Annotated in this window: 64 protein-coding genes and 1 riboswitch (2 of these 65 only partly in view); of the genes, 5 read left to right on the top strand and 59 right to left on the bottom strand. The window is 46.1% G+C overall.

Annotated elements, in window-relative coordinates; genetic code table 11:
• The 22 genes from trpB to AUL54_RS19305 form a co-directional block, all read right to left on the bottom strand.
• Positions 1 to 816: the 5' portion of a tryptophan synthase subunit beta gene (gene trpB / locus AUL54_RS19410; RefSeq protein ID WP_060964895.1), read on the bottom strand. It extends 387 nt beyond the left edge of the window; the window shows 816 of its 1,203 coding nt (coding positions 1-816); it begins with the start codon at positions 814 to 816; its stop codon lies beyond the left edge, outside the window.
• Positions 797 to 1,450, bottom strand: a complete 654-nt coding sequence (locus tag AUL54_RS19405) for a phosphoribosylanthranilate isomerase (RefSeq protein WP_060964894.1) — start codon at positions 1,448 to 1,450, stop codon at positions 797 to 799. The genes trpB and AUL54_RS19405 overlap by 20 nt, the downstream gene beginning before the upstream one ends.
• A gap of 4 nt (positions 1,451 to 1,454) precedes the next feature.
• Positions 1,455 to 2,207 carry an indole-3-glycerol phosphate synthase TrpC gene (gene trpC / locus AUL54_RS19400; protein ID WP_060964893.1) on the bottom strand — a complete coding sequence of 251 codons (753 nt, stop codon included), beginning with the start codon at positions 2,205 to 2,207 and terminating at the stop codon, positions 1,455 to 1,457.
• Positions 2,200 to 3,216, bottom strand: a complete 1,017-nt coding sequence (gene trpD, locus AUL54_RS19395; protein WP_060964892.1) for an anthranilate phosphoribosyltransferase — start codon at positions 3,214 to 3,216, stop codon at positions 2,200 to 2,202. Before trpD ends, trpC begins: the two co-directional genes overlap by 8 nt.
• Positions 3,188 to 4,735 carry an anthranilate synthase component I gene (trpE, locus tag AUL54_RS19390; RefSeq protein ID WP_060964891.1) on the bottom strand — a complete coding sequence of 516 codons (1,548 nt, stop codon included), beginning with the start codon at positions 4,733 to 4,735 and terminating at the stop codon, positions 3,188 to 3,190. Before trpE ends, trpD begins: the two co-directional genes overlap by 29 nt.
• 224 nt (positions 4,736 to 4,959) lie before the next feature.
• A complete protein-coding gene (gene aroH, locus AUL54_RS19385) occupies positions 4,960 to 5,343 on the bottom strand; it encodes a chorismate mutase (RefSeq protein ID WP_045510999.1) in 384 nt (127 codons plus the stop codon).
• Positions 5,340 to 6,428, bottom strand: coding sequence for a 3-dehydroquinate synthase (gene aroB, locus AUL54_RS19380; RefSeq protein WP_060964890.1), 1,089 nt, complete (start codon positions 6,426 to 6,428; stop codon positions 5,340 to 5,342). Before aroB ends, aroH begins: the two co-directional genes overlap by 4 nt.
• On the bottom strand, positions 6,428 to 7,600 hold the full coding sequence (gene aroC, locus AUL54_RS19375) for a chorismate synthase (RefSeq protein WP_047475720.1): 1,173 nt from the start codon (positions 7,598 to 7,600) through the stop codon (positions 6,428 to 6,430). The genes aroB and aroC overlap by 1 nt, the downstream gene beginning before the upstream one ends.
• A 71-nt stretch (positions 7,601 to 7,671) precedes the next feature.
• Complete coding sequence (locus AUL54_RS19370) at positions 7,672 to 8,442, bottom strand: protein-glutamate O-methyltransferase (RefSeq protein ID WP_060964889.1); 771 nt, start codon at positions 8,440 to 8,442, stop codon at positions 7,672 to 7,674.
• Between the two features lie 189 nt (positions 8,443 to 8,631).
• The gene (gene ndk / locus AUL54_RS19365) at positions 8,632 to 9,078 is read right to left on the bottom strand and encodes a nucleoside-diphosphate kinase (RefSeq protein WP_003153455.1); all 447 of its coding nucleotides are present in this window, start codon (positions 9,076 to 9,078) and stop codon (positions 8,632 to 8,634) included.
• Positions 9,079 to 9,197: 119 nt separating this feature from the next.
• The gene (hepT, locus tag AUL54_RS19360; RefSeq protein WP_016939103.1) at positions 9,198 to 10,160 is read right to left on the bottom strand and encodes a heptaprenyl diphosphate synthase component II; all 963 of its coding nucleotides are present in this window, start codon (positions 10,158 to 10,160) and stop codon (positions 9,198 to 9,200) included.
• Between the two features lie 28 nt (positions 10,161 to 10,188).
• On the bottom strand, positions 10,189 to 10,890 hold the full coding sequence (gene menG / locus AUL54_RS19355) for a demethylmenaquinone methyltransferase (RefSeq protein WP_060964888.1): 702 nt from the start codon (positions 10,888 to 10,890) through the stop codon (positions 10,189 to 10,191).
• 5 nt (positions 10,891 to 10,895) lie between these two features.
• Positions 10,896 to 11,651 (bottom strand): heptaprenyl diphosphate synthase component 1, encoded by a 756-nt coding sequence (gene hepS, locus AUL54_RS19350; protein ID WP_060964887.1) that lies wholly within the window; start codon positions 11,649 to 11,651, stop codon positions 10,896 to 10,898.
• 156 nt (positions 11,652 to 11,807) lie between these two features.
• Positions 11,808 to 12,035, bottom strand: a complete 228-nt coding sequence (mtrB, locus tag AUL54_RS19345; protein ID WP_003153449.1) for a trp RNA-binding attenuation protein MtrB — start codon at positions 12,033 to 12,035, stop codon at positions 11,808 to 11,810.
• Positions 12,036 to 12,055: 20 nt separating this feature from the next.
• Positions 12,056 to 12,628, bottom strand: coding sequence for a GTP cyclohydrolase I FolE (gene folE, locus AUL54_RS19340; protein WP_016939106.1), 573 nt, complete (start codon positions 12,626 to 12,628; stop codon positions 12,056 to 12,058).
• A gap of 186 nt (positions 12,629 to 12,814) precedes the next feature.
• Positions 12,815 to 13,093 (bottom strand): non-specific DNA-binding protein Hbs, encoded by a 279-nt coding sequence (gene hbs / locus AUL54_RS19335; protein WP_003153447.1) that lies wholly within the window; start codon positions 13,091 to 13,093, stop codon positions 12,815 to 12,817.
• A gap of 374 nt (positions 13,094 to 13,467) precedes the next feature.
• The gene (spoIVA, locus tag AUL54_RS19330) at positions 13,468 to 14,946 is read right to left on the bottom strand and encodes a stage IV sporulation protein A (RefSeq protein WP_060964886.1); all 1,479 of its coding nucleotides are present in this window, start codon (positions 14,944 to 14,946) and stop codon (positions 13,468 to 13,470) included.
• A gap of 185 nt (positions 14,947 to 15,131) precedes the next feature.
• Entirely contained in the window at positions 15,132 to 15,866 is a 735-nt protein-coding gene (locus AUL54_RS19325; protein ID WP_060964885.1) for a hypothetical protein, read from the bottom strand.
• Between the two features lie 19 nt (positions 15,867 to 15,885).
• Positions 15,886 to 16,089 carry a DUF2768 domain-containing protein gene (locus AUL54_RS19320; RefSeq protein ID WP_003153435.1) on the bottom strand — a complete coding sequence of 68 codons (204 nt, stop codon included), beginning with the start codon at positions 16,087 to 16,089 and terminating at the stop codon, positions 15,886 to 15,888.
• 318 nt (positions 16,090 to 16,407) lie between these two features.
• Positions 16,408 to 17,445, bottom strand: a complete 1,038-nt coding sequence (locus tag AUL54_RS19315) for an NAD(P)H-dependent glycerol-3-phosphate dehydrogenase (protein ID WP_060964884.1) — start codon at positions 17,443 to 17,445, stop codon at positions 16,408 to 16,410.
• A 17-nt stretch (positions 17,446 to 17,462) separates the two neighbouring features.
• Entirely contained in the window at positions 17,463 to 18,773 is a 1,311-nt protein-coding gene (gene der / locus AUL54_RS19310) for a ribosome biogenesis GTPase Der (RefSeq protein ID WP_016939109.1), read from the bottom strand.
• A 190-nt stretch (positions 18,774 to 18,963) separates the two neighbouring features.
• Positions 18,964 to 19,566, bottom strand: coding sequence for a YphA family membrane protein (locus tag AUL54_RS19305; protein WP_060964883.1), 603 nt, complete (start codon positions 19,564 to 19,566; stop codon positions 18,964 to 18,966).
• 76 nt (positions 19,567 to 19,642) lie between these two features.
• Between AUL54_RS19305 and AUL54_RS20950 the strand changes: the two genes are divergently transcribed.
• Positions 19,643 to 19,774, top strand: a complete 132-nt coding sequence (locus tag AUL54_RS20950) for a YpzI family protein (protein ID WP_003153429.1) — start codon at positions 19,643 to 19,645, stop codon at positions 19,772 to 19,774.
• 31 nt (positions 19,775 to 19,805) lie between these two features.
• Here the strand turns inward: AUL54_RS20950 and fni are convergent, their stop codons facing one another.
• The 17 genes from fni to AUL54_RS19225 form a co-directional block, all read right to left on the bottom strand.
• Complete coding sequence (gene fni, locus AUL54_RS19300; RefSeq protein WP_060964882.1) at positions 19,806 to 20,855, bottom strand: type 2 isopentenyl-diphosphate Delta-isomerase; 1,050 nt, start codon at positions 20,853 to 20,855, stop codon at positions 19,806 to 19,808.
• 14 nt (positions 20,856 to 20,869) lie between these two features.
• Positions 20,870 to 22,018 carry a 30S ribosomal protein S1 gene (gene rpsA, locus AUL54_RS19295; protein ID WP_045925476.1) on the bottom strand — a complete coding sequence of 383 codons (1,149 nt, stop codon included), beginning with the start codon at positions 22,016 to 22,018 and terminating at the stop codon, positions 20,870 to 20,872.
• A 228-nt stretch (positions 22,019 to 22,246) separates the two neighbouring features.
• Entirely contained in the window at positions 22,247 to 22,921 is a 675-nt protein-coding gene (gene cmk / locus AUL54_RS19290; RefSeq protein ID WP_060964881.1) for a (d)CMP kinase, read from the bottom strand.
• Positions 22,922 to 22,999: 78 nt separating this feature from the next.
• A complete protein-coding gene (locus tag AUL54_RS21370) occupies positions 23,000 to 23,176 on the bottom strand; it encodes a YpfB family protein (protein WP_016939115.1) in 177 nt (58 codons plus the stop codon).
• 46 nt (positions 23,177 to 23,222) lie between these two features.
• Positions 23,223 to 23,876 carry a flagellar brake protein gene (locus AUL54_RS19285; RefSeq protein WP_060964880.1) on the bottom strand — a complete coding sequence of 218 codons (654 nt, stop codon included), beginning with the start codon at positions 23,874 to 23,876 and terminating at the stop codon, positions 23,223 to 23,225.
• A 90-nt stretch (positions 23,877 to 23,966) separates the two neighbouring features.
• Positions 23,967 to 25,316 (bottom strand): germination protein YpeB, encoded by a 1,350-nt coding sequence (ypeB, locus tag AUL54_RS19280; protein WP_060964879.1) that lies wholly within the window; start codon positions 25,314 to 25,316, stop codon positions 23,967 to 23,969.
• 24 nt (positions 25,317 to 25,340) lie between these two features.
• Positions 25,341 to 26,207, bottom strand: coding sequence for a spore cortex-lytic enzyme (gene sleB, locus AUL54_RS19275; protein ID WP_060964878.1), 867 nt, complete (start codon positions 26,205 to 26,207; stop codon positions 25,341 to 25,343).
• A 130-nt stretch (positions 26,208 to 26,337) separates the two neighbouring features.
• Complete coding sequence (prsW, locus tag AUL54_RS19270) at positions 26,338 to 26,994, bottom strand: glutamic-type intramembrane protease PrsW (protein WP_045925478.1); 657 nt, start codon at positions 26,992 to 26,994, stop codon at positions 26,338 to 26,340.
• Positions 26,995 to 27,088: 94 nt separating this feature from the next.
• Positions 27,089 to 28,072: a YpdA family putative bacillithiol disulfide reductase gene (locus AUL54_RS19265; RefSeq protein ID WP_016939120.1), complete on the bottom strand. Its 984-nt coding sequence runs from the start codon at positions 28,070 to 28,072 to the stop codon at positions 27,089 to 27,091.
• 106 nt (positions 28,073 to 28,178) lie between these two features.
• On the bottom strand, positions 28,179 to 29,453 hold the full coding sequence (gene gudB / locus AUL54_RS19260) for an NAD-specific glutamate dehydrogenase (RefSeq protein WP_016939121.1): 1,275 nt from the start codon (positions 29,451 to 29,453) through the stop codon (positions 28,179 to 28,181).
• 159 nt (positions 29,454 to 29,612) lie between these two features.
• Entirely contained in the window at positions 29,613 to 30,197 is a 585-nt protein-coding gene (locus AUL54_RS19255) for a genetic competence negative regulator (protein WP_060964877.1), read from the bottom strand.
• Between the two features lie 151 nt (positions 30,198 to 30,348).
• A complete protein-coding gene (locus AUL54_RS19250) occupies positions 30,349 to 31,137 on the bottom strand; it encodes a metallophosphoesterase (RefSeq protein ID WP_060964876.1) in 789 nt (262 codons plus the stop codon).
• 87 nt (positions 31,138 to 31,224) lie between these two features.
• Entirely contained in the window at positions 31,225 to 31,683 is a 459-nt protein-coding gene (locus AUL54_RS19245; protein ID WP_060964875.1) for a YpbF family protein, read from the bottom strand.
• Between the two features lie 63 nt (positions 31,684 to 31,746).
• A complete protein-coding gene (locus AUL54_RS19240; protein ID WP_060964874.1) occupies positions 31,747 to 32,523 on the bottom strand; it encodes a LysM peptidoglycan-binding domain-containing protein in 777 nt (258 codons plus the stop codon).
• On the bottom strand, positions 32,501 to 33,088 hold the full coding sequence (locus AUL54_RS19235; protein ID WP_047475711.1) for a CPBP family intramembrane glutamic endopeptidase: 588 nt from the start codon (positions 33,086 to 33,088) through the stop codon (positions 32,501 to 32,503). Before AUL54_RS19235 ends, AUL54_RS19240 begins: the two co-directional genes overlap by 23 nt.
• Before the next feature lie 14 nt (positions 33,089 to 33,102).
• Entirely contained in the window at positions 33,103 to 34,593 is a 1,491-nt protein-coding gene (locus AUL54_RS19230; protein ID WP_060964873.1) for a RecQ family ATP-dependent DNA helicase, read from the bottom strand.
• Positions 34,586 to 35,644, bottom strand: a complete 1,059-nt coding sequence (locus AUL54_RS19225) for a YpbB family protein (protein WP_060964872.1) — start codon at positions 35,642 to 35,644, stop codon at positions 34,586 to 34,588. The genes AUL54_RS19230 and AUL54_RS19225 overlap by 8 nt, the downstream gene beginning before the upstream one ends.
• A gap of 270 nt (positions 35,645 to 35,914) precedes the next feature.
• Between AUL54_RS19225 and AUL54_RS19220 the strand changes: the two genes are divergently transcribed.
• Positions 35,915 to 36,163, top strand: a complete 249-nt coding sequence (locus AUL54_RS19220; protein WP_003153403.1) for a ferredoxin — start codon at positions 35,915 to 35,917, stop codon at positions 36,161 to 36,163.
• A 140-nt stretch (positions 36,164 to 36,303) separates the two neighbouring features.
• On the opposite strand, the gene AUL54_RS19215 is transcribed toward AUL54_RS19220, so the two are convergent.
• Complete coding sequence (locus AUL54_RS19215) at positions 36,304 to 36,876, bottom strand: riboflavin transporter FmnP (RefSeq protein ID WP_015240114.1); 573 nt, start codon at positions 36,874 to 36,876, stop codon at positions 36,304 to 36,306.
• A 147-nt stretch (positions 36,877 to 37,023) separates the two neighbouring features.
• A riboswitch (FMN riboswitch) is annotated at positions 37,024 to 37,158 on the bottom strand.
• Between the two features lie 205 nt (positions 37,159 to 37,363).
• Here AUL54_RS19215 and serA point away from each other — a divergent pair.
• Positions 37,364 to 38,941 (top strand): phosphoglycerate dehydrogenase, encoded by a 1,578-nt coding sequence (gene serA, locus AUL54_RS19210; RefSeq protein WP_060964871.1) that lies wholly within the window; start codon positions 37,364 to 37,366, stop codon positions 38,939 to 38,941.
• A gap of 45 nt (positions 38,942 to 38,986) precedes the next feature.
• On the opposite strand, the gene AUL54_RS19205 is transcribed toward serA, so the two are convergent.
• The 14 genes from AUL54_RS19205 to AUL54_RS19140 all read right to left on the bottom strand — a co-directional run bounded on the left by AUL54_RS19205 (position 38,987) and on the right by AUL54_RS19140 (position 51,949).
• On the bottom strand, positions 38,987 to 40,051 hold the full coding sequence (locus tag AUL54_RS19205) for a hypothetical protein (protein ID WP_060964870.1): 1,065 nt from the start codon (positions 40,049 to 40,051) through the stop codon (positions 38,987 to 38,989).
• A complete protein-coding gene (sigX, locus tag AUL54_RS19200; protein WP_016939131.1) occupies positions 40,026 to 40,610 on the bottom strand; it encodes an RNA polymerase sigma factor SigX in 585 nt (194 codons plus the stop codon). Before sigX ends, AUL54_RS19205 begins: the two co-directional genes overlap by 26 nt.
• A 189-nt stretch (positions 40,611 to 40,799) precedes the next feature.
• A complete protein-coding gene (locus AUL54_RS19195; RefSeq protein ID WP_016939132.1) occupies positions 40,800 to 42,581 on the bottom strand; it encodes an ATP-binding protein in 1,782 nt (593 codons plus the stop codon).
• Positions 42,578 to 43,300 carry a DNA-binding response regulator ResD gene (resD, locus tag AUL54_RS19190; protein WP_003153397.1) on the bottom strand — a complete coding sequence of 241 codons (723 nt, stop codon included), beginning with the start codon at positions 43,298 to 43,300 and terminating at the stop codon, positions 42,578 to 42,580. Before resD ends, AUL54_RS19195 begins: the two co-directional genes overlap by 4 nt.
• 80 nt (positions 43,301 to 43,380) lie before the next feature.
• Positions 43,381 to 44,556 carry a c-type cytochrome biogenesis protein CcsB gene (gene ccsB / locus AUL54_RS19185; protein WP_047475707.1) on the bottom strand — a complete coding sequence of 392 codons (1,176 nt, stop codon included), beginning with the start codon at positions 44,554 to 44,556 and terminating at the stop codon, positions 43,381 to 43,383.
• Between the two features lie 18 nt (positions 44,557 to 44,574).
• Positions 44,575 to 46,203 carry a cytochrome c biogenesis protein ResB gene (gene resB / locus AUL54_RS19180; RefSeq protein ID WP_060964869.1) on the bottom strand — a complete coding sequence of 543 codons (1,629 nt, stop codon included), beginning with the start codon at positions 46,201 to 46,203 and terminating at the stop codon, positions 44,575 to 44,577.
• Positions 46,200 to 46,739 carry a thiol-disulfide oxidoreductase ResA gene (resA, locus tag AUL54_RS19175; RefSeq protein ID WP_045925489.1) on the bottom strand — a complete coding sequence of 180 codons (540 nt, stop codon included), beginning with the start codon at positions 46,737 to 46,739 and terminating at the stop codon, positions 46,200 to 46,202. Before resA ends, resB begins: the two co-directional genes overlap by 4 nt.
• Positions 46,740 to 46,823: 84 nt before the next feature.
• The gene (gene rluB, locus AUL54_RS19170; RefSeq protein WP_016939136.1) at positions 46,824 to 47,558 is read right to left on the bottom strand and encodes a 23S rRNA pseudouridine(2605) synthase RluB; all 735 of its coding nucleotides are present in this window, start codon (positions 47,556 to 47,558) and stop codon (positions 46,824 to 46,826) included.
• Positions 47,559 to 47,650: 92 nt separating this feature from the next.
• A complete protein-coding gene (gene spmB, locus AUL54_RS19165) occupies positions 47,651 to 48,187 on the bottom strand; it encodes a spore maturation protein SpmB (protein WP_003153387.1) in 537 nt (178 codons plus the stop codon).
• Between the two features lie 4 nt (positions 48,188 to 48,191).
• Positions 48,192 to 48,782: a nucleoside recognition domain-containing protein gene (locus tag AUL54_RS19160; RefSeq protein WP_003153385.1), complete on the bottom strand. Its 591-nt coding sequence runs from the start codon at positions 48,780 to 48,782 to the stop codon at positions 48,192 to 48,194.
• The gene (locus AUL54_RS19155; protein WP_060964868.1) at positions 48,770 to 49,921 is read right to left on the bottom strand and encodes a D-alanyl-D-alanine carboxypeptidase family protein; all 1,152 of its coding nucleotides are present in this window, start codon (positions 49,919 to 49,921) and stop codon (positions 48,770 to 48,772) included. Before AUL54_RS19155 ends, AUL54_RS19160 begins: the two co-directional genes overlap by 13 nt.
• A gap of 113 nt (positions 49,922 to 50,034) precedes the next feature.
• Positions 50,035 to 50,520 (bottom strand): DUF3907 family protein, encoded by a 486-nt coding sequence (locus tag AUL54_RS19150; protein ID WP_016939138.1) that lies wholly within the window; start codon positions 50,518 to 50,520, stop codon positions 50,035 to 50,037.
• A 90-nt stretch (positions 50,521 to 50,610) separates the two neighbouring features.
• The gene (gene scpB / locus AUL54_RS19145) at positions 50,611 to 51,204 is read right to left on the bottom strand and encodes an SMC-Scp complex subunit ScpB (RefSeq protein ID WP_016939139.1); all 594 of its coding nucleotides are present in this window, start codon (positions 51,202 to 51,204) and stop codon (positions 50,611 to 50,613) included.
• Entirely contained in the window at positions 51,194 to 51,949 is a 756-nt protein-coding gene (locus AUL54_RS19140) for a segregation/condensation protein A (protein ID WP_060964867.1), read from the bottom strand. The genes scpB and AUL54_RS19140 overlap by 11 nt, the downstream gene beginning before the upstream one ends.
• Before the next feature lie 207 nt (positions 51,950 to 52,156).
• Between AUL54_RS19140 and AUL54_RS20945 the strand changes: the two genes are divergently transcribed.
• Entirely contained in the window at positions 52,157 to 52,246 is a 90-nt protein-coding gene (locus AUL54_RS20945; RefSeq protein WP_016939141.1) for a YjcZ family sporulation protein, read from the top strand.
• An 86-nt stretch (positions 52,247 to 52,332) separates the two neighbouring features.
• Positions 52,333 to 52,854 (top strand): DUF309 domain-containing protein, encoded by a 522-nt coding sequence (locus AUL54_RS19135; protein WP_047475701.1) that lies wholly within the window; start codon positions 52,333 to 52,335, stop codon positions 52,852 to 52,854.
• Positions 52,855 to 52,918: 64 nt separating this feature from the next.
• Here the strand turns inward: AUL54_RS19135 and ribT are convergent, their stop codons facing one another.
• The 5 genes from ribT to ribD form a co-directional block, all read right to left on the bottom strand.
• Positions 52,919 to 53,293 carry a GNAT family N-acetyltransferase RibT gene (gene ribT, locus AUL54_RS19130; protein ID WP_003153373.1) on the bottom strand — a complete coding sequence of 125 codons (375 nt, stop codon included), beginning with the start codon at positions 53,291 to 53,293 and terminating at the stop codon, positions 52,919 to 52,921.
• A 116-nt stretch (positions 53,294 to 53,409) separates the two neighbouring features.
• Positions 53,410 to 53,874: a 6,7-dimethyl-8-ribityllumazine synthase gene (gene ribH, locus AUL54_RS19125; protein WP_060964866.1), complete on the bottom strand. Its 465-nt coding sequence runs from the start codon at positions 53,872 to 53,874 to the stop codon at positions 53,410 to 53,412.
• Between the two features lie 32 nt (positions 53,875 to 53,906).
• Positions 53,907 to 55,103: a bifunctional 3,4-dihydroxy-2-butanone-4-phosphate synthase/GTP cyclohydrolase II gene (locus AUL54_RS19120; protein ID WP_060964865.1), complete on the bottom strand. Its 1,197-nt coding sequence runs from the start codon at positions 55,101 to 55,103 to the stop codon at positions 53,907 to 53,909.
• A 14-nt stretch (positions 55,104 to 55,117) separates the two neighbouring features.
• Positions 55,118 to 55,765 carry a riboflavin synthase gene (gene ribE, locus AUL54_RS19115; RefSeq protein WP_047475699.1) on the bottom strand — a complete coding sequence of 216 codons (648 nt, stop codon included), beginning with the start codon at positions 55,763 to 55,765 and terminating at the stop codon, positions 55,118 to 55,120.
• Positions 55,746 to 55,846: the 3' portion of a bifunctional diaminohydroxyphosphoribosylaminopyrimidine deaminase/5-amino-6-(5-phosphoribosylamino)uracil reductase RibD gene (gene ribD / locus AUL54_RS19110; protein ID WP_060964864.1), read on the bottom strand. 1,015 nt of this gene lie beyond the right edge of the window; the window shows 101 of its 1,116 coding nt (coding positions 1,016-1,116); the start codon falls outside the window, past its right edge — the gene reads right to left on this strand; the stop codon is at positions 55,746 to 55,748. The genes ribE and ribD overlap by 20 nt, the downstream gene beginning before the upstream one ends.

Raw genomic sequence — 55,846 nt, 5'->3', positions numbered from 1 at the left:
CGTTGCCGCATGCAGCGGTGTATCAATTCCTTTTCCGGCAGCCTCGACGCCGATCAGTTCAGTATCATCTTCTAAAAAGGCCTGAAAAATGCCCATCGCATTGCTTCCGCCGCCGACACATGCAACAACCTTATCCGGGAGCGTTCCTTCGGCTTTGCGGAGCTGTTCTTTCGCTTCCTCGCCGATGATTTTCTGAAATTCGCGAACGATGTAAGGATACGGATGCGGGCCTACAACAGAACCGATTAGGTAGAAATGATCTTCACAATGCTGGACCCAATATCTGATCGCCTCATTCGTCGCATCTTTCAGCGTGCCGTTTCCGCTTGAGACCGGCACCACTTTTGCGCCGAGCAGCTTCATGCGGAATACGTTCAGCGACTGGCGCGCAACGTCCTCTTCCCCCATAAAAACCGTGCACTCAAAACCGAATTTTGCGGCGGCTGTCGCGGCGGCAACACCGTGCTGTCCCGCACCGGTTTCGGCAATGATTTTCGTTTTGCCCATCTTTTTGGCAAGCAGAATCTGGCCTAACGCGTTGTTTATTTTATGGGAACCGGTATGGTTTAAATCTTCCCTTTTCAGATAGATTTTTGCCCCGCCCAAATACTCCGACACCCTGTCTGCAAACGTTAATGCCGTCGGTCTGCCTGAGTAATCAAACAATAGTTTTTGATATTCGGCATGAAAAACGGGATCATTCTTTAATTCTTTGAAAGCCGTTTCGATTTCTTCGAGGGGCCGCATTAATGTTTCAGGGACAAACTTGCCGCCAAATTCGCCGTATCTTCCGATTTCATTTGGATATGGATACATAATGGTTCATCCTTTCTTCTAAAAGCCGGATCAGTGTTTGATCCTTTTGTCCGTTTTTTTCAATTCCGCTGGCAATATCTATACCGCACGGGCGTGATCTCAGTAAGCCGGTAATCGTTTCAGGATTAACGCCGCCCGCAATAAAACACCGCTTGTTTCCTTTTTGAGCCTGCTCCCGGTACAAAGGGACACGCTTCCACGAAAACGCGATTCCCGTCCCGCCCCTCATGCCTTTGACTGAAGAATCAATGACATAGCCGTCGACGGCAGGTGCAAATTGAGCCATCTGACGGAGCGTGCTTTCTCCGTGATGGAGCGCTTTCCATATCTCAGAACGCACAAGAGGACGGAGACGGCAGGCATCCTCTGGCGATTCATCACCGTGAAGCTGGATAACGTTAAGGGACAGATCAGAAGCGATTTGCGCGATGTTTTCTATCGTTTCATTCACAAAAACTCCGACATGTTTCTTGTCTGTCCGGATCTCTTGTTTCCATTTCCGGACGTCATCCGGGGTGACCTTCCGTTTGCTTGCGGCAAAAATAAATCCCAGGTAATCCGCTTCTGAGGCTGCCGCAAGCTCATAATCACGCTTCGATCGTATTCCGCAGTACTTTAATTCAGGCTTTTTCATACCCTCACTCCCCGAACAGCCCGCGGATCGCCTTTTGCTGTGAATCCTCTCTCATTAAGGATTCTCCGATCAATACAGCCTGCGCCCCGTGCTTGTTGACGAATTGCAGGTCAGCCAAAGAGCCGATCCCGCTTTCACTGACCAGCAGACAGCCGTCCGGCACAAGCTGCGCTATTTTTTCCGTTTGCGAAACCGAAGTACGGAACGTTTTTAAGTCCCGGTTGTTAATGCCGAGAATGTCCGGCTGAAACACCTGTAAAATCCGTTCAAGCACGGTTTCATCATGGACTTCCACGAGAACGTCCATGCCCTTCTCACGTGCTTCCAGGTAAAGCTCATGAAGCTTTGAAGGTTCCAGCGCTTCACCGATCAGCAAAATCGCATCAGCACCGAGCCGGTACGATTCCTCCACCTGCAGGGAGTCAATAATAAAATCCTTTCTTAACACGGGAAGAGAAACGCTTTTTTTAACATCTGTCAAAAAGTGATTTCTTCCCTGAAAAAAACGGGTATCCGTCAGAACAGAAAGGGCGTCGGCTTTGGCTGCTTCATAATCCGCCGCAATCTCTTCCGGAACAAAATGCTCTTTAATCAGTCCTTTAGACGGCGACGCTTTTTTCACTTCAGCGATCAGCCCGATAAAACGATTCGGATTCAGGAGCGCTTCCTTAAAAGATCTCCGTTCAATTTGACAGGTTTCCGGCAGCACCATGGATTTGATTTCTTCTTTCTTCTGCTGAATGATTTGATCAAGCATATAATTCTTCCTCTTTCTGTTTCAGACGTTCGAGCTGCCTTTTGGCATCTCCGTTTTGAATCGTTTCTAAAGCGATTTTTGCTCCTTCTTTCAGATCGTTTGCGAGACCTGCCGTATAAATGGCCGCTCCCGCGTTTAAGGCCGTAATGTGCAGAGCGGACGACGGAGCTTCATTTGCAAAAATATTCTGAATGAGATGCGCGCTTTCTTCCGCTGAGCTCACTTGAATATCTTTCAGCGAACCTTCTTTAAAACCGAATTGTTCAGGTGATACGGCATATTCCAGACGTTCACCGTTTTTCAGCTCAATGACATCGGTCGGTGCTGTGACGGACAGTTCATCTAACCCGTCACGCGCCGACACAAGCATGACGTGTCTGACTTCAAATTGTTCCAAAGCGCTTGCCATCAGGCGCGCTTTTTCAAATGAATAGACGCCGATCACCTGCCGCTTCGCCTGCATCGGGTTGCTGAGCGGGCCAAGCAGGTTAAACACGGTTCGGAAACCCAGCTCTTTTCTCACAGCGGCGACGTGCTTCATTGACGAATGAAACAGCGGGGCAAACAAAAAACCCATTTGCTTCGTCTCAATACTGTGTTTGACACTGTCAGGGGTGGCTTGAATGGAAACACCCAGTTTTTCCAGCACATCCGCGCTGCCGCTCTTAGACGACACGGAACGATTTCCGTGCTTTGCTACTTTGGCTCCGGCGGCAGAGGCTGTAATCGCTGCTGCCGTTGATATGTTAAACGTAGAAATCCCGTCTCCGCCTGTTCCGCACGTATCAACGACATCCTCCAGGCCATCTGCCGTCTGCGCACGGGCCCGCATCACTTTTACAAATCCGGCGAGCTCCTCCGCCGTTTCACCGCGGTGGGCTAATACCGATAAGATTCCGCCGATTTCAGACTGCGACATGTCTCCGTTCACCATCATTTCCATCAGCTTTTCGGCTTCTCCGGTTTTCAGCGTGCCGCCATTAACGCACGATTGCAGAAATTTGTTCATCCGTCTTCTCCTCCCCGCCAGAAAAGATGTCTTCTGCGATTTGAATCGTTTTTAAAAGCGCCCCCGCTTTGTTGCAGCTCTCTTCATATTCGGCTTCCGGGACGGAATCAGCGACTATTCCCGCGCCCGCCTGCACCGACGCCGTACCGTTTTTGACACTCATGGTGCGGATGGTGATGCACGAATCAATCGAACCGTCAAATCCGATATAAGCGATACATCCGCCGTAAGTTTCTCTGGAAGTCGGTTCTAATTCATTTAAAATCTGCATGGCGCGGATTTTCGGAGCGCCCGAGAGTGTTCCTGCCGGGAATGCCGACATCAGTGCATCAACCGGATGGACCCCCTGTTTTAAACGGCCGGTTACAACGGAGATGATGTGCATCACATGTGAAAAAGAAACGATCTTCGTGAATTCCGGAACGGTTACGGAACCATACTCCGCGACTCTGCCGATATCATTGCGCGCCAGATCGACAAGCATGTAATGTTCAGCTTTTTCTTTTTCGTCATTCATCAGCTCTTTTTTCAGGCGTTCGTCCTCTTCTTTTCCGGCTCCCCTTTTTCTCGTTCCGGCGATCGGATGTATTTCCAGATGTCTGTCATGCACACGGATCAGGCGTTCAGGCGAACTCCCGACAATGTCTCTGTCCGGCAGTTTAATATAGTACATATAAGGTGAAGGATTGACGATGCGAAGCACCCTGTACAGCTCAAAGGAATGTCTGGATACCGGGATCTCAAACTTTTGCGACAGCACTCCTTGAAAAATATCTCCCGCTTTTATATATTCTTTCAGTTTATTAACGCCGGCCATAAACTCTTCTTTCGTATTATTGGATGTCACATTGGCAAAGCTCGGTGTTTCAAATGTACCTTTTGAAAAAAACGGCTCTTTCATATCTTTCGGTTCTGTCAAAATACCGATAAGCTTGCGAAGCTCCGCGCAATTTTCTTTAAAAACGGCCCGTTTTTCTTCTTCCGTCTCCCGGCCGTTAAGCGCCGCATATTGAATGAAATGGACTTGTTTCGTTTCATGGTCGTAGGCGATGATTTTCCTACAGACAAACAGCATGCATTTTTCTAAATCTGTTTCTTTTGCGTGGCTTGGCACGGAAGGCTCAATTAAAGGAATCATGTCATAGCTCAGATAACCGACCGCCCCTCCCGAAAACGGGATATCAAGATCGGGCGTTTTAATACGGAAGCTTTCATTCATCCAGTCAAGCACGGCTTTTAAATCTCCGGCTTCAAACAGCGTAACCCCTTTCGGATCAGCGGCAGTGAATGTGTGATGACTCTCTTTAATCGTGATAAAAGGATCGAGACCGATAAAGGAGTATCTTGACCAGCTTGACGACTCATCCTTGCTTTCCAGCAAATACGTAATGTTTCTGTCCAGTTTTTCAACCATCTGAATGGGTGTGATCGTATCGACCGTAAAAGTCTCTGCGATTGGAATGGTGCGGTGTGTCAGACTGTCCTTTAAAAATAAAGAAATATCCGATTGTAAATTCATGATTCTCCTCCTTACGGTAAGGAGAATGAGATGAGGAGTGAGAGGGGTCTTGCGTATATGAAATAAACCCAAAAGAAAGGCTTCTTTTGGGCAGAATAAAAACGTGTTTATCTCAGCTCAGCTAAACTCATTCTCTGCTACCCTATTCTAAACTCAACTGTTTCATCATCTGGCTTCTATGCTTTATACACACTCTTGTGTATTTCTAAGCTTTTTTTATCGTATTACATGTCAGTATTTTTTGTCAATGATAAATCCGGTCTTAACACAACGGCTTTTTCTAAATAGACATGCTTGATTTCATCTTGAGGCGTATCCGTCTGAACCGTCATCAGGACACGGATACATTTTTTCAGAGCTCCCGCGACATCCATTTCCTGCATGCATGTTACCGGGACGTACTGCCACCCGGAAAGGCGGCGGACCGCTTTTGCCGGAAATACGGAATGGATGTCAGGCGTGGCGGATAACAGGATCTGCACGACGTCTTCCGGCTTGCATCCATTTTGTTCAATGATTTTTTCCAGCAGCTGCTGTGTTTTTTCTAAAATTTCTTGTTCGGTGTCTTGTTCCACCGTTGTTGCTCCGCGAATGCCGCGTATCATCATGCTGTTTCCTCCATTCGCCATTTGTTCAGCAAATTTTCAAGCTCATCTTTTGAAAGCATACAGTCCTGCGCTTCGCCTAATTCCTTCAATACGATGAACTGAGTCATGCCTCCGCGCGTTTTTTTGTCATTCATCATCCGGGCGGAGAGAACCGGTGTTTCAATATCTTGTCTGATGCTTCCCGGGTAGCCGAGCCCAATCAGCCATTGCGTGAGTTCTTTTCTGTTCATCTTGCATCCTGCAACTTGTTCACTCACGTAAAGGGCAAACTGCATGCCGAGGGCGACTGCATCTCCATGTGTAATCCGGCCGTAGCCGTATTCCGCCTCAACGGCGTGGCCGAGCGTATGTCCGAAATTCAGAAAAGCTCTTATTCCCTCTTCCTTTTCGTCCTCACGCACAACGGCCGATTTGATTGAGATTCCTTTATAAATCATTTCATTCAGCTCTGCGCTTGTCAGTCCGTTTAACGTATCAAGCGTGAGAAGCTTTTCTAAAAAAGCGTGGTCGGCGATAAACGCATGTTTTATCACCTCAGCCATACCCGATCTCAGCTCTTGTTCCGGCAGGGTTTTCAGAAGCTCCGTATCATAAATCACCGCTTTCGGCTGATAGAACGCTCCGATTAAATTCTTTCCGAGTTTATGATTGACGGCCACCTTGCCGCCGACCGCGCTGTCATGGGCAAGCAGTGTCGTCGGCATTTGGATGAAATCAATTCCGCGCATAAAAGTCGCTGCGCAAAAGCCGGCCAAATCACCCGTCACACCGCCTCCGAAGGCGATCATACATGAAGAGCGGTCCATATGGAAAGCGATCGCTTCCGATTGAATCCGTTCATACTCTTTCAGAGACTTCGCTTCTTCTCCGCTCGGGACGATCACTTTTTTCACGGGCCATGTTTCGTTTAGAAGCCGGAACATCTCATCACCGTAAAGCCGGTCGACTTCAGCGTCGATGACGAGCAGGATTTTTGTCAGCGGCCTGTTCAGTGAAGTCAGAAGGGCAGCGGCCTGTTTCCTGATGCCTTCACCGATATACACGGGATATGCGGAGGAAGCCGTCCGAACCTCAAGCTCCTTCATTAGAATTCCCTCGATAGTTTCTTCATGTTTTCAACATTTTCTTTAATGCGGTCGATCTGGTCGAGGCCAAATTGTTCTACGACGGCATTTGCGATTTCCCAGGCCACTGCCGCTTCAGCCACGACGCTTGCCGCAGGAACCGCGCAGCTGTCTGAACGTTCAATGCTCGCTGAAAACGGCTCTTTCGTTTCAATATCAACGCTTTTCAGCGGCTTATATAAAGTCGGGATCGGTTTCATAACACCGCGGACGACAATCGGCATACCTGTCGTCATACCGCCTTCTAATCCTCCGAGCCTATTTGTAGCGCGTGTGTAGCCTTTCTCTTCATCCCACACGATTTCATCATGAACATCACTGCCGTTTTTGCCGGCCGCTTCAAAACCGATGCCGAACTCGACACCTTTAAAAGCATTGATCGACAGAACGGCAGCGGCGAGCTTGCTGTCCAGTTTACGGTCATAATGGACATAGCTTCCGACACCGACCGGCATGCCTTCGACAATCACTTCAACGATTCCGCCGATTGAGTCGCCGTTTGCCTTCGCTTCATCAATGGCTGCCATCATTTGACGGCCTGCTTCTTCATCGTAGCATCTGACCGGTGATTCTTCCGTTACCCGCTTGAGATCTTCAATGGATGTGTAGTCGGTCTTCTCGGCTTTTACCCCGCCGATTTGCAAAACATGTCCGGCCACTGTAATGCCAAGCTCCGCTAAAATCTTTTTAGCGACGGCTCCGGCAGCCACGCGAACCGTTGTCTCACGCGCGGAAGATCGTTCTAACACATTTCTCATATCGCGGTGATTGTACTTAATGGCGCCGTTTAAATCCGCGTGCCCCGGTCTCGGTCTTGAAATCTGGCGTTTCATTTCACTTTCTTCTTCTTCTGTAATCGGTGCGGCACCCATGATTTTTGTCCAGTGGGTCCAGTCTTTATTTTCTACAACGAGCGCAATGGGTGAACCGAGTGTCCGGGCATGCCGCACGCCGCTCGTAATCTTCGCTCTGTCCGTTTCAATCTGCATGCGCCGTCCGCGCCCGTGCCCTTTTTGGCGTCTGGCAAGCTCAAAATTAATATCTTCCTCAGTTATATAAAGCCCCGCAGGCACACCTTCTATAATGGTCGTCAGCTGCGGACCGTGTGATTCTCCGGCTGTTAAGTATCTCATTTCGTTCTTCTCCCTTCATCACATTAACGCTTTTAAGTAAAACTATAACACAAGTTTTCATAAAATGTCTTCTATCTTTTTTGATAAAAAAATGTATCAGTGCTTTCAAGGCCGAATTTTTCCGGGCTGAAAATTTGTTCTGTGCTTCCGACAAACAGAATTCCGTTCTTTTTCAGGCTGCCCGCCATTTTCACATACAGCTCTTCTTTCGCTTTTTCAGTAAAATAAATAAAAACATTGCGGCAGACGATCAGATCAAAATCCTGTTCATAGCTGTCGGCAAGCAGGTTGTGCCGCTTAAACCGGATGTTTTTCTGAATCTCTTGTTTTACTTGATAGCTGTTGTCAGCCTGCTTGGTGAAATAGCGGCTTTTTATGGAAGCCGGCACCTCTTGCAGGGACCGCTCCTGATAGATGCCCCGCTTGGCTTTGCCGAGCGCCTTTTCATCAATATCTGTCGCCAATATATCAAAGCCGGCCAAACCCGCCTGCTGATTGAGAATCATGGCCAAGGTATAGGGTTCCTCCCCCGTTGAACAGGCCGCACTCCATATTTTTAACGGTTTGTTATGCTTTATTAACGGAAGAATTGAGGTTTCAAGAACTTCCCATCGTTTATAATTTCGATAAAATTCAGAAACATTGATTGTCATCCTGTCCAATGTTTCATTTAATAAAAGCTTGTCTTTCTCCAAAGCGGCGGCAAATTCCTGAAAATCTTTGAATCCCTTTTTTTCATAAAGGGACGTCAGCCGCCTTTTCATTTGTGCTTCTTTGTATAAAGATAAATCAACACCGGTTATTTTCTTCCACTTGGTGATAAAAATGTCGTAAGGCTCCATTGCTTCTCTCCCAATCTCGCTGTCTTTTGTCCTAGTATAGCCTGTTTTCTTTCTAATTTGTACGATTTCAATAAAAAAATCAGCCCGCAGGCTGATTTGTGAGAAATGAAAAGACAGGGCAGCGCAGCCTCTGTCTTTCTTAAAATATGTAAACCTTTTCATAACAAGAGAAAAAGAAAGGCTGACGGCTTAGTACACCCAGTCGGCCATTAATTTTTGATACGGTACAAGCTCTTCCTGTTTAAAGAAAATGTCAATTTCCCGTTCAGCGCTTTCTAAGGAGTCTGAACCGTGAATGATATTTTTGCCGACAAACATGCCGTAGTCACCGCGAATCGTGCCTGGCAGTGCGTCTTTCGGGTTTGTTTTTCCGATCAGCTGTCTTGTGATCTCTACTACATTTTCCCCTTCCCATACCATTGCAAATACGGGTCCTGATGTAATGAATTCCACAAGCTCACCGAAAAACGGTTTCCCTTTATGTTCAGCATAATGGTTTTCAGCCATCTGTTCTGAAACTTGCATCAGCTTGGCTCCTGCCAATTGTAAGCCCTTACGCTCAAATCTCGATAAAATCTCTCCGATCAGCTGGCGCTGTACGCCGTCCGGTTTTACCATGATAAAAGTTTTTTCCATAAGATTCTCCACCCCATCATTATGTATAGGCTTTCAAGTTGCACACCGAAATCGTAACATCTTTCTGACAATTAATCAATCCAGGGCGGAGAATGTTCACATCTTGTTCGTAAAAGGATTTAAAATTTCCGTTTGCCGATATATTTGGCAATGGCGGCCAAGGATGAACGCGCACGTCCTCTCGGCAGCGTATTCAGCTTTTCAAACGCTTTTTTTAAGTATCTGTCACTGACGGCCATTGATTTTTCAATCGCATCTGTGCGTTTAATATTTTCAATAATGGGGGCGAGCTGCTCCTGTGTTGTTTCGCTGTTAATTAATTTCAGCTGATTTTTCAATTCAGGCTGACGCAGCGCGTACAAAACGGGCAGAGTGACATTTCCTTGCAGCAGATCTCCTCCGACCGGTTTTCCCAGCTCCTCTTCCGTTGAAGTGAAATCAAGGATATCATCAATAATCTGGTAGGACATGCCCACGTAATAACCAAACCAATATAATGCTTTATGAATCTTTTCATCAGCTCCCGAAGCGATGGCGCCGAGCTGGCAGCTGACGGCGATAAGAAGCGCCGTTTTCCGTTTGATGCGGCGTAAATAGGTTCTGAGGTTTTGTTCCATATTATATTTATCTTTGATCTGTTCAATTTCTCCGAGGCATACTTCTACGATGGTTTTGGACAGGATCCGGTGGGCTTTCGGCTCATCCAGTCTCGTCATCATCTCAAGCGAGCCCGCAAGCATATAATCACCGGTATACATGGCGATGCGGTTGTCCCATTTGGCTTTAATGGTCGGTTTTCCTCTCCGCAGCTCGGCGTCATCAATGACGTCGTCATGCACGAGGGACGCCATATGAATCATTTCCAGCGTCACCGCAACATATTTTATTTTATTAATGTCATAGTCGCCGAACATGCCGGAAAGCAATACGAAAACAGGGCGGATCCGCTTGCCTCCTGCCTGAAGCAGATGGAGCCCGGCTTCACTCAGCAAGGGATAGTCAGACCGTACCGTCTGCTCAAGCTCCCTTTCGATCACATCAATATCATCATTTAAAAAAGAATAGGCCATTTTAAATTTCATATCATTCACCCAAACATCTGTATATTCATCATTTCCAGCCGATATGCGTAGCGGCCACTCCGCCGGTAAACGAATGGTATTTGACATTCGTCAGGCCCGCTTCTTCAAACAGACGCGCAAGCTCTTTCATACCGGGAAATTCTCTTGCTGATTCTTGAAGCCAAGAATATTCTTTATAGCTCTTCGCAAACATTTTTCCGAAGAAAGGCATGATGTATTTAAAATAAAGGAAATATGCCTGTCTGAAACCGATCATTTCCGGCTGGGATGTTTCCAGGCATACGACCTGTCCGCCCGGTTTGACGACGCGCCGCATTTCTTTCAGCACGGTCAGATAGTCGGGAACGTTCCGGAGTCCGAAGCCGATGGTGACAAAATCAAAAGAATTATCAGCGAAAGGAAGCTCCATTGCGTTTCCGTGCAAAAGCTCAATTTGGCTGTAACCGCCCTCTTTTACTTTTTTCTCGCCGATGCTCAGCATATTTTTGCTGAAATCCAGCCCTTTGATTTCGCCGCTTTTTCCGGCAGCTTCTGCGAGGGCAATCGTCCAGTCAGCCGTCCCGCAGCAGACGTCAAGCGCTTTTGCGCCTTCTTGCACATTCATGATCTGCATCGTTTTGTCGCGCCATTTTTTATGCTGCTGAAAACTGATGACAGAGTTCATTTGGTCATAATTTTTATAGATTTTTTCAAACACGCCGTGTACGCGCTGTTCTTTTGACTCCTGCATGTTGATTACCCTTCTTCCACTTTCTGATGATATGTTTTGTCTTGGCTGATCGCTTTAAGCCGGTTCAGCATTAGATTTTGGATTGGTGAATTGAGCGGCAGCAGCGTTTCAATGCTTTGTTTCGCCTTTCGGAAGCTTTCTTCCAGTATTTCAGCCTTTGATTTCCCTGACTTTACAATATTGCCGATGACATCGAGAAATATAGCATTGCCGTTCATCAGCCGCTTATACACAAAAAAATCACTCGCCAGCTCTTTCCAGCGCGGAAGATTAAAGTGGTCTGACACTCTGTTAAACAGGGCCGCTTCCACAATCGCCATGCTTTCGATCAATTGGTTCAAGTCATTGACAGACCGATCGTACAGACGGATTTTATGCTCATTGATTTCTTTAATTGCCGTAGCGAGCGTCCGGATCATATAGATATCCTTCATTTCAGATAAAAGCGAATAATACAGTCCGCTGAAATAGTCGCCGGCAAGCACGGTGAGCTGCCGGTTTTTATTTTCGTCTCGCTTTAACGCTCTGGCTGTTGTCACTTCATCGTGGGTATCAAGGGCGCTTTGGACAAGCATCGCAGTTACTATGTAATTTTCTCTGTCGTTGTTCTTAATGTCCGCCTCTTCAAACAAAGCGTGAAAAAGAAGAAGCTTATCCTCATCGATTTTCGGCGCAGAAATATGTTTCGCTAAATAAGGATGAGACAGCTTTTGTTTTAATTTCGTATTTAAATTCGCTAAAGTTCCGTAGATGTCTTGCAAAAATATCACCCTTGTCCCCAAATTCACATTTATTCTAATATGTATGAGATTTACTCGTCATTATTATACGCAGGTATCATTATAGCATAAAAAAAAGAAATTGGCTGTATTCTCCCGCCGTTTGCGGGCATTTGGCAAAAGCGGGAAACAGCCGGCTTATTTTTTTTCGCTGTTCATTTCTCCGTAAGCGGTCTGGATGAGGGCGTTGCCTCTCACTTTGATGGCTGAAGTATGCTCTGTAAACTGAGCGATAATCACTTCACCTTTGTCCAGCTTTTCAGAATGGTGGAATTTCGTATCCGTTCCTCTTGTTAAACCGATGACGTTCACACCGTCCTCGACCGCTTTAATGACGACAAAATCACTTGAATGCTTTGAATTCATATCTGCACCCTCTATCATAATTAATCCGCACGTTTAATATGTTCTAACACTTCGGAACGCGCCGCAGCGTCATCTTTAAAAATACCTCTTACAGCGGAAGTTACCGTTTTTGCCCCCGGCTTTCTTACGCCTCTCATCGTCATGCACATATGCTCAGCTTCAACGACAACCATGACGCCGTGGGGATCTAAGGTGTCTACGATGCTTTCTGCAATCGTTGAAGTAATGCGCTCCTGCAGCTGCGGGCGTTTTGAAACGGCTTCCACTGCACGCGCCAATTTACTCAGGCCTGTCACTTTACCGCCGCGCGGAATGTAGGCAATATGCGCTTTTCCGTAAAAAGGAACAAGATGATGTTCACACATAGAATGAAACGCGATATCTTTTACAAGAACAAGCTCCTCGTGGTCCTCGCCGAAAACGGTTTTGAAATGCTCTTTCGGGTCTTCATTTAACCCCGAGAATACTTCCGCGTACATTTTCGCCACACGTTTCGGTGTATCTAAAAGACCTTCCCGGTCCGGGTCTTCTCCTATCGCCTCTAAAATCTGGCGAACTGCCTGTTCAATCTGTTCTTTATTAACTTCTTTCATTGTCTGTGTCCTCCACCATTGAATACATTTAATTTCGATTCTAGCACATTTGGCGCGCCAAAAGCAAAACGAAAGTCCTGCCCGGAGACCGAGGCTGCTTAAATATGAAAAGCCCCTTTATCAAGGGGCTTTTCTGTGAAGAAACAAAGTGTATGTATCAGATGCATACACGATCTATATTCACAATTATTTTCCTGCAACAGCGTCTTTAAGAGCTTTACCTGGTTTGAAAGCAGGTACCTTGCTTGCAGGGATTTCGATCTCTTCACCTGTTTGCGGGTTACGTCCTTTACGTGCAGAACGCTCGCGCACCTCAAAGTTACCGAAACCGATCAGTTGGATTTTATCACCATTTTTAAGTGCATCTAAAATCGTATCAAAAACAGAATCAACTGCTTTTGTAGCGTCTTTTTTAGACAATTCGCTTGCTTCTGCAACCGCATTGATTAGTTCTGTCTTGTTCATGCCTTTCACCTCCTCCCAAAAGGGTATCAATTCAGCAGTTTATTATCATTTCTTCACAGTTCAGCCTGATTCTAAACCTGTCTTAATAAAAAATCAAAGCAGGGAAGAACAGACAAGTAAACGGCTTTTCAAAAGAAAACAGACACTTTGAGGAATGTTTGTCCAACAAAGTGAAGATTTTCTGTAAGTAGAGTAACACATATAAAAAGCCATATCAAGCATTTTAAAGCCCCAATCCCTTGCTCGTCAAGGTTTTCGCGTGTTTTACCGAACAAATATTCCTTTTTTTGCTTTTTTCCTCCTAATCCTTGATTGATTTCCAGTATCTAAAAAGACAAAAAAAGACCCCCCGTTTCAGGAAGAGGTCCTTCAGCTTACAAAATAATGGCGATCAGGCCGCCTGAACCTTCGTTTATAATTCTCTCAAGCGTTTCTTTCAGTTTATATCTCGCATTTTCCGGCATAAGCGACAGTTTCGCCGAGATTCCCTCTCTTACGATCGAGCTCAATGATCTTCCGAAAATATCGGAGTTCCAGATCGAAAGCGGATCATCCTCAAAGTCCTGCATTAAGTAGCGGACAAGCTCTTCGCTTTGCTTTTCCGTCCCGATGATCGGCGCGAATTCACTTTCCACATCCACTTTGATCATATGAATGGACGGGGCGACCGCTTTCAGCCTTACTCCGAATCTTGATCCCTGTCTGATGATTTCCGGTTCATCAAGGCTCATATCCGTTAAGGCCGGGGCTGCAATGCCGTAGCCGGTCTGTTTCACCATTTTCAGCGCGTCTGAAACCTGATCATATTCCTTTTTCGCGTGGGCGAAGTCCTGCATTAATTCAAGCAGGTGGTCTTTCCCGCGGATTTCGACGCCCACTACTTCTTTTAAAATCTGGTCGTATAAATGATCCGGCGCGTATAAATCAATTTCTGCGACACCCTGGCCAAGTTCAATTCCGGCCAATCCGGCGCTTTCAATAAACTCAAATTCACTGAAGTGGCCGACAACCCGGTCGACGTCGCGCAGTCGTTTGATATCTTTTACGGTTTCTTTCACTGATTCCTGGTAACTCTCTCTGAGCCAGTGATTTTCTTTCAGCACCATGACCCAGCTCGGAAGGTTGACATTCACTTCCAGCACAGGGAACTCGTAAAGCGCTTCTCTGAGAACGCTTAACACATCTGTTTCCCTCATGCTTTCAACACTCATGGCGAGAACGGGGATATCATATTTCGCGCTTAATTCAACTCTGAGCGCTTCTGTTTCCGGGTGGTACGGCTTCACCGAGTTGATGACCATAATAAACGGTTTGCCGACTTCCTTCAGCTCGTCAATGACTCTTTCTTCCGCTTCTACATAATCGCCCCGCGCAATATCACCGATTGAGCCGTCCGTCGTAATGACGACCCCGATTGTGGAATGTTCCTGGATGACTTTTCTCGTACCGATCTCCGCCGCTTCATGAAAGGGAATCGGTTCTTCGTACCATGGTGTATTGATCATTCTCGGGCCGTTTTCATCTTCATATCCCTTCGCACCGGGAACCGTGTATCCCACACAATCCACAAGACGGATATTGACGTCAAGCCCTTCCGCCACATGTACGGACATGGCTTGATTCGGAACAAATTTTGGTTCTGTGGTCATAATCGTTTTTCCTGCTGCGCTTTGCGGAAGCTCATCCTGCGCCCGCGCTCGGTCGGCTTCATTGCTGATATTCGGGAGCACCACAAGCTCCATAAATTTTTTAATAAATGTAGATTTCCCTGTACGGACAGCGCCGACGACTCCTAAGTATATATCGCCTCCTGTTCGTTCAGCGATATCCTTGAAAATATCGACCTTTTCCAAGTGATCCCCTCCCGGACTTCCTATCCTTATCATTTTTCATTCACCATTCTTCAATCAAATACAGGACACTATATGTGTATGACGTTGTCCTATTTCAATATGACATCTTTAGAAAATTTTCAGGCAATCTTTTCTATCGGAATCAAAAAAACCTTTCTCCCTATTTGTATGCGCGGGAGAAAGGTTCATTCCTGTTTCGTTTTACTTTCTAAAAAAACGGGTTCCTGTTTTTCATTTACGGTGTATGTGACTGAAAAGGCCGGGACGAAAGGCGTCTCTTTCCATAAAATATCCTGAATTTCCGCGCCCGGTCTGATTTTCTTTTTGTTTTCTTTCAGGCAGCGGGCGAGATCGACGCGATAGTCGGCATAGATTTCTCCGTCAGCGCCGATTAAAAGCGGAAGAGACGTGCCTGAAACCGGACTTTTGACTGAAGGAGTGTCTTTCATGCCGAGCTTTTTTTTATTTAAAGTGAACAGCCCTTTTGAAACGGCGTCCTCATAGGGCGGATATGTATGTTTTTCCTGATACATTTTAACACGCAGCTTCATGTCGCGGATTGCCTCCGCCATTTGGAGATCGATCAGCTTCACGGTCGGCTTATTTTCCACATCGACAAGCACGTATTGGTACATTCCTCCTCTTTCAAAAGCTGATGCCGGCGGCTCCTCTATATATCTGGGCGCGAGCCGCTTAAAATCTATCGGATATTTTTGATAGATCGGTGTTTTCATATCTTTTGTCTGAATCGGCAGAAGTCCGCCGTTCGCCTTTTTAAACTCATCCACTGCCGCTTGAACCTGCTGAAGCTGATGCTTGTAAGATACTTTATTTTCGGTTTTTTCCGCTTCAGGATACAGACAGCCGGACAGCAGAAGCACCGCAAATGCCGTTATGACGGCCATTTTTATCTTATGCATGCCGCGCCCCCTTTTTTGCTTATTCATTGACAGGCCCGCTGAAAACGACCATTAACACGATCAATCCTGAGATGACCATGCAGGCATAAGCGAGCGAAGAAACTGCTGCTTTGATCAGCTTGTTTTTCACTTTGTACCTGCTGACATAAATAGAGGCCACCGCAACAAACATTAATCCCATAGCACCAAGCGCAAACCACATTTTCATCAATGCCACACTCACGTCCGTGCCCCCCGTCCCATCATTGTAAGCGTTATATTTCATTTTAATATACAAATGTTGAAAAGATCAACAGGTTTTCCATCTATTGAAAAAACAAAAAAACTGAAGCAAAGAGGGGGACTTTGCTTCAGTCAAGTTGACTATATTCACCTATACGTCTGAGATACACTCTCTTGGACTTCGATGCTATAGTATGCGTAGATGCGTACGTCTGCATCCTCTTCTGCCTAAATCAGCAAATGTTTTAAGCGATTTCAGCCGGAGAGTTCCGCGTTTTGGACTTTCGTCATTTCAGAATATGCAGACGGCATGTTATTGTCACTTCACCCGGTTTTCGAATGTGTTGACCAAGTCTTCCATCTCATGGGTTTTCACTCTGGCCATTAAGGATTCTACGGCTGTTTCTACCTTCTGCCCGTTAAATAACACTTGGTGAAGCGCCTCTGTAATCGGCATTTTCACTTGGTATTTCTGAGAAAGCTGATACGCCGCTTTCGTCGTCCGCACGCCTTCAACAACCATTCCCATCTTGTCAAGGACAGCCTCCAGCTTGTACCCTTTGCCGAGCAGGTTGCCGGCGCGCCAATTGCGGGAATGGACGCTCGTACACGTCACGATTAAGTCGCCTACGCCAGTCAGGCCGGAAAAGGTGAGAGGATTTCCGCCCATCTTTGTGCCGAGTCTGGCGATTTCAGCGAGACCGCGGGTGATCAGGGCCGCTTTTGCGTTATCTCCGTATCCCAATCCGTCTGTAATTCCCGCTGCCAGAGCGATGATGTTCTTTAACGCTCCCCCTATTTCAACGCCGATCATATCCGGATTGGTATAGACACGGAAATGCCGGTTCATAAATAGATCCTGAACCGCTTCTGCAGCCTCGATATTTTTTGAAGATGATGTAACAGTCGTCGGGTGTCTCAATCCGACTTCCTCAGCGTGGCTCGGCCCTGAAAGCACGACGATGTCTTTTCTGTACTCCTCAGGCAGCTCCTCTTCCATTAATTCAGAAATGCGGAGAAGCGAATCCGGCTCAATTCCTTTGCTGACATGAACAAAGATCGACTGTTTCGGGATGTAAGGCAGAGCCTTTTTCAACACTTCCCGAATGGCTTTTGTCGGAACCGCCACAATGATGAAGTCAGCTCCTTTTAAAGCCTCGCTTAAATCAGCTGTGCCGATGATAGAGCTTGACAGCTCCACCCCCGGCAGATAATCTTTGTTTTCATGCAGTCCGTTGATTTGATCGATCAATTCGGCACGGTGTCCCCACATCATGACTTGATGTCCGTTATCAGCCAGCACTAAAGAAAGTGCAGTGCCCCAGCTTCCCGCTCCAAGCATTGCCACTTTTTTCATCTCTGTATCACACCTTTTTATTTTCTTGCTCTTGCAAATATTTTAATTGGCGTACCTTCAAATCCGAAAGCATCACGGATTCGGTTTTCTAAAAAGCGTTCATAAGAAAAATGCATCAGTTCCGGATCGTTGACAAAAACAACGAAGCTCGGCGGCTTAACAGCGACTTGAGTCGCATAATAAATTTTCAGACGGGAGCCATTGTGCGTCGGAGTCGGATTCATGGCGACCGCATCCATGATGACGTCATTTAAGACATTTGTCTGCACGCGGAGAGAGTGGTTTTCACTCGCTTTAATAATCGCAGGCATGAGTGTATGAATCCGCTTTGTCGTCAGTGCCGACATGAACAGTACCGGCGCATAATCGAGAAATTGGAAATGCTCCCGTATATTCTGTTCAAATTCTTTCATCGTGCGTTCGTCTTTATCAACGGCATCCCATTTGTTTACAACGATGACGACGGCTTTTCCTGCTTCATGGGCATATCCGGCGATCCGCTTGTCCTGCTCAAGGATGCCTTCTTCAGCGTTCAGTACCACGCCGACGACGTCTGAGCGGTCAATGGCTTTTAATGCCCGAAGCACGCTGTATTTTTCTGTTGTTTCATATACTTTTCCCTTTTTTCTCATGCCCGCCGTGTCAACAATCACAAATTCCTGCTGGTTATAAGTGAATGCCGTATCCACAGCGTCTCTCGTCGTTCCCGCCACGTTGCTCACGATAACCCGCTCTTCGCCGAGCATCGCATTGACAAGAGAGGATTTTCCGACATTCGGACGGCCGATCAGGCAGAATTGAACGACATCATCATTATACTTCGTTTCGGGAATGTTTTTAAAATGCTCGGCACAAGCATCGAGCAAATCTCCCAATCCCAAACCGTGAGTACCGGAAATCGGATAAGGCTCTCCAAAACCGAGCGCGTAAAAGTCATAGATGTTCGCTCTCATTTCGGTATTATCTAATTTATTAACGGCTAATACGACCGGTTTTTTCGTCCGGTACAATATTTTTGCCACTTCTTCATCCGCAGACGTCACACCTTCGCGGCCGTTCACCATAAAGATGATCACATCAGCCTCGTCCATGGCGATTTCGGCCTGCTGGCGGATCTGTGTCAGAAACGGTTCGTCTCCGATGTCAATTCCGCCCGTGTCAATCAGGTTAAAATCATAATTCAGCCATTCCGCCGAACTGTATATCCGGTCCCGCGTCACTCCCGGGGTATCTTCTACTATTGAAATTCTTTCACCCGCAATCCGGTTAAAGATTGTGGATTTTCCCACATTCGGTCTTCCGACAATGGCTACGACAGGTTTACCCATAGTACCCTTCCTTTCAATCCAGCCGCTTACATTTTCACAAAAATTGTTCAACCGGTTATTAAAATCATCTTCGCTATGAAAAGAACCCTTCAAACAGAAGGGCTTAACTCATTTATTATATCAGTTTTCACCGAGATCACAATGTATTCTTCGAAATGTTTCGCATTCATACAACAGTCTCCGTCCGTTTTCAAGACATTTTGGTGGCCCCTTTGCCCTGCTTTTTGCTTTTTTGGCTGATGCGTGCGGCAAGCTGTTCATAGGTAGTCAGCCCGATAAGCAGAATCACTCCCGCCGAGCAGCCTGAAAGCCATTGATAGCCGCCGACGGCTGCCGCGCCTGCAATTTTGTGAATGACCGCCGAATACAATAACTCTCCCTGGCACATGCCGAGAACAAAAAGACAAAGCCTCTCAGGAAATCGCCCCTCAACAGAAACCGCGATAACGGTAAGCAGTATGACAGCCGCCCACTCAGGTTTTATGATAAACCAAACGGGATCATATAATGCAAAAAGAAAGATAAAGCCGTACGCTGCAGCAGCCGTCAGATGAATCAGGACATTACGGAGCCGCTTATGCATGCCGAGGCTCCCCGCGTAAACAAATGCCGCAGCAAAAAACATGACATATGCCGCGTTCAGTGTAAAATAAGCGGTCATCTGATGTATGCTTGCCATCATATTAGTCAAAATAAAGACTGATACGTAAAAACGGCTTTTCGTTTTGGCAAAAATAAAAGTCGCAAGTATCCATAAAAACCACATCGACCAGTAATAATAAAACGGTTCCATAAATCGCTCCTCCTTTGATCAGTATGGAGCGGGAACGCATTTTTTAAACCAATTATCCTGAAAGGAGCGGATGATGATGGGAAAAGACAGACAGGAGAAAAAACTGAAAGCCTCCCGCCGGGTGGAATCGGACCGCGACGATTCGATTCACCATAAAGGAGCGACAAGCCTCGAGCAAAACGGGGAATTCCGAAAAAGAAAATCGTAAAGCAAAAAAGGCATGCGGGTCCGCATGCCTTTTAACGTCTGCTGAAACGGGATGTGTCAATTCCCCGTTCAGAAAGCCAGTGATGTGTGTCACCTTTTATGACCAAAGGCGCCTTTTGCAATTGGGCGACCGTTTGACACCCAAGGACGGTCATAATCATTTTGAGCTCTTGTAAAAGCGCCGTCATCTCGTCAAAAAGACCCTCTTCTCCTTTTGAGGCGAGAGCTTTCAGGAATGTGCCCGCCATTCCCGCGCAGCAAGCGCCGAGAGCAATCGATTTGGCGACATCCAGCGCACTTTGCAGCCCTCCGGATGCGATAACGGATTGATCAGCGGAAAGCGAACGGATTTCAGCTAAACTTGCGGCTGCAGAAATTCCCCACGTGTTAAAAAATTGAAGCGCCTTCTCTCTGCGCAGATTTTCAATTTTAGAGAAATTTGTCCCGCCGTATCCGCCGGCATCAACGGCCGCCGCCCCGGCATCAAATAACCGCCGTGCCGATTCCCTGCTCATGCCGAAGCCGACTTCTTTGACAAAAACGGGCACTCCCGCTCCATCGGCAATCCGCTCAATGCGGCTGAGGGCGCCCGTAAAGCTTCTGTCTCCCTCAGGCATGATGATCTCCTGAATCACATTCAAATGAATCTGGAGGGCGTCTGCTTCAATCATATCAACTGCCCTTTTCGCCTGCTCGGCGTCCGCCTCGCTGCCTAAATTCGCAAATACTAAACCGTCTGGATTCTCTTTTCTGACGATTTCGTAGGAATACCGTTCAGCGGGATCTTTCAGTGCCGACATTTGCGAACCGACAGCCAGCGGCATGCCGGCTTTGCGCGCGGCTCTTGCCAGTGACCTGTTAATTTCGTATGTAAGCTGTCCGCCGCCGCCTGTCATCGCATTGATAAAAATCGGCGAACTGCTTGTGAGTCCGCCGATTTTCGTTGAGATATCCACTTTTTCCAATGCAAGGTCTGGCAGGCTGACATGAACAAACGTAATATCATCAAACCCCGTTTCCCGGCTCTGGCCGATAGACAGCGCATGATTTATATGTTCTCTTTTGCGTTCTGCTCGTGTCACGTTTTATCACCAATTTATTTTAATTTATTAAGCTTGTCCCCGATTAAATCGCCAAGCTGGAAGCCTGTGCTCGGCTCTTCTTTCGCCTGGTATTGACGGAAGTCCTCTTGATCGGCTTTCGGCGCTTCTTCAAGCTCACGCATGCTTAAGGAGATCCGTTCTTCGCTTTCGTTAACGTCCAGGACTTTCACTTTAACAGTCTGTCCTTCTTCAAGCACTTCATGCGGCGTTCCGATATGTTTATTGGAAATTTGCGAAATGTGCACAAGTCCTTCCACGCCGGGAAGAATTTCCACAAAAGCGCCGAAGCTTACAAGGCGCTGCACTTTTCCTTCAAGCACATCTCCCTGCTTCACCTTTTCGCCGATCTGGCTCCAAGGTCCCGGCAGCGTTTCTTTAATAGATAAAGAAATGCGCTCGTTATCGCGGTCTACGGACAATACTTTCACTTTTACGTCCTGTCCCTCTTCCACGACGTCAGACGGTTTTTCGACGTGTGAATGCGACAGCTGCGAAATATGAACAAGTCCGTCGATTCCGCCGATGTCGACAAACGCGCCGAAATCAGTCAGGCGCTGCACTTTTCCTTCTAGCACGCTTCCAACTTCAAGCGTTTGGAGAAAATCGTGCTTTTTGGCTGTCTGTTCTTTTTCCACCACAGCCCGGTGTGAAAGAATCACACGGTTTTTATCACGGTCAAGTTCAACGACGATAAGAGAGAGAGTTTTCCCTTTATAGTCAGTGAAATCCTCGACGAAATGAGCTTCGACAAGTGATGCGGGAATAAAGCCGCGAACGCCGATATCAACGACGAGACCGCCTTTCACCACATCTTTCACTTCAGCTTCAAACACTTCTTTTGTTTCGAATTTTTTTTCAAGGTCTTCCCAAGCGCGGTCAGCATCAACGGCACGTTTAGATAAAATCAAAGCATCGTCTTCCACTTTTGTTACTTTCAGGTCAAGCTCGTCGTCAACTTTTACGACATCCGATGCTTTCTCTACATGAAGACTTGATAATTCACTGATTGGAATGATCCCGGATTGTTTGACATTGATAATTTCGACATCTACATGCTTGTCCTCTACCTTTGTCACAATCCCTTTTACTACATCTCCAACCTCTGGCACTTGAACATCAATTTGATTCATTTCCTCTGTCATTTGAATAACCTCCTTGGTCCAAACCTACACAGCTTAATTAAAACGGTTTGAAAGCTGAACATGTGAATGTCCGCTTTTCAGCCGAATATGTATTAAAGAATCATCCAAAAAAAGATTTTGAATGATCAATAAAAAGTTTTATTAGTATTAACTTCTAATAAAAGGACTGGTTTGTCAAGCAATAACATCTTGTCTTTTGAAAAAAATTAAAATGAGCTCCGCCCGATGTTAACGTGATTTCTGTTCAACGATCTCCAAAATTTTTCCTGCGACCTCAGGAATGCTCAGTGACGTCGTATCGATTTCAACCGCGTCGTCCGCTTTGCGCAGCGGGGAAACTTCCCTCTCTGAATCGAGTTTATCGCGTCTTGCAATTTCTTCAATGAGCGTCTCGTAATTCACGTCATAGCCCTTTTTCTTATTCTCTTCATATCGGCGCTTCGCTCTTTCTTCTACGGACGCCAAAAGGAAAATTTTCACTTCCGCATCAGGCAGCACGTGAGTTCCGATATCACGGCCGTCCATGACGACGCCGCCTTTTTCTCCGAGCTGCTGCTGTCTTTTCACCATTTCTTCTCTGACGCCTTTATGCTTGGCGGCGATTGATACTTGGTTGCTGACTTCGTCTTTTCGGATTTCTTCTGTTACATCTTCACCGTTTACCAGAACGATTTGTCCTTCCGGAGCGGATACAAGCTCAATTTCCGTACGCTTCAAAAGCTCTGTAAGCGCGGCTTCATCCGTTAAATCGGCATTTTGCTTGAGCGCCATATATGTAATGGCACGATACATTGCTCCCGTGTCAATGTACACATATGATTTTTTCTCAGCCACTATTTTAGCAACGGTGCTTTTTCCGGCAGCCGCCGGACCGTCGATTGCAATTGATAATTTCTTGTCCATAATCTCTCTCCTTGCTCTTTACTCCTCTATGGATTGTATCATGAACTGTCCGAAAAGGGGCGAAAAAATTGAGACGATTTACCGCTTTACCGTTTCAATCCATTCTTTTTTCTCCATTTTATCCACTCCTTCATATTTCACAGCTTTCGAAATATAAGGTTCAATAGGCTGATAATGAAGCAAAAATTGTACCGCGCCCAAAATAACGAGCTGAATGCAGACCAATTTGACCAGCAGACGTTCAAATGTTTTCATACACGCGCACCTCCATTAGGATTAGTATGGAAAAGTGCGCTGCAGTTTATTCCGGCAGACTGTTTCTTCTCTGCTGCAGCTGCGCGCGCATACAGTGTCGGAGTATATGCTGATGAGACGCGGGGTCGATGTCTGTAAATTCAAGCGTCATTTTTCGTTTCGCCGCTTTTTCATCATAAAAAACCCGCTGGGTAACGGCCTCGGCCGTTATATCCGCTGTATTTTCCTTTTCGGAAAGAGAGAACGAAACATACAGCTTTTCACCCGGTTCCGCGGAAATATGTTCAGGCAGCACAACTGCAATTCCGCCGGCGCTCATATTAGAAGAAACCATTTGAAAGGCGTTTTTTTCGGCTTCCATTTTGACGGCTACATCCAATACAGCGTCTGCACGGACGTACCGGCGTCTTTGAATCCGCTTCATTTCTTCCTTAGGGGGAATATCCAGTCCGATCATCGGGACGGGATCTTTTTTCTTTCCTTTGATTATGCTTTTAAATTGATAAGGCACTTGGCCGTTCCCCATAAATTCCGCTGTTATCTCCAACCCTTTGTGCAAAAAGACCGTCCGTCCCGTATCCAGATCGACGGGATATGAGATGTACAGTTCACCGCTTTCAACACTGGCTGCTTTGCTCCTCGCTTTTTTGAACTCATTGTTCTCTATGTATTCAATCCAAATATAATCTCCGACAGCTATCGTGGGCCTTCACTCTTTCATTATTTATGCTTTTATTAAAGCATGTAATGAAAAAAAGGAAAAGACTTTTAGTCCTTTCCTCCTTTATTTTTATAGGTCTTTATATATAGGTTCTGCACTTTTTAATTTTTCTATTTTTTCTTCTTTTCCGTCGTCCGCATTGATGAACATTTGATATGTGTCTTTCCCGATCGTCCCGAGCATTTCGTAGCAAAGCACTTCCTGGCCAAGTTCATTCGTGATCAGTGCCTGCCGCGTCTCCCGGACTTCAACATTTTTATTCAGCTTCGCTTTCGCTTCATCAGCCGATAAAGCCGGAGCCGGAATTGTTCTCGTGCGGTGCGCCGCCAAATAATCACGCGCGGAGAAACCGACGACTTCACCGTCATCCAGCGCCACCTTCATCCGGATGGCTTCCGGATAAATACGGACGTTTTTCTCAACGGGAATAAAAGAGAAGACGCCGACGTTGTTATATTGCGCGCTTTCATCAATTTCGAGATTTTTTGTTTCATAACCGTTTTTCTTTAAAAACGCGATGGCCCGGTTAGATGCTTCATTGAGGCTGATCTTTTGTTTCTTCACGCCCCGCTTTTGAATTAAATAGACCGGATGTCCGCCTTTTTGGGTAATATCCATATAGATAAAAGACTTGCTGTCGGCATCTTTCATGCGGATGCTGTACACGTCCCGATTCGTCTTCCGGCCGCTTTTGACCACTTTAATGGAATAATTATGATCAGGCGCAAACCGTTGCGCGATTTTAACCGCTTCTTTTTCCGTAATTTGTTTTCCTTTCAGATGCGTAAAACCTTTTCGTTCTGTGTTTGCGCTTGTAAACGTAGGGCTGGTGCTGTCTTCAGAAAAAGCGCCTACATTTTTTTCGACTGTTTTAAAGCTGTCGACGATCGTATTATCGCTTTGTTTTTTGTCAGAGGCGAGCGCCATCTCAACATCCATCCACCGCAGATTTTTGCTCATGACGAGATGCTGAACGCTGCGCAGCTGGTTTTGAATGTTCTCCGCCTGTTTGTACAGGCTGTTCAGTGTTGTATATTCTTTCTTATCGAGCGGTTTTTGATCTAAATCCCTGACGGATGTTTTATAGCTGAAATCTCCTATATTGGATAAAAACTCCTCCGTCTTATTAAAAGGCATGAGAGTCAGCGGCAGCTGGCTCACATTGTTATGAGCTTCAGATGTTATTCTCCATACATCAATGAGCGCCGGAGACAGAGATTTTTTACTGTTCATTGCAAGCGTCGTCCCGATTTTGTCGTGAAGCTGATCTACATGGTACGTCAGTTCATGAAATGCCCTCTGATAATTATTTTCCGCATGCAGAAGGACCGCATCTTTTTCCTGATGCTCTTTATATCCCCAATACCCGGTTGCGGCGATCGCGACACCGAGAACAGCGATAATGATTCCTCTAATCATGTTAACACCTCATTTTTCGTACTTTTACTCACAGAAAATGTGTTTTCCGATCTGTTTAATCTGCGGACGTCCCCAAATCCATTTGCTTGTCGCCGTATCAGGATTGAAATAATAAAGCGCGTTTTCAGAAGGGTCCCAGCCGTTAATCGCATCAAGAACCGCTTCTTTTGCTCTTTCATTCGGCTGCATATATATTTGGCCGTCGGCAACAGCGGTAAACGCGAGCGGTTCGAAAATGACGCCGGCCACCGTATTCGGAAATAACGGGCTTTTAATACGGTTTAAAATAACAGCGGCGATGGCAACCTGTCCTTCAAACGGCTCACCGCGCGCTTCCCCGTACACAGCCTGCGCCAGAAGATTGATGTCGTTGTTTGAGAAACCGCCCGGCATATTGGCCGCTGTCGTATTTTGCTTTTGATTTGACTGACCGCCTGTATTGTTTTGCGGTTTTTGAGCGGGCTTATTCGTTCCAGCAGGTTTCTGGGCGCCGGCTGACGGTTTCGTTTGGTTTTTTAAAGGAACGTTGCCATAATGGGTGAACGTATTTCCTTTTTGAATCTGCTCCATTACATATTCGCGGTAGTATTTTGATTTTGAAATCAGCACCTGCTTGGTTTTCGCGCCGACGAGGCCGTCAACCGGCTTCATGCCGAATTTCTCCTGAAAATTCCGTACGGCCCAGTATGTCGTCCAGCCGTAAACACCATCGATTTTTCCGTTATAAAATCCGTTATATTGCAGACGGGCCTGCAATTCTATAACATCATCACCCGTTGCGCCTCTTTGAATCACTTGATTTGAAAACGCATGGGCCGTTTCATGATCGAAAATAGCGGCGGCGAATGAAAATAGAATAAGACAAGCCATAAGCGCTCCTTTACACTTCATCTTTTCAAGCCTCCTCCAGCAAAATTTAAAGTGTATCCGTATTGTCTGTCACGAGGTTATTTTTATGCACGTTTCCTTCTTATCCCCTGTCAAGGCATAAAAAAGAAACCGCACACGGCGCGCGGTTTCTTCACACTTGGATTATATTGACGGAACGTGCTTTTTTTGCCTTCCTCAGCCCGAACCACCATAAAAACAGCATAAACGGCAGCATATAATATACCCAATGATTGAGGGCGGTAAGAATAAAATCGTAAGAACCGTGCAGACATGAAGGCACGACCAGTGAAATCACTAGCCACTTCACACGGGCTTTTTTCTGCGAAAAGCGGGCTTTTCCGAGATAAAACCCCATGATCACCCCGATCAGCGCGTGGCAGGAGACCGGCAGAATCGCCCTGATGAAAGCATGCTCAACACCGTGGCCGAATAAATAAAGGATATTTTCAAGCGTCGCAAAGCCTAATGACACACTTGCCCCGTAAACGATTCCGTCATAATGCTCATCAAAATGAGCATGCGGGTACACACTGATCATCAGAACAAACCATTTCACCGACTCTTCCAAGAAGCCCGAAGACAAAAACGAAACGAAAAAGCTTCCTCCCCCTACATGCTCTTTTTCAAGAACATACTGGATGAACATGGTCGGAAACACAAGTACAACTCCGAGAAAAAAAGACCTCAGCACCATATGTACGGGTTCATTATCATATTGATCTTTTAAATAAAAATAACTTAACAGCGCAATGCCGGGAGCAATTCCTGCAGAGATGATTGCAAACATCAGGCAACCTCTTTCCTGTATATTCCTATATCTATCGTACCATGTTGTTTATATTTTTACATCTTCCAATTTCTAAAAAAGAGCATATGAATGATCATATGCTCTCTGCACCCAGCCGTTTTGAAATTTCGTTTGCGATCAAGCCGCCGTGAAAACGGCCGTTCTCGATAAAAATTTCATTGGCGTTATTTCCCGCTGCAATAACCCCGGCAATAAAAACACCATCAACATTTGTTTCCATCGTTTCTTCCCGGAAAAACGGCCGGCCTGATTCTGCATCAATCTGCACACCGATTTTTTCAAGAAATCCGTGATCGGGATGATATCCTGTCATGGCAAATACGAAATCGTTTTTCAGCCTGACCGTCTCATTCCTGCCGGAGCGGAAAATGATCTCATCTTCCGTCACTTCTTCAAGACAAGCGCCGAATTCCATCCGGATTGTTCCGTTTCTGACGAGGGCCTCAAACTCAGGCAGAATCCACGGCTTGATGCTCGGGGAGTACTCGTTTCCTCTGTAGAGCACCGTAACGCGCGCGCCGGACTTCACCAATTCCAAAGCCGCATCTACACTCGAGTTTTTCCCGCCGATCACCGCGACATCTTTATCAAAATAAGGATGGCCTTCTTTAAAGTAATGAAATACCTTAGGAAGCTCTTCACCCGGTATGTTCATATAATTCGGATGATCATAATATCCTGTCGCGATAATACAAAACGGAGTGAGATAGCGGTCTTTTGACGTTTCGACAAGAAAACGGCCGTCTTCTTGTTTGGTCACTCGCTCCACCGTTTCAAAGGCGTTTACACGAAGCTCTTTTCTTCTGACAACCTCTCTGTAATACGAGAGAGCCTGTATTCGGACCGGTTTTCTGTTTTCCGTTATAAAGGCGACATCGCCGATCTCCAGTTTTTCACTTGAACTGAAAAAAGTTTGATGTGTCGGATAGTGATAAATGCTGTTTACGACATTTCCTTTTTCAATCACAAGGGCGTTTACGCCAATTTGCTTCAGATGTATAGCCGCCGATAATCCGCAAGGACCTCCGCCTATTATAATTGCTTTTTCTTCTGTCATGTCCTTCAACTCCTGCGATTTGGCATTTCCATCATAAGTTTCCACTCATATAAAAAATCTCCTATATTATCATAGGAGATTTTTTTTGTTTATGCAAACGATTGGTTTATATCCAGCCTCTGAAACGCGAAGCCTCCGCCATTTTCCGCACGCCGACCATATAAGCCGCAAGCCTCATGTCAATCCGGCGGTTTTGGGACATTTCATAAATATTATTAAACGATTTTACCATCATATTTTCCAGTTTTTCTTCGACTTCTTCTTCACTCCAGTAGAAGCCCTGGTTATTTTGAACCCATTCGAAATAAGAAACCGTTACACCGCCGGCACTCGCCAGAACATCGGGAACCAGCAGCGTTCCTTTGTCTGTCAGGATTTTCGTTCCTTCCAGTGTCGTCGGTCCGTTTGCCGCTTCTACTACGATTTTCGCTTTGATGCGGTCAGCGTTTTCTTCTGTAATTTGGTTTTCGATCGCTGCCGGGACCAGTATATCACAGTCAAGCTCAAGCAGCTCCTGATTCGTAATGGTGTCATTGAAGAGCTTCGTCACTGTGCCGAAGCTGTCTCTGCGGTCAAGCAGATAATCAATATCAAGACCGTCCGGATCGTAAAGACCTCCGTACGCGTCAGAAATTCCGACAACTTTCGCGCCGGCGTCATGCATAAATTTTGCCAGATAGCTGCCCGCGTTTCCGAAACCTTGTACGACGACGCGCGCGTTCTGAATATCGAGGCCTTTTTTCTTGGCCGCTTCTTTAATGCAGATGGTGACGCCTTTTGCCGTAGCTGATTCCCTGCCGTGGGATCCGCCGAGTACAAGCGGTTTTCCCGTAATAAAGCCGGGTGAGTTAAATTCATCAATTCGTGAATATTCATCCATCATCCAAGCCATAATCTGCGAGTTTGTAAATACGTCAGGCGCCGGGACGTCTTTAGTCGGTCCGACAATCTGGCTGATTGCTCTGACGTATCCTCTGCTCAGTCTTTCAAGCTCTCTGAATGACATATTTCTCGGATCACAAACAATTCCGCCTTTACCACCGCCATAAGGAAGATCAATAATGCCGCATTTTAAACTCATCCAGATAGAAAGTGCTTTCACCTCTTTTTCAGTTACATTCGGGTGAAAACGAATACCGCCTTTTGTCGGACCTACGGAATCATTGTGCTGCGCACGATAGCCTGTAAATATTTTCACAGACCCGTCATCCATCCGAACCGGAATTTTAACCGTTAATAACCTGAGCGGCTCTTTCAGCAGTTCATACACTTCTTCTGGATACCCCAATTTTTCCAGAGCTTTATGTATTACGGTTTGGGTTGATTTTAATACATCATGTTTGTCTTCTTCATTATGACCGGTGAATCGATCGGCTGCCATTTGAGTTAACCTCCTAAAATCTTCTGTTTCTCTCATGCTCCCTTTCAGTGACTAGTATACACCTTCAATATCTCCGTGCATAGGAGAAAGACAATGATTTTTTCCATAATTTCGCTCAAAAAAAAACGGCCGCTGAAAACAGCAGCCGTTTCATCTTTTTTATGAAAAATGTTTCTGGATGGTCTCTACAGCATTGCCGTCCATGATGAGTTTTCCGTATTCATGGAGCCTGTAGATCGTGATTGTCGCCGGATGCCCGTATTCGGCCAGCACCGAGACAACGCCTTCGGCAGAACGGGAGCCGAGATCTTCAAGACTTACATAGTATTGGTTCTCATAGTGGTAGACGGTTCCGCCGGTAATCCCGATGCGATGAAGGCTCCCGGCAAGCTGAATGATATCTTCAAACGAATGGAACTGATAAATAATATCCGGGCTTTCGTCAAGTTTGACCTGCATCTCGATATAATCATCGTCATATTCGTCATCTTCTGCGTCCGCGTCATGATTTTTCGTTACAATCACAACCATGCCTTGTGCCTGAAGAGAATATACTTCCACCGCGATCGGACCATTCGCTTCAAAGCCGAGCTCTGTATTTGCTTCATTCATCATATCTTTAAATAACTGGTGGACTTTAAACGAGTCCTTCCAGAGGTCTTCTTTTGTCAATCCCCGATCAGTGAGATCGTCGAGGGTTAAAAAGATTTTAATCTTATTATAGTTCAGACGCTCAAGCCGCATAATGTTCCCTCCTGCCTCTTCTTGCACACAAATCATATAACACAGTATATGAATAAATGAGTCATAGGTTCTTAATTTGTTATCAGTTTACACCGTGTACAGCGGGAAGACAAGCAGAATGCCGTTTTTTATCGGAACGGCCGGGTTTGTCTCAGGAAAACGGCTCATCAGGGCCGCACAGCGTAATGATATGCGTCTCCGGTTTCGCTCCGAGCCTCAGCGGAACTTTTGTCGTGCCGTAGCCGTTGCTGATCAGGTAATGCGCTTTTTTTACCGTGCCCGTCCCGCCCAACTCATACGGCCCGAACCGGCCGAAACGGATTTGGCCGCCGTGCGTATGGCCGCTGAACACGGCATCAATTCCGTCAGACTCATTCATCTGCTCATGGATTTCCGGGTTATGGCAAAGCAGGAGATTTACTTGGTTTGCATCCGTATGTCTGACCGCAGATTCGTAATCATCCATCATCATCCGGATATCATCCACGCCGCAGATCGTAACGGTTTCCCCTTTATAAGCAAACTGAACCGATTCATTTCTCAGCGGGATCACTTTATATGCCCGTAAAAGAGAGAGCAATTTTTGCTGGCTGACCTCGTAATCATTATTTCCCCACACATAAATGACAGGCGCAAGAGCCGTCAGACGCTTGATGTTTTCTTCAATTCTGGCGTAAGGAACTCCGCCCTCCGCCAAATCACCGCCGAGTAAAACCGCATCCGGCTTATAGACCGATGCTTCCCAGAGAAGCTTTTCATCAATTAAACGGCGGTGCACGTCAGATATAAAGAAGATGGTGAGCGGCTCCATCCCTTTCATTTTATCAAGCGTAAATGTATGTGTTTTCAGATGGCTGCCGTTTGCCGTTTTGTACATGACGGCCGCCATAACTGCAGCCGCTCCTGCCAATGAACCGAGAATTCCCGCTGTAAGCTTCATAAAATGCACTCTCCATTCTGTCATTGTCTTACATTAGACGGACAAACAAAAAAAGACGTTTCTATCCTTTCCGGAAAACGCCTCTTTTTATTTGCTTTCAAAATAAAGATTGATATCATACCGATGTTTCATCAAGTGAAAAACGGATTCTCTCGCCCGCCATTTTTCCGGCTGAGGCCATAAATCCGTGCTTTTTTGGATAATTTCACATCTCAGTTTATGAAATTCTCCCTCAGCTTTTTCTTCCTTTTTTTTAAAATAATAAGAAGTGCAATACGCAAAAGCGGAAGCCATAATCCAGCACAAATAAACCGTATGGCCTAATATTTCCTGCAGAATCAGCTGCGGAGAAGCTTGGGGGGCATTAAAGCTTTTAAAAATCAGCAGTACGCACATCAGGGAAAAGCAAACGAGGGACGCCCACTGCCATCTTCGGCATTGCACGGCATAATTTTCGTATTTTAATTTCCTTTTAACCAGTGCCTGAAGCATTTGTTTCGTCGGTCCGTCAGCAAATCGGTCTAATTGCTTCCATAAAGAATCCATGCGCTTCACACCTTGTCCGTTTTCATTGGTACACTATATGAAAGCCGCGGTGAAAATATGTATTTATTCGGACAGCGGAATGTTCAGAACCTGGCCGGTATACACGTCGTTTCCGTTTAACCCGTTGTAGCTGCGGATTTTTTCTTCGCCCGCCCGGCTTTTATAATATTTCATTGAAATGCGGTAAAGCGTTTCTTTCGGCTGTACAGTATGCTGGACGGTCCGCACTTTTTGCCGGGCGGTTCCGGCTTGATCACTGCCGGCAGCCGGAACCGCTTTTTCACGGACAGCCGGCGGAGACTGCTGTTTGGCCTCCGCATATTCGGTTTCTGTCGGCTTCACCACCTGTTTTTCTGAAGCCGTTTCCGTTTTTTTCGGTGTTTTTTCAATCGGTTTTTTTTTCGTTTTTTCAGATGCGGCCGTTTCTTTTTTTTCTTTGGCCTCAGACTTTTTTTCCGGCTCTTTTAAAAGAGCCGTTTCGGATGTTTCTTTCTGAACGTCCGCTTTCGGAGTAACGGCAGGCGCGCTTTCACTGTGATCTATGAAGACATCTTCATAATCCTTCGGGTCAAATCTGCTGCTGTTCGTCATATACAGAAGACCGAAAAAGACACCGATTGTCACAATAATAAACAGAACGGTCAGGAAAGTGAACAGCGGTGTTTTTGTTTTGGTTTTTTCCTTCACCTGCTCTTCCTTTTTTTTACGCTCCTCTTTTACAGATTGTCTTGTCGGGAGGCTGTCTTCAAGATATTCAATTTGTTCATCCGCGGCCGCGGCAACCTGCTGCTCGGCACGCAGCTGAGCTTTTCTTCTTTCAACTCTTGACATTTCCGTCATGCAAACCCCTCCTCACATATTGAAAACGGATTTGACAGGCAAATACCGCATCAATAATAAAATGCGCTGTAACCGGAACGAATAAATTGCCGGTCCATTCATAAATAAGTCCCAGCAAAAGACTGATGCCCGCAACCATAATAAACAGAAGCCACTTCGCCAAGTATCTGAAATGAAGCACGGTGAAAATCAAGCTGGCGGCCCATAAACCGATATGTGTCTGCAGGACGCCTCTGAATAAAATCTCTTCGCTGAACGAAATGAGAAGCGTCAAAAACAAAATGTGCAAAACCGGCCTGTTCTTAAAAAGCAGTGTATTAATACCGCCGTCATCATATAAATGCGAAGGACACCATTTCATCACCGCCAGATCGGCAAAAATGACAAGGACGGCAAGAGTTACACCGTACCATATGATTTTATCGTCACGTATATGCCAAAGCTTTAAAAAATCGTGAACATCAGTGAAAAAGAAAAAGCCAATAACCGCTGAAGCCGCCAATATGAGCAATTGGGTAACATAAAGCTGTATGACAATCTCACGGTCTGAGAGCTGATGGATCAATTCGCTTTGCCGTCTCAGCTCAACTCACCCGCAGACTCTAAACCGAAAATCCGGCCTAATTCCATCTTCCAATCTTCAAACCGCTCCATGTTTTTCCGTTCTCCTTTTTGCTCGTACGGGGCCAGATCAACTCCGCAGCTGCTGCAGCATTGTCCTGTTTGATCTTCAGGCTCATACGATTCATCAAAGTAAGCCAACAGCGCTTTTCTTATACATTCTTTCCGCTCCAATAACGCCGAAAAGCGGTTCATTTTATGCAGCTTCTTTTCCACGCGATATGTCAGTTCTTCCTGCAGCTGCTCTTTTGTGGTTTTTCCCTGCAGATACAGGTGGATGGCCGTTCGCGCCTGCGTTTCCTGAACGCCCTTACTTATAAGAACGTCCCGAAGCTTTCGCTCATCGCTCGTACCGGCGTCCCGGATGATGGCCAGAATGCCTTCCAGATCATAATCAGACAAGCTTTCTGTCTGAATAATCTGCTGCTGAAGCTCTGTATCGCCAGGCGCTCTCAGCAAAATACTGACACTAGGGCTGCCGTCGCGTCCCGCTCTGCCGATTTCCTGCATAAAGGCCTCAGCCGTTTGGGGAGGATAAAAGTGAATGACAAAGCGGATATCAGACTTGTCCACACCCATGCCGAACGCATTGGTGCAGCAAATGCAATCAAGCTGGTTATGGATAAATTGCTGCTGGATTAAAATTCTGTCGCCTGTATCCATCCCTCCATGATAATAATCCGTCCGCTTTCCCGTTTTTTCGTTCAGCTCAGCCGCAAGCTCTTCCGCCCACTTTCTGGTCGGACAATACACGATGCCCGGGCCTTCAAGCTTTTCGGCAAGCTCAATAATCCTGCTAATTTTTTCGGCATTATCAGCCAAATGTTCAACCGTCAAAAGAATATTCGGCCGGTTGACAGAATATAGATGGCGCACTGCATGCTCAAGTCCGAGAACCTCCGTCACATCACTGAGCGTTTCTTTTGTCGCTGTTGCGGTCAGCGCCAATACAGGCGGCTTGCCGAGTGCTTGCCTGAAGGGCCCGAGCTTTGAATAATCAGGCCTGAAATCATGCCCCCATTCTGATATGCAATGAGCCTCATCAATGACAAACAAACTGACCGGGACGTTTTTCAAACGGTTCAGCACATAAGGTGACGAGAGGGCTTCAGGGGACATATAAAGAAATTTGTACCTGCTGATGTTGCTGAGAATAAAATGCCGCTCGGCAGCATTCAGCATGCTGTTTAATGCCGCAACCCGTTTTTCTCCTTTCGCTTTCAGCTGCTGCACCTGATCTTCCATTAATGAAAGGAGCGGCGAAATAATCAGCACGAGTCCGTCCATTATGTAACCGGGAAGCTGATAGCATAATGATTTTCCCCCGCCGGTCGGAAGCATGGCGATCGTATCCTTTTTTTGGAGCACGCTAGTCATAATCTCTTCCTGCCCTTTTTTAAACGAATGCAAACCAAAATACCGGTATAAAGCTTTATGGAGCTCAGTCATGCTGTTTCACCGTCTTTGCCAGCGCGAGCCTGATCTGAAAATAGCTGAAGCGCATCTGCATTCCTTCGCGAATCCGTTTAATTTTATTCGTTTGATGCTGTTTTGCAAATGCCGTTATCATACGCTGGTCCTCTTCAGAAATGTACTGTTCTATAAAAAATGCAGGCTGATGCAGTGATATTTCTACGATATGATCTTCGATGGTGGCGGTTTTTAAATTTCTGACCGCGGCGATCCTTTCAATCGGAAACCCTTTTTCCAAAAGCTCCAAGGTTTTTCTGGCAGACTGTGTCAGCGCGCTTTCCGCCCGCAAATCGGACAACAGCTCGCCTAGAGCCGGATGTGCACATTGCGGAAGCGATTGAATAACATAATGTACCGCTCCCCAAAACTGGACGGACACATACCATTCATCTTCGCTCAGCTGAGAAGCGAGCTGCTTATTCGTTTTGCCGATTCTGTCGAAAGATGTTAAAGAATAGACAAAAATAAGGGCTTGCCGTTCACTTACGCCTTGCAGAAGCTGAAACAGCGCGTCATGCATTTGAACGGAGAGCTCTTTGGCGTCTCTGTTTTTGCGCATGAACCGTTTGACCCATCTCAGCGCCTGCACATCGTTTGTAACCGGGATATATTGACTGCATTGGCGCTCTTTGTTTGACAGGACTTGAATGAGCAGGGAAAGCCGCTTCCACAAGGTAACGGCCGGCGTTTGATAATTCGCGCCGTGACAATGCTTCGGCCAAGGCCGCTCGGCAAATGCCCGTTCGAGCTTTTGAACGCCGCGTGCAGTCACTTTACACGTTCCCTCTTCTTTTCCGGCTGTAATGTATGAGTCCCCGGCGAGTTTATGCATAGAATCCGCAATGTCGCCGCGTTCACACTGAGAAGCCATGCCGAAATATTTAGCAATCTGAAATAAGCCGGCATCCTGAATGGTTTGAGACGACTTTTTTCCTTTTAATAAATGAAACACAGCACTCGGAGTCCGTTCGCCGTCTATTTTGTCCAGACAGTCGAGAACCACGGTATCAAAGTAGTTTATCGCCAATCTAAACACACCTACATTCCTTCTGTGACAAGTTTCGTTTTTTGGTTCTTTTTATTTTAACAGATTTTCATATAAATTTGACGTTTAAAGTCATCTTTTGGGGGGAAGTGCTAAAGAGAATCCCTTATGTGATAAGCATTCTCAATCATTTTTCTGTTGAAATTTGACACTAACATCATTACAATAAGTAAGAGGAATAGGTGTTATATTTAAAAAATATATAAGGTAAACCATTTGTTCCAACACGAACAATCTGGGAGGTTTTTTTTCATGGCAAAGTACACAATCGTAGATAAAGATACGTGTATTGCATGCGGCGCCTGCGGAGCTGCAGCACCAGACATTTATGATTATGATGATGAAGGCATTGCATTCGTTACACTTGACGAAAATAAAGGTGTCGTCGAAGTTCCGGAAGTGCTGGAAGAAGATATGATTGACGCATTTGAAGGATGCCCTACTGATTCAATCAAAGTTGCGGATGAGCCGTTCGAAGGCGACCCGCTGAAATACGAATAAAAAAGCCCTCCCCGTGAGAGGAGCTTTTAGTTCTTGAATAAGACTCCGGCTGTTATCGGCCGGAGTCTTATTTTTTTGCGTGATCAAACAATCAAAAAAGCGCCCGGCCTGTGTTTTACAGAGCGGACGCTTTGGAGCGGTTATTGTGTCTGGATGCTGCGTTTTTGTTCAATCCAAGGTTTAAGCTTCGTAAAGATGAATGTAAAGACGATGGTGATGATAACGCCTTTTACAATGTTAAACGGCAGAATTCCTGCCACAACCGCCGTTTTTAATTGGCTGTTTGACAATGCCGGTGAATGTAAAAACCAAGTATACGCAGGCAGGATGAGAATGTAGTTCAAAATACTCATCAGCACGGTCATTGCTGCGGTTCCGGCCAGCAGGCTCACTGCAAGTCCTTTAGCAGATTTGAGCTTTTTAAACATAAACGCCGTCGGCAGAATAAACAGCGTCCCCGCGATAAAATTGGCTGCCTGCCCGACAGGCACGCCGGCCATGCTTCCTTGAATGATATACTGCAGAATATTTTTAATCGCTTCAACCGCAATCCCCGCCGCAGGCCCGTAAACCAAAATGGCAATAATTGCAGGAACGTCACTGAAATCAATTTTCAAGTAATCCGGCAGACCCGGAAACGGGAAATTTAACAGCATAAGCACAAACGCAATGCTGCTAAGCATACTGATGACAACTAATTTTTTTACTTTCACAATGCTCTCTCCTTTTCGATCAAATCTCTCGAAAAGAGGAAAGGTTCTTTTGCACCTCAATAAAAAAACCGCTTTTATTAAAAAGCGGGAGCTTACTAAGGCTTGGCAAAGAAACGTTTGATATAAGCATCAAAACGTCTGCTGAACCTCCATCTTCTCCCATCCAGACTATACTGTCGGCTCCGGAATCTCACCGGATCCTGCCGCCGAAGCAGCTCGCGGGCTTAGAGCATGACGCTCATCACCGCCGGTAGGGAATTTCACCCTGCCCCGAAGATTGATCTTATGAATTTATTCACATTATATATGATCAAATTGTAATTGTATAGAGAACTGCTCAATTTTATATAAAATATTGATAAAGCCCATTTTAACTGAATTATCGGCTTCCTTTTCTCCTTTACTGCGTCAATACACATTGACACTCAATTAAGAATATGATAAATTATCAGATATTTAGTCAGCTAAACTAGGAGGAAATCTAACAATGTTTCGAGTTTTGGTCTCAGATAAGATGAGCAATGACGGCTTAAAGCCGCTGATGGAATCAGACTTTATAGAAATTGTTCAAAAAAACGTCGCGGATGCAGAAGATGAATTACATACCTTTGATGCCCTGTTAGTCCGCAGTGCCACAAAAGTAACCGAAGAATTGTTTAAAAAGATGACTTCTTTAAAAATCGTCGGCAGAGCCGGTGTCGGCGTAGACAACATCGACATTGATGAGGCCACAAAACATGGAGTTATCGTGATTAATGCGCCGAACGGAAACACCATTTCAACGGCAGAGCATACATTCGCGATGATTTCTTCATTAATGAGACACATTCCGCAAGCCAATATTTCAGTCAAATCAAGGGAATGGAACCGGACGGCTTTTGTCGGAGCGGAACTTTACGGAAAGACTTTAGGTATTATCGGTCTGGGCCGGATCGGAAGCGAAATCGCCCAGCGCGCCAGAGCATTCGGTATGACTGTCCATGTATTCGATCCGTTCTTAACCGAGGAGAGAGCCGGCAAAATCGGCGTGAACAGCCGGACATTCGAAGAAGTGCTTGAAAGCGCGGATATCATTACCGTTCACACGCCTTTAACAAAGGAAACAAAAGGTCTGCTTAACAGAGAAACCATTGCCAAAACAAAAAAAGGCGTCCGCCTGGTCAACTGTGCAAGAGGCGGGATTATTGATGAAGCTGCGCTTTTGGAAGCGCTGGAAAGCGGGCATGTCGCAGGCGCTGCGCTTGATGTGTTTGAAGTGGAGCCTCCTGTTGAGTCAAAACTCCCAGATCATCCGTTAGTGATCGCCACACCTCACTTAGGCGCATCAACGAAAGAAGCACAGCTGAATGTCGCGGCGCAGGTTTCTGAAGAAGTGCTGCAGTTTGCTAAAGGTCTGCCTGTCATGTCGGCGATCAATCTGCCTGCGATGACGAAGGATGAATTCAAAAAAATTCAGCCTTATCACCAAATTGCCGATAAAATCGGAAGTCTCGTGTCACAATGTATGAAAGAACCCGTCAAGGATGTTGCCATTCAATATGAAGGCACTATCGCGAAACTTGAAACATCATTTATTACAAAAAGTCTGCTGTCCGGCTTCTTAAAACCGCGTGTAGACTCAACTGTCAATGAAGTGAACGCCGGCGGTGTAGCAAAAGAACGCGGAATCAGCTTCAGCGAAAAGATTTCCTCCAATGAAACAGGATATGATAACTGCATCAGCGTAAAAGTGACCGGTGACCGGAGCACCTTTACGTTAACAGCTACGTATATCCCTCACTTCGGTGAACGAATCGTTGAACTGAACGGCTTTAATATTGACTTAAATCCTGCCGGCCACCTCGTTTATATCCAGCATCAGGATACGACCGGTGTAATCGGACGCGTCGGACGCATCCTCGGCGATAACGATATCAATATCGCTACCATGCAGGTAGGCCGTAAAGAAAAAGGCGGAGAAGCCATTATGATGCTTTCTTTTGATAAACATTTAGATGACAAAGTCGTCAATGAGCTGACTTCAATTCAGGATATTGTCTCAGTTAAATTGATTGACCTTCCGTAACAAACAAAAAACCCAAAACATTCATATGTTTTGGGTTTTTCACATTTAATGGTTCGGAAGCGGATTAGGCGCGGCGGGCACAGCGATCGGTTTTGTCACATCATAATTGCCGATTTTCTTTGTATGCGCATGTGTGAACAGCACCTCAGAATAACCGAATTCCTTCGCAGTTAACAGAAGCCCTTCAATCATTAAAATGCCTTCCAACGAATCTTCAACTTTATGTTTTTCGGACAACTGGATCCGCAGCTGCTCGCCGCTTTCCCTTTCCGATACCGATGCAATCGCATCTGCTTCTATAATGCTCGCGGTCTGTGAGTCTCCGTCTGTTGTTTTCATCCCGTCAATGGCCTGATAAACTGAATAATAGGTTTGTTCAGACGGAATGAGATACTCTTGTCCCAGACTGTCGCGATAAGAAAAATACGCCCGGTTGGCCTGCTTATGTACGGACATCTCAGCCGAAAGGCCGGAAGCTTTAAAAAAATCCTGACCGTCTCCGTTTTGAATCTTTGTCAATTTTATCCGCTCGTAAGGACTCCAGGTCAAAGTCTCTTCCAGCATCTTTTTCAATAAATCAGCTTCGGCAGCTGATTCGATTGAAAGCCGTCCGTTTACCTGCACAAGCAAATCTTTCTTAACCGCGGTTACTTGCACACCGTCCAAAAGCTGAGGAACAGAGAGGAAAGATTCGGGCACTTCTAAGTTTTCTGCATCAGAGAATGCCTCTGAAACCGATTCGTCAGGCTTCTTTTTTTCAAAACTGACCGGAATGACGGCGGATGTATCTGAATCGGCAAACGCCAAAGTAATGTAATTGTTTTTGTTTTCGTTAGAAACGACAAACGTCTTCTGATCCGGCTTGACAGCAGCTGACTGACTGGCTTTTTCAGCTTGACCGCTGTCAGCTGTAAGATCACCGGCAGATTCGTTTTTTGTCATCAGGTGAGGAGATATAATCAGAGCGATGCACAATGCGCAGATGCCGGCGGCGGCGGGGCCAACCCAGCTTCGGACCGGTTTTTTTCTGTCCTGTCTACCCGTTTCAACATTCCGGTAAATGGCCTCTGGTGAACGATGATCTCTAACCGCCGGAAGTTGTCTTAACAACTCCTCTACCCTTTCTTCGTTCCAATATGACTTCATCATCCATTAGCTCCTCCCTCAAAAGCTCCATCTGTTTCCGAAGTATTTTGAGCCCTCTGTGTTGGGTCGTTTTGACTTTGCTTTCCGAGAAGCCAAGAGCGGCGGCTGTTTCCTGAATGGAATATCCCTGAATAAATCTCAGGATAATAACAGCTCTTTGATCTATAGTGCAGTGATCAAGCGCAGTATAAATTTCCCGGACATTTTCATGCTGTACGGCGAGTTCGTCCGGAAGCAAATGCTGATCTCTGACATCTTGTGTATCCCAATCAAACGTACCCATAATACGCTGTCTGATCGTCTGCTGCTTGCGGAACCAGTCAATCGCCACATGGCGCGCGATGGACAACAGCCATGTTTTTTCACTGCTTCTTCCTTCAAAAGTATGATAAGAATTCAAGACGCGGATATACACTTCCTGCGCCAGATCCTCAGCCTGAGTCTTATCTTTCACCATATAAAATAAAAATTGGTATAAATCTTGATGGTATGAATCATATAATATCTGAAAGGTTTCTTCCATGGGAAGCCCCTCCGTTCACTTTTTTGTCGTAAAAATGCGTTGAAAAGTTACATTACAACTATATTACGAGAAACTGGAATTTGGAAGGGAATTTATATTAACATATTCTTAAATTTTTAAAGGAGAAATAAACAAAAACACCCGCATGTTCTGCGGGTGTTTCGTATGGAACAAGATTGTTCGTCAATTTCAGACGCCATCCTGCACTTTTGTCGGAATATAAAATGTAAATGTCGTTCCTTTGTCAATGCTGCTGTGCACCGCAATTGAGCCGCCGTGGGCTTCCACGATATTTTTCACGATGGCAAGTCCGAGTCCGGTTCCTGCCCTGCCCCTTGTTCTCGCCTTGTCCGCTTTATAAAAACGTTCAAAAATAAAAGGCAGGTCCTCTTCAGGTATTCCCGATCCGGAATCTTTAATATCGATTTTCAAACCGTCTTTCACGGTCTGAACCGCGATATGAACGTTTCCGCCTGACTCTGTGTGACGCAGCGCATTATCTATAAGGTTGGTAAACACCTGCTCCATTTTGTCTTCGTCAAAAACACACTCCGGCTGAGACACGGCAATATCTTCTGTGAGCGAAACCTCTTTTTCTTTCGCTACACCGGAGAATTTCCGGGAGATCTTCTCCAGAAATTCATGCAGATTCACCGTCTCATAATGCAGGCCCGTATGTCCGGATTCCATTCTGGCCAAATCCAGCAAATCATTGACGAGCCGGCCCATGCGAAGAGATTCATCATAAATGATCTGTGCGATTTCTTTTTTCTCCTCTTCGGTGCTTGCAATGTCGTCCACTATTGCTTCGCTGTATCCCTGCAGCATAGAAATCGGGGTCCTGAGTTCGTGACTGACATTGGCAATGAAATCTTCACGCAGCTTATCAAGCCTGCGCTCTTCGGTCATATCACGGAGCACGGCTACGGCGCCGCGGACGTGTGATTCCGCATAAAGAGGCGACATTAATAAAACCCATGACCTTCCTTGAAGCGTCATCTCAATCATTTGCTCTTTTTCTGTGCTCACGGCATTTTGGAAAAGCTCTTTTGCCTCAGGCGGAAGGTTGTCTCCTTCTTTAATATTCATATTCTGCTCATAATACCAGGCCTGCAGAAAGCGTTCAGCCGGCGGGTTTGTCACCAAAATGGTGCCGTCGATATTAATGGTGATAACTCCGTCTGCCATACTGCTTAAAATATTGGACAGCTGTTCTTTTTCCTGATTCAGCGCGTTGATATGAAAATTGAGCTGCCGGCCCATCTGATTAAAGGCGATGGCAAGCTCTCCGATTTCATCTTGAGTAAGAATCGGAATCTTTGTATCAAACTTTCCTTTCGCCAAATCCTGGGCGCCTTCCCGCATTTTCCGAAGCGGGTACGTCACCCTGCTGGACAAGAAGAAGGCGAAAAACGTTGTCAAGACAATGGCGATGCCCGCCGCAAGAAAAATATAGCGTGTCGTATGTTTCGTCGTATCTTTGACGGCAAGCAGCGACTGAGATAAAAAGACCATGCCTTTTTTGCCGTCTTTTTCATACGGCACTCCGACGATCAGCCGTTCGTTATCGGAACCAGCATTGTTAGGCACCGCGCGTTTGCTTACTTTTTTGCGGTCTGTCAGCGCCTTGTGCAGATCCCGGTCGTGTTTGATCTGTTCCAATGTAATAGAGGATAAATGATTATCGTCATTGGGCGAATACCAGACATGCTTATCGTCCTGAATGATCGCGATACTCGTTAAATTGTCCGCCAGCTCCCACGTGATGGATCTGGCAAGCGGCTGGTCTTCATGATTTTCTATAATGACCGCAATTTTATCGGCAAGCTGCGTTAAATCTTTTTCTGCTTCTTCTACGTGGTAATTTTCTATAAACTCCAGAAGCAGCACCGTTAAAATAAATAAAACAATTAATACGAGTGAAAGAATGGTAAACCAAAGCTTTCCTACTACGCTTTTCCAAAACTTCATTCAGCGCCTACCTCAAATTTGTATCCGACTCCCCATACGGTGACGATTTTTTTCGCCGCTCCCGGGGATACTTTGTTTAATTTTTCACGGAGCCGTTTGACATGAGTGTCAACCGTTCTCAGGTCACCGAAGAATTCATACTGCCACACTTCTTTTAAAAGTTTTTCTCTGTCATACACTTTGTCCGGTGTTTTTGCCAGGAAGTACAGCAGTTCATATTCCTTCGGCGTCAGGCTCACCTCTGTGCCGTCGGCGGTCACCCTGTGAGCATCGTGATCGATGGAAAGATGCGAAAAGACGAGTACATTTTTTGTCGGCGTATTGGCTGTCAGATAGGATGTTTGGGAAGCTCTTCTTAAGAGCGCCTTTACCCGGAGCACCACTTCTCTCGGGCTGAAAGGCTTCACGATATAATCGTCCGTGCCTGCTTCAAACCCCTGGACGCGGTTGGCTTCTTCCCCTTTTGCCGTCAGCATGATAATCGGCGTCGCTTTTTTTTCTCTGAGCTGCCGGCATACTTCTATTCCGTCCGTTCCCGGCATCATTAAATCCAAAAGCACCAGATCATAATCTGAGGCCAGCCCCATTTTAATGGCCTCATCGCCGTTTTCCGCTTCTTCAATCACATAGTTTTCCCGTTCAAGGTACATTCTTAAAAGGCGTCGAATTCTGGCTTCATCATCTACTACTAATATTTTAGTTTCATTTGTTTGATCCATCGTTTTCCCCCTGCTTTCCTTCTGTTACTATCATTTTAACAAACTGCACGGCTGCTTGAGAACTGTATCGGCTTTCGGCTCTATGCGTACGAATGAAGTCCGGCAAGCACGAGATTCACAAAAATTAAGTTAAACATAATAATGGCGAAACCGATGACGGCAAGCCACGCGGACTTTTCGCCATGCCAGCCTCTCGACAGCCGCAAGTGCAAGTACGCTGCGTAAAATAAAAAGGTGATCAGCGCCCATACTTCTTTCGGGTCCCAGCCCCAAAAACGCGTCCATGCAAGCTGAGCCCAGATCATCGCAAACACAAGCGCGCCGAGCGTAAATACCGGAAAGCCGATAGAAACCGCGCGGTAACCGACTTCATCTACCAAGTCCAGATTCACATTTTTGACGAGCGGGCTTAAAAGAGCACTGATTCTCTTTCTGAATATCAGTCTGAGGGCGCCGTATAAGACGAGACCCGCGCCAAACGACCAGATCACCGTATTGACCTTTCTGCCTGAAAAAATAGCCGGCAGCTCAATAAACGGCTTCATCGCGCCTTCTGTAAGCAGTTCTCCCTCATGCGGGCCGACAAGCGCAGGCATATCATATATCATGACGCTTTTGGCGTCTTTTTTATCCACCCAATTAAATTCGGCTTTATAGTCCGCCAGCCGGAATGCCGACGTCACAGCGATAAATGCCACCGTCGTCACAATAATAAACATGATGACCTCGAGCCAGAACGTTTTTTTGCCCGGTCTGGACTGGTCGACATGCTTTAACAGGAAAATGACACCGGCTACAAAGCTGATCGCAAGAATTGCCTGCCCGAGCGCCGCCGTCGTGACGTGAATGTACAGCCAATTGCTCTGCAATGACGGAATAAGCGGCGTAATATCAGCGGGAAACATGCTTGCGTACGCGATCAGCAAAAGCGCGACAGACAATGTGAACATGCCTAAAGACGGCAGTCTGTAAATAAAGTAAATAATAATAAAAGCGAGAACAAGCATCATGCCGAATGACGTTGTAAATTCAAACATATTGCTGACAGGCGCATGCCCGCTTGCCGACCATCTCGCAATGAAGTAGGCGAGATGGCATAGAAATCCGACAATGGTTAACGTGATTCCGATAGCCGACCAGCGGCCCTTCCCGTCCTTTGCGCCTTTTGTTCCCCGGATGGCGCCGCCGAAAACCGGGACGGCAATTAAATAAATCAAAAAGGCAGCATAAAGAAAATTTGCGCTCAGCTCCGCCATGACACCACTCCTTTTTCATTAGGCCTGATTTTTGACCAGTTCTTTTTGATCGGCCGGTTCTTTAATCTCCGTCCCGCTAAGAACATATCCGATATCCTTTTTTAAACCGAACCAGTTTTTGTTCGTATGTCCTGCCACAAGCACTTCGCTGTCACCGGTTTTGATCCAGATCCTTCTATGCTGCCAGTACATCCCTTGAATGACGCCGATCATAAAGATCGCGCCGCCGACGGCAAGCACCCATAAGGTTAAATCTTTTCTGACGGTGAGGCCTGTAATGTTTTTCGTTTCCACATGGTCGAATTTTAATTTGTACTTGTTATTTGCGGAACCTTCAACAGTCTGCTGAATCGCAACAAAGCTTTTCTCCCCTTTCGGCTTGTCAGGAGCCGTGACTTTAAAGACGAAAGCCGGATTGTTTGGGACCTTTGTTTTCGTGCTCGGTTCTCCGTCCTTATTAAAATAAAAATCGGGAAGATAACTGGCGATCTGCACTTTGTAACCGTTACCAAGATCATAGTCCGTGTCGGGATCAAGAAGATTGATCTTCAGTTTGCCGAATGACCGTTTTGTTTTTTGGTCGATCAGCTGGAATACCATCTGATCGAGCTGGTTTTCTTTATAGTCCACCTGATACACAGAATAGGAGTCAAACCGCAGCGGTTCATTGACGCGGATATCGTTTTCTTTGACTCTTTTAAGCTTTGGCTTTTCACCAAATACGATGTCGCCCTCCCTCTTGTACAAAACCGCATCCGTTGTGAAGGATTTTGCGACTTTGCCGTTTCCGGCTCTGTCAATGGCATCGGCGAATACTTTTTTCTCAGTGTTTTTATTATACGTCTCCATGGTGAACCGGTTGTTTTTTAAGTAATATTGGCCGTCGGTGCCGGGAATCTGGGCGGTTTCGCCTTCACGGACCCAGAGCGTTTCATCGACGTACATCCCCGGGACGAATCTCAGCATGGCCCCAATCAGAAAAATGATCAGGCCGATATGATTAACGTAGGGGCCCCACCTTGAAAAACGGCCCTTTTCTGCGAGAATACTTCCCTCTTGTTCCCGCACTCTATAATGCTTTTTTTTCAATCGTGTTCTGATGCCATCAGCCGTATCTCCGCTCAGCTCAGTTTCTGTCCGGCTGTATAGTCGCTGCCGCCTTAAAAAGACCGAATTCCGCTGAACGCCTTGGTTTTTCAGCGCCCTGTACAACGGAATCACCCGATCCAGGCTGCAGATGACAAGTGATACGCCGATTGATGCGATCAAAAGCATATACCACCATGAGCCGTACAGGTGATGAAACCCCAGCAGATAATACAATTGGCCGATTGTGCCGTACTGCTGTTCATAGTATGTATCCGGCTGAGCGCCCGGCGGCAGATAAGCTTCCTGCGGAAAAACCGTGCCGAATGCCGACGCCGCCAGAGTAATGACGATCAGCCATATTCCGACTTTAACGGAAGAAAAGAAATTCCATACCTTATCTACAATTGTTTTGTTATATGTTTGCGAACGTCTTGCGCTGCCGTCGTACCGCATATCGGCAAGCGGCGACTTTTGATCATCAAGCGGCTTTCCGCATGACTCGCACAATACCGTCCCGGCTGGATTCACGTGTCCGCATTCACATTTGACCTTTTTCATGAAGACGCCTCCGGCTTAATTAAATTCATATAGTCATGAACCATGCGTTCTGTCATCGTGCCGGTCACCACTTTCACGACTTTTCCGTCGGGATTGATCAAAAATGTCGTCGGGATAGGCGATACGCCGTACGCGTCCAGCACTTGCCGGTCAGTATCAAGCGCAACAGGGAAATTGACGCCGTATGTTTTCATAAAATTATGTACTGCAATTTTTGATTCGCCGACATTTACCGCAATCACCTCGACACCGAGGTCTTTAAAATGCTTGTATTGATTCTCCATATAGGGAAATTCCTGCTTGCACGGCTCGCACCACGTTCCCCAGAAATTCAGAAAAACACCTTTTCCTTTTAACTGACTCAGTTCTATGAGTCTGCCCTCTGTATCTTTCAGCGCGAAATTCGGGGCTTTGGACCCCTCAGATATACGCTCGCCGTTTGAGTAAACAGCATTATAGACCGTATATCCGAGCGCGCAGAGTAAGATGAGAAGGATGCCGGTCCGAATGAATAAACGCCGCCGTTTTTTGTTCATTGTACACTGCTCCCCTCCCCTGCCTGCAAATCCATTCAATTATATCATCTTCGCGTTTTGTAATTTTTGAAGGTTATGTGAAAATTAGAAAGCGTTTTTGCCGTGTTCAGCTAAAGCCCGCAGCCTTTTCACCTCATGCGGCGTCAATTCTCTTGCGTCTCCTGTGTGAAGGCCTCTTAAATCTAAAAAGGCGTATTCTTCACGTTTGAGCTTCAGCACGTCATGACCGATCGCCTCAAACATGCGGCGGACCTGTCTGTTCCGTCCTTCATGAATTGTCAGCTGAATAATGCTCGTCTGCTTTCTTTTGTCCAGAGAAAGCATTTTCGCTCTGGCCGGCGCTGTCTTGCCTTCTTCAAGCTGAATGCCGCGCTCAAGCTTCCGCAGAAGTTCCTTGGAAGGAATCCCCTTTACTTTGGCGACGTACGTCTTATCAATTTCGTATTTCGGGTGCATGAGTTTGTTGGCAAACTCGCCGTCATTTGTCAGTAATAAAAGACCGCTCGTATCATAATCAAGTCTGCCGATCGGATAAATACGCTGCGGCACTTCTTTGAAAAAGTCGGTTACCACTTTCCGCCCTTTATCGTCATCAGAAGCTGAGATCACTCCTCTCGGTTTATAAAGCAGAAAGTACACGGGTTCTTCCCGCTCCACCTTTAATCCGTTTACTTCAATCTGATCAGAACCGGTCACTTTTACGCCGAGCTCTGTTATTACTTTTCCATTCACCTTTACTTTTCCTTCTTTTATCAGCTCTTCTGCCTTTCTGCGTGATGCCACGCCGGCATGAGCAATAACTTTTTGCAGTCTTTCCATGTCGTTCACCTCAAGTATAATCTTACTTTTTTCCCCTTGAACAAACAAGCTTTTTCAAGGAGCATTATTCTGATATATAAAAAGCGCCTCAATCAGGCGCTTCCAAATAATAACGTAACTATGATGATTGATGCAACCACCCCGATCAAATCAGCAAGAAGACCAACCTTTAAAGCATCCCCCATTTTTTTGATGCCGACCGCCCCAAAATACACAGTCAGGACATACAGCGTCGTGTCAGTCGATCCTTGCATGACCGAGGCCAGTCTGCCGATAAATGAATCAGGCCCGTACACGGCGATCAAATCCGTCGTCATGCCGAGCGCCGCCGTACCCGAAATCGGACGGATCAGAGCAAGCGGCACGACCTCTGCGGGAATGCCAAGCGCCGTAAAGAAAGGCTTGCACAGCCCCATGACAAAATCAAGCGCGCCCGAGGCCCGGAATACGGTTATCGCCACAAGCATCCCGACCAAATACGGAATGATGGAAAACGCAATCTCAATTCCTTCTTTTCCGCCTTCAACGAATGATTCATAAGTCGGCACTTTTTTGATCGTGCCGTATATTAATATACCGGCGATAATAATCGGAATCATGGCTAAAGACAGCCAATTCACCATTTCCATTCGCTTACCTCCCTTTTCTTTTGCGGCGGTACCAGAAGTAGCGGTCAATGAAAATCGCGCCGATACCTGAAATTAAAGTCGCTAAGATGGTCGGTCCGACGATATCGGTCGGTGATTTCGCCGAATAAGCCATGCGGACGGCAATGACGGTTGTCGGTATCAATGTAATGCTTGAAGTATTTACCGCCAAAAAGGTAATCATGGAACGGCTGGCCTCAGACTTGCCTCCGTTCAGCTTTTTCATCTGCTCCATGGCTTTAATGCCGAGGGGCGTCGCCGCGTTTCCCAATCCGAAAAAGTTTGCCATGAGATTTGATAAGATGTATCCCATTGCCGGATGATCAGGGGGGATATCAGGAAACAGCTTAGAAATAAACGGACGGCACATTCTGCTGAATATATCCAAAAGACCGGACTGCTCAGCTATTTTCATCAGGCCGAGCCAGAACACGAGGACGCTCATTAATCCGAACGAGATCGTAACCGCTTCTTTCGCTCCTTTAAAAACTGCTTCATTCACATCCTGCAAGGTTCCGTTAAACATCGCAAAGACCAGTCCGATTACCGTCAGACAGACCCAGATTAAATTGACCATGCTGAACCGCCCGCCGCGCTCATAAACAGGCTCGTAAACGTTTCAATGAAATGCTTTTTCGGTTTTTTAAGGTGCTCGTTTTCATAATAGACGGGGACCTTGGCGATCACTTTCCCATCATGCATAACAGTCATCCGGCCGACGACATCGGGAATGAGAGAAGCATCCTTTTTCCAGGCTTTTTTCGGTTTTATTAAGGTTGTGCTGATTTTCACATCATCGATCTCATCCTCTTTTAACAAATACTTGACATCCCGGGAAATAAAAGCGTGTTTTCCGTAAAACGTCTTTTTCAGCTTCGGGATGCCGCCTTTTTTGGCGATGACATAGGTTTTATAGTGCTCAAAGACATAATTAAACATGTTCATATGGTCATCCCAGTCATCCGGATCATTTATGGTGACTGCGATAAGATCCGTTCCGTCTTTTGAAGCCGTCGAAACGAGCGTCCGTTTCGCGATTTTTGTGTACCCCGTTTTTCCGCCTGTACTGTAACGATAAAGCCCTGTCAGAAGCTTGTTTTTATTTTTCCATACCCGGTCCATCGTTTCCGCTTTATACACTTTGGTGCCCGAAACAGTCCGGTATTCCTTGATCTTCATCGCGTATTTAGTCAAAAGCGCCATATCATACGCCGTTGAATATAAATTTTCATGGTCGTCCAGCCCGTGGGGGTTTTGAAATTTTGTATTTTCCATTCCGATTTGCTCGGCTTTGTGGTTCATCATAAATACAAAACCGTCAAGACTTCCGCCGACATATTCAGCAATGGCCGCAGCGGCGTCATTTCCTGACCTCAGCATAAGCCCGTAAACGAGGTCCTTCAGTTTTACTTTCTGTCCAGGCTGAAGATAAATGGCCGAGCCTTCCGTTTTTACGGCATTCGGCGAAACCGTCACAGTCTCTTCCATCTTCCCTGATTCAATCGCCAGCACCGCCGTCATGATTTTCGTAATGCTCGCGATCCGCCGCTTATGGTGTTCGTCCTTAGCAAACAACACCCTGCCTGATGCACCGTCGATTATAATCGCGCTTTTTGCGCTGACATGTATTTGGGCATGTGCCGTATTTCCGTCTGTAATGGAAAACAAAATAACAAAAATCAAAAGAAATACGGCAGCTTTTTTGAGAAAGCGCATGAATGCTCACGTCCTTGTTGTGGGTTTGTACAAGTTTATGCGCATGTCCATGACTTATGAATACCAATTGCATCTCTTTTACGTAAAAAAACTCTCCCTTTGGGAGAGTTTTTTTATCTGGATGATACCATATTCGAGCCTGATGCTTCATATTGCGCCAATTCTTCACGCATGCGCAGAAACTCACTGCTCAGTGAAAGCAGAAGGCTCCGCAGCGAATCGGGCACATGCTGATAAAATTCAATCGCACTTTGGCCTGTATAAGCGGCGCGGCTGTTTTCGTACCACGTATCCTTTTTCGGCATGAAAAATTCTTCCACGCACTGATGATACACTTTATACAGCGTTTTTTCCGCTCTCGCCTCATGAAACGGCTCCTGCATTAAGAGCCGGCGGCAGGCTTCCTGGGCGCCTTCGCAAAAGACGGTCATCCTTCTCAGCACACTGAGCACGTCGCGGCAGTATGCCTCATCCGCCTTTCCAGAAGCCTGCATTTCCGGTAATGTCGTATGATTTAAATAACTGTTGACCATCGTGACAACCTCGGCTAAAAATTCACCAGTTTCTTCAGTATGGGCCCTCACAATCGAATTTCCCATTTCCGTCCGTTTCCTTCCTCTCTTGTACTTCGTCAATTTGCGTTATTCATCAATGGCCTTTCCCTATTATCGTATGATGAAAAACCGTTATTATTTAATATCCTCAAAAGTTTGGTTGAAGTTTTCAAAGAATAAGTCAGCTTCCTCCTGGAGAACGTCTTCTTCCGCATTTTCAGGAAGAGGCGGAAGCTCGTCCAGTGTTTTTAAGCCGAATTGTTCAAGAAATACCGGGGTCGTGCCGTATAAAATCGCCCGGCCGGGACCGTCGGCGCGTCCCACCTCACACAGCAGCGCTTTTGACACGAGACTGTGCAGAATCCGCTCAGACTTCACGCCCCGAATATCTTCAATTTCCGCCCGTGTGATCGGCTGCTTGTATGAAACGATCGCCAGCACTTCTAAAGAAGCCTGTGACAGTCCCTTTGACGGCACCTCGATTAATTTTTTCAAATAAGGCACGAATTCTTTTTTCGTTGCAAGCATATACGTATCCGCATATTCGGTCAGCTCAATGCCCCTGCCGTCTTCCTTGTACTGGGCGGCCACTTCTTCCATGATTCCGGCCAGTTCCGCTTCTTCTATTTCAAGCACCGTCACCAATTGCTTTTTGGTCAGCCCTTCATCACCCGCCGCGTACAGCAGGGCCTCCACAATCGCTTTCCAATTCACGATATCAAGCGCCATGAATGGATTCACTCCCCGTAATGTATATATCTGAAAAGTTTTCTTCCTGTTCGATGATAATCTGCTGATTTTTCATCAGTTCCAGAACGGCTAAAAACGTCACGACGAGATGGTCTTTTTGCCGAGAAGGAAAAAGCTCCGTAAAGTTGATTCTTCTTCCCGCTGTCTTTAAGCTTTTTACGATTTCGTTCATTCTGTCTTCAATCGGTATTTCCTGTCTTGTAATGGTCGTTTCTTTCGGCCGCGAGATTTTTTTACGCTGAAGCACCTTTTGAAACGCACCGATCATGTCATAAACGGTCACCGACAGCCTCTGCTCCGTCTGTTTGATTTCTTTTGCATACTCACTTAAATCACTCGGCGGCTTTGTAAATGACTTTTGTCTTTCTTCTTCCCGCTCTTTTAAATCATTCGCAGCGGTTTTATATTTTCTATACTCAATCAGCTTTTCAATCAGCTCGTCCCGAGGGTCTTCCTCTTCAAGCATTTCATCTTCAAACAGCTCTTCCTCTTGTTTCGGAAGCAGCATTCTGCTTTTAATGCTGAGAAGCGTCGCCGCCATGACCAGATATTCACTGGCGACATCAAGTTCAAGCACTTGCATTGTATGTACATATAATAAATATTGTTCAGTAATGGTTGCCACGGGTATGTCGTATATGTCGATTTCAAGACGGTTAATCAGATGAAGCAGCAGGTCCAATGGGCCTTCAAACGTATCAATTTTCACTTGATATTCTACCATTATCTCACCATTTTCAATATCACTCTCATTGCCGGAAAAACTGGCTATCCTTTAGTATAATCCACCGAAATGCTCTCGTCCAATACTTTTCTAATTGTGCTTCGTTATTTAGAAAATACTGAAAAAGAAGGTATACGCCTATACCTTTAAAGGCGGATGCACATATGATAGCCGTGTAAACATGAAACAAAGGGAGGCTGATTTCAGATGGGCGGAGCTTGTTTCGGCGGAGGTTTTGCATTAATTGTCGTTCTGTTTATTTTGCTTATTGTCGTAGGGGCATCTTATATCTGCTAGTTCTTCACGTTTCAGACACCAAGCCGCTCTTTTTTTCCTTTTCATAACGCTGTGGTACACTGGTTTTAGCAAAAGGAGGAAGCGGCTTGTATCCAAAAGCTTATATCGGCTTTTTGGCCGAATTTCACGCATCAAGAGATTATTTTGAGTGTCATGAACTGTTAGAGGAATATTGGAAAGAAAGCCCGCCTGAGGAGCGGAGCATTCATTGGGTCGGCCTGATTCAGCTAGCCGTCGCTCTGTATCACCAGCGGAGGGGAAATGAAGCCGGGGCAAAACGGCTGATCGCCAACAGCTTACGCATTCTGAGAGCTGAAAAACAGGCTGTCAGCTCTCTCGGCCTCAGCCATCCAAAGCTGATAGAGCTGATAGAATCGCTGTCAGACGATATAAAAGCCGGCCGGCCGTACAAAAGTGTTATGCTGCCGATTACAGATGACACTCTGAAAGAAGCGTGTCTTGCCGAATGCCGCCGCAAAGGCTATACATGGGGGCAGGCCGGCGTATCAGATACCTTTCTTATTCATAAACACCGCCTGCGGGACAGGACGGATGTCATTAAGGAACGCGAACGGGAAATGGAGAGAAGAAAAAAAAGCAGAGGCTGACGGACAGCCCTGCTTTTTCTCATAAAAACAGCTCCCGAAACCGTGAAGATTCCGGGAGCATTTGTCAGTTATTATATGAAATATCCTGATCTTTTTGATGTTGACAGCGTTCAAAAAAGCTTTGCGTTAATTCATTCGGAACGAGTGCCTCCGTTTTGAACAGACGTTTTAAGGCGTCCATCATTTGCTTTCCGATTCCTTGATGGCGGTGAGAAGGATTCACGCTGATATGGCGGATTTCAACCTCTGAGTCTTTTTTTTCGACTCCGATCGCTCCGACGATATCTTCATCCTCTTTCCAAAGAAAGAGCTGGCGGCCAGTATCCGTTTCATAGTCCTTTATTGTCTGCTGAAGCTGCTTGAGATCTTTTTCATTCGGCATAAATGACAGAAGACCCATTGCAATCTTTTCAAACGATTTTTTATAACGAATTAACATAAAAACCCCTCTATATCCAAAATGTCCATTCATGTCCTAGCAAACGGATGAATAAAGGCGATCCGTTTCCTCACATTATATCATTTTCGCCGCTGTTTTAAACGCTTTTCAACAAATTATTCAAATGAACGGTTTAGATTCGCCATTTCAATGGCGGATACTGCGCAATCCGCTCCCTTATTTCCGGCTTTTGTTCCGGCGCGTTCGATCGCCTGCTCAATGGTTTCAGTCGTTACGATACCGAAGATAACCGGGACGCCCGTCGCCGCGCCCGCTTGAGCGATGCCTTTTGCCGCTTCGTTGCAGACATAGTCATAATGCGTTGTCGCTCCTCTGATCACCGTGCCGAGTGTAATAACCGCATCGTATTTTTTCGTTTCCGCCATTTTTTTTGCCGCAAACGGGATTTCAAACGCTCCCGGCACCCAAGCAACGTCAATGTCATTTGATTCTACACCGTGGCGAAGCAATGTATCTTCCGCTCCGCTTAGCAGCTTGCTCGTAATAAATTCATTAAATCTGCCGACGACGATTCCGATTTTAAGTCCTGTTCCTACTAAGTTTCCTTGTATGATATTCATATGTTATCCATCCTTTTTTGTGAGATTTGTTTTTAGAAATGAAGCAAGTGTCCGAGTTTGTTCATTTTGGTTTGTAAATAATTCCTGTTATGCTCACCCGCTTCCATTTGAAGCGGCACCCGTTCTGAAATGCTCAGTCCGTATCCTTCAAGGCCGGCGATTTTCCGGGGGTTATTGGTTAAAAGTTTCATATGCTGAACCCCCAAATCGCGGAGAATCTGGGCACCGATCCCGTAGTTGCGCAGGTCAGGCAGAAAGCCGAGCGCTTCGTTCGCTTCAACTGTGTCATACCCCTCTTCCTGCAATCGGTACGCTTTCAGCTTATTGATTAAACCGATTCCTCTTCCTTCCTGACGCAAATACAATAAGACGCCTCGGCCTTCTTCGGCAATTTGCGCAAGCGCGGCATGAAGCTGAGGCCCGCAATCACAGCGGTGGGATGCAAACACATCGCCCGTCAGGCATTCTGAGTGCACTCTGACAAGAACGGGTTCGCTGCTAAACGGGACATCACCCATAACAAAGGCGAGGTGTTCTTTTCCGTCAACCTCGTTTGTATATCCGTAAACCCGGAACGTGCCGAAATCAGTCGGCAGCGTAATGTCAACTTCTCGGTTCACAAGTGTCGTAATGTTGTAGCGGTATTCTATTAAGTCTTTTATCGTAATCATTTTCAGCCGGTGGCGTTTGGCGATTTCTGATAACTCAGGCACTCTGGCCATTGTGCCGTCTTCATTCATAATTTCACAAATGACGCCCGCTCCTTGAGAGCCGCATGCTTTTGCAAGGTCAACGGCTGCTTCCGTGTGGCCCGCCCGCTTCAGGACGCCTCCTTTTTTTGCGATTAAGGGAAAAATGTGGCCCGGACGCTGAAAATCGTCAGACACAGATTCCTCATTCAACAGCGCCTGAATCGTAAAAGAACGTTCTTGAGCGCTGATGCCTGTTTTTGTCAGTCTGTGGTCAATGCTGACCGTAAACGCGGTTTCATGTGAGTCCGTATTATGATCGACCATCGGGTGAAGATCCAGCCGGCCGGCAATATCTTCAGAAAGCGGCGTGCAGATCAGGCCCCTCCCATGGGTCGCCATAAAATTGACCACTTCGGGTGTGGCATGCTCAGCGAGCGCTACGAAATCTCCTTCGTTTTCTCTGTCTTCATCATCGACAACGATGATGACTTCACCTTTTTTCAGCGCATCTAACGCCTCTTCTATTGGATGAAACATATTGATCTTCCTTTCTAAAAGCCGTTCTCGCTTAAAAAAGCTTCTGTGATCGTTTGATTGCTTTTCGTTTGTTCTGTTTTGTGCAAAAAGCGGTATAAGTATTTGCCGATCATGTCACACTCAATATTTACGGTCGAGCCGACTGTTTTCGTCTGAAAAATCGTTTCTGAAATGGTATGCGGAATAACGGATACCGTCACGCTTTCGTCTGATAAACCGAAAATTGTCAGGCTCACGCCATCTACCGTAATCGAACCTTTCAAGACGAGCGTTTTCGTCAATTCGGGCGAAAGTTTTAGATCGTAATAAACCGCGTTGCTTTTTTTCTCAATCCGGGTAATTTCCGCCGTTCCGTCCACATGCCCGGATACAAAGTGGCCGCCGAAGCGTCCATTGGCGGACATCGCTCTTTCCAGATTGACTTTGCTGCCTTTTGACAAACCGTTCAGCGAAGTGGCTTTTACGGTTTCCGGCATGACATCAACCGTAAATTGTTTATCAGAAAATCCGGTTACGGTCAGGCAGATGCCGTTTACCGCGATGCTGTCGCCAAGTTTCACATCGCTTGTCACTTTTGAAGCGGCGATGGTTAATGCCATGGAAAGGCCTGTCTTTTTGATTGCTTGGATCGTGCCTGTTTCTTCAACGATTCCTGTAAACATCGTCACCATCCTTTCCTTCTTTAGGTATGGCCGTTAGTTTTATATCCGGCCCGATTTGGGTGATTTGTGTGAATTGTAAAT

Source organism: Bacillus sp. SDLI1, assembly GCF_001553895.1.
Lineage (GTDB): Bacteria > Bacillota > Bacilli > Bacillales > Bacillaceae > Bacillus > Bacillus siamensis.
The sequence above is the reverse complement of the archived record's forward strand: the minus strand, read 5'-3'. Positions and strand labels throughout refer to the sequence as shown.

Excerpts from the sequence above, each read along its gene's own strand:
- hepT (WP_016939103.1), bottom strand. The coding sequence starts at position 10,160 with ATGAAATTTAAAATGGCCTATTCTTTTTTAAATGATGATATTGATGTG.
- sigX (WP_016939131.1), bottom strand. The coding sequence starts at position 40,610 with ATGGAAGAAACCTTTCAGATATTATATGATTCATACCATCAAGATTTA.
- ribH (WP_060964866.1), bottom strand. The coding sequence starts at position 53,874 with ATGAATATCATACAAGGAAACTTAGTAGGAACAGGACTTAAAATCGGA.
- resB (WP_060964869.1), bottom strand. The coding sequence starts at position 46,203 with ATGAAAAAGGTCAAATGTGAATGCGGACACGTGAATCCAGCCGGGACG.
- rpsA (WP_045925476.1), bottom strand. The coding sequence starts at position 22,018 with ATGACAGAGGAAATGAATCAAATTGATGTTCAAGTGCCAGAGGTTGGA.
- AUL54_RS19220 (WP_003153403.1), top strand. The coding sequence starts at position 35,915 with ATGGCAAAGTACACAATCGTAGATAAAGATACGTGTATTGCATGCGGC.
- AUL54_RS19160 (WP_003153385.1), bottom strand. The coding sequence starts at position 48,782 with ATGGTCAATTTAATCTGGGTCTGTCTGACGGTAATCGGACTGGTCTTT.
- AUL54_RS19325 (WP_060964885.1), bottom strand. The coding sequence starts at position 15,866 with ATGCATAAGATAAAAATGGCCGTCATAACGGCATTTGCGGTGCTTCTG.
- AUL54_RS19240 (WP_060964874.1), bottom strand. The coding sequence starts at position 32,523 with ATGACGGAAATGTCAAGAGTTGAAAGAAGAAAAGCTCAGCTGCGTGCC.
- spmB (WP_003153387.1), bottom strand. The coding sequence starts at position 48,187 with ATGGAAATGGTGAATTGGCTGTCTTTAGCCATGATTCCGATTATTATC.
- AUL54_RS19120 (WP_060964865.1), bottom strand. The coding sequence starts at position 55,103 with ATGTTTCATCCAATAGAAGAGGCGTTAGATGCGCTGAAAAAAGGTGAA.
- trpC (WP_060964893.1), bottom strand. The coding sequence starts at position 2,207 with ATGCTTGATCAAATCATTCAGCAGAAGAAAGAAGAAATCAAATCCATG.
- AUL54_RS19150 (WP_016939138.1), bottom strand. The coding sequence starts at position 50,520 with ATGGGAAATTCGATTGTGAGGGCCCATACTGAAGAAACTGGTGAATTT.
- ndk (WP_003153455.1), bottom strand. The coding sequence starts at position 9,078 with ATGGAAAAAACTTTTATCATGGTAAAACCGGACGGCGTACAGCGCCAG.
- sleB (WP_060964878.1), bottom strand. The coding sequence starts at position 26,207 with ATGAAGTGTAAAGGAGCGCTTATGGCTTGTCTTATTCTATTTTCATTC.
- AUL54_RS19195 (WP_016939132.1), bottom strand. The coding sequence starts at position 42,581 with ATGAAGTTTTGGAAAAGCGTAGTAGGAAAGCTTTGGTTTACCATTCTT.
- AUL54_RS20950 (WP_003153429.1), top strand. The coding sequence starts at position 19,643 with ATGGGAAAAGACAGACAGGAGAAAAAACTGAAAGCCTCCCGCCGGGTG.
- AUL54_RS19405 (WP_060964894.1), bottom strand. The coding sequence starts at position 1,450 with ATGAAAAAGCCTGAATTAAAGTACTGCGGAATACGATCGAAGCGTGAT.
- AUL54_RS19250 (WP_060964876.1), bottom strand. The coding sequence starts at position 31,137 with ATGAAGCTTACAGCGGGAATTCTCGGTTCATTGGCAGGAGCGGCTGCA.
- der (WP_016939109.1), bottom strand. The coding sequence starts at position 18,773 with ATGGGTAAACCTGTCGTAGCCATTGTCGGAAGACCGAATGTGGGAAAA.
- scpB (WP_016939139.1), bottom strand. The coding sequence starts at position 51,204 with ATGGCGCTTGATATCGTGAATTGGAAAGCGATTGTGGAGGCCCTGCTG.
- aroH (WP_045510999.1), bottom strand. The coding sequence starts at position 5,343 with ATGATGATACGCGGCATTCGCGGAGCAACAACGGTGGAACAAGACACC.
- serA (WP_060964871.1), top strand. The coding sequence starts at position 37,364 with ATGTTTCGAGTTTTGGTCTCAGATAAGATGAGCAATGACGGCTTAAAG.
- resA (WP_045925489.1), bottom strand. The coding sequence starts at position 46,739 with ATGAACAAAAAACGGCGGCGTTTATTCATTCGGACCGGCATCCTTCTC.
- cmk (WP_060964881.1), bottom strand. The coding sequence starts at position 22,921 with ATGGACAAGAAATTATCAATTGCAATCGACGGTCCGGCGGCTGCCGGA.
- AUL54_RS21370 (WP_016939115.1), bottom strand. The coding sequence starts at position 23,176 with ATGAAAACATTTGAACGTCTGCTGGTCAAATTGGTCTGCATTCAGCTC.
- resD (WP_003153397.1), bottom strand. The coding sequence starts at position 43,300 with ATGGATCAAACAAATGAAACTAAAATATTAGTAGTAGATGATGAAGCC.
- folE (WP_016939106.1), bottom strand. The coding sequence starts at position 12,628 with ATGAAAGAAGTTAATAAAGAACAGATTGAACAGGCAGTTCGCCAGATT.
- ypeB (WP_060964879.1), bottom strand. The coding sequence starts at position 25,316 with ATGATTAGAGGAATCATTATCGCTGTTCTCGGTGTCGCGATCGCCGCA.
- AUL54_RS19265 (WP_016939120.1), bottom strand. The coding sequence starts at position 28,072 with ATGACAGAAGAAAAAGCAATTATAATAGGCGGAGGTCCTTGCGGATTA.
- ribT (WP_003153373.1), bottom strand. The coding sequence starts at position 53,293 with ATGTTAATTCGTTATAAAAAATCGTTTGAAAAGATTGCAATGGGTCTT.
- prsW (WP_045925478.1), bottom strand. The coding sequence starts at position 26,994 with ATGTTTGCAATCATCTCTGCAGGAATTGCTCCCGGCATTGCGCTGTTA.
- AUL54_RS19305 (WP_060964883.1), bottom strand. The coding sequence starts at position 19,566 with ATGGAACCGTTTTATTATTACTGGTCGATGTGGTTTTTATGGATACTT.
- trpE (WP_060964891.1), bottom strand. The coding sequence starts at position 4,735 with ATGAATTTACAATCGGATATTTCTTTATTTTTAAAGGACAGTCTGACA.
- AUL54_RS19315 (WP_060964884.1), bottom strand. The coding sequence starts at position 17,445 with ATGAAAAAAGTGGCAATGCTTGGAGCGGGAAGCTGGGGCACTGCACTT.
- AUL54_RS19155 (WP_060964868.1), bottom strand. The coding sequence starts at position 49,921 with ATGCGCTTTCTCAAAAAAGCTGCCGTATTTCTTTTGATTTTTGTTATT.
- AUL54_RS20945 (WP_016939141.1), top strand. The coding sequence starts at position 52,157 with ATGGGCGGAGCTTGTTTCGGCGGAGGTTTTGCATTAATTGTCGTTCTG.
- gudB (WP_016939121.1), bottom strand. The coding sequence starts at position 29,453 with ATGGCAGCCGATCGATTCACCGGTCATAATGAAGAAGACAAACATGAT.
- hbs (WP_003153447.1), bottom strand. The coding sequence starts at position 13,093 with ATGAACAAGACAGAACTAATCAATGCGGTTGCAGAAGCAAGCGAATTG.
- trpD (WP_060964892.1), bottom strand. The coding sequence starts at position 3,216 with ATGAACAAATTTCTGCAATCGTGCGTTAATGGCGGCACGCTGAAAACC.
- AUL54_RS19370 (WP_060964889.1), bottom strand. The coding sequence starts at position 8,442 with ATGGAGCCTTACGACATTTTTATCACCAAGTGGAAGAAAATAACCGGT.
- menG (WP_060964888.1), bottom strand. The coding sequence starts at position 10,890 with ATGCAGGAGTCAAAAGAACAGCGCGTACACGGCGTGTTTGAAAAAATC.
- AUL54_RS19140 (WP_060964867.1), bottom strand. The coding sequence starts at position 51,949 with ATGGTAGAATATCAAGTGAAAATTGATACGTTTGAAGGCCCATTGGAC.
- ribE (WP_047475699.1), bottom strand. The coding sequence starts at position 55,765 with ATGTTTACAGGAATCGTTGAAGAAACAGGCACGATCCAAGCAATCAAA.
- ccsB (WP_047475707.1), bottom strand. The coding sequence starts at position 44,556 with ATGGCGGAGCTGAGCGCAAATTTTCTTTATGCTGCCTTTTTGATTTAT.
- AUL54_RS19230 (WP_060964873.1), bottom strand. The coding sequence starts at position 34,593 with ATGACTGAGCTCCATAAAGCTTTATACCGGTATTTTGGTTTGCATTCG.
- aroC (WP_047475720.1), bottom strand. The coding sequence starts at position 7,600 with ATGAGATACTTAACAGCCGGAGAATCACACGGTCCGCAGCTGACGACC.
- AUL54_RS19245 (WP_060964875.1), bottom strand. The coding sequence starts at position 31,683 with ATGGATTCTTTATGGAAGCAATTAGACCGATTTGCTGACGGACCGACG.
- rluB (WP_016939136.1), bottom strand. The coding sequence starts at position 47,558 with ATGGAAAGACTGCAAAAAGTTATTGCTCATGCCGGCGTGGCATCACGC.
- AUL54_RS19255 (WP_060964877.1), bottom strand. The coding sequence starts at position 30,197 with ATGCGGCTTGAGCGTCTGAACTATAATAAGATTAAAATCTTTTTAACC.
- mtrB (WP_003153449.1), bottom strand. The coding sequence starts at position 12,035 with ATGAATTCAAAGCATTCAAGTGATTTTGTCGTCATTAAAGCGGTCGAG.
- aroB (WP_060964890.1), bottom strand. The coding sequence starts at position 6,428 with ATGAAGGAGCTTGAGGTTCGGACGGCTTCCTCCGCATATCCCGTGTAT.